Origin of the sequence: Cystobacter fuscus (assembly GCF_044360685.1) — a bacterium.
Classification (GTDB): Bacteria; Myxococcota; Myxococcia; order Myxococcales; family Myxococcaceae; genus Cystobacter; species Cystobacter fuscus_C.
This window is the reverse complement of record NZ_CP043491.1, coordinates 8,161,987-8,219,657: the sequence shown is the minus strand read 5'-3', so window position 1 is coordinate 8,219,657 and position 57,671 is coordinate 8,161,987. Positions and strand designations below refer to the sequence as shown.

General features: G+C 67.2%; 42 protein-coding genes, 1 tRNA gene and 1 pseudogene (1 of these 44 running past the window's edge). 14 read left to right on the top strand and 30 right to left on the bottom strand.

What is annotated here, in order from left to right; genetic code table 11:
* From F0U63_RS33520 to F0U63_RS33470, 11 genes are all read right to left on the bottom strand, one after another.
* Positions 1 to 954, bottom strand: the 5' portion of a protein-coding gene (locus F0U63_RS33520) for a hypothetical protein (RefSeq protein ID WP_395836291.1). It extends 90 nt beyond the left edge of the window; the window shows 954 of its 1,044 coding nt (coding positions 1-954); its start codon is at positions 952 to 954; its stop codon lies off the left edge, out of view.
* Between the two features lie 130 nt (positions 955 to 1,084).
* Positions 1,085 to 2,494 (bottom strand): hypothetical protein, encoded by a 1,410-nt coding sequence (locus F0U63_RS33515; protein ID WP_395836288.1) that lies wholly within the window; start codon positions 2,492 to 2,494, stop codon positions 1,085 to 1,087.
* A 194-nt stretch (positions 2,495 to 2,688) separates the two neighbouring features.
* A complete protein-coding gene (locus tag F0U63_RS33510) occupies positions 2,689 to 4,383 on the bottom strand; it encodes a phospholipase D-like domain-containing protein (RefSeq protein WP_395836286.1) in 1,695 nt (564 codons plus the stop codon).
* 237 nt (positions 4,384 to 4,620) lie between these two features.
* Positions 4,621 to 4,965 (bottom strand): hypothetical protein, encoded by a 345-nt coding sequence (locus F0U63_RS33505; protein WP_395836284.1) that lies wholly within the window; start codon positions 4,963 to 4,965, stop codon positions 4,621 to 4,623.
* Between the two features lie 29 nt (positions 4,966 to 4,994).
* The gene (locus F0U63_RS33500; protein WP_395836282.1) at positions 4,995 to 6,194 is read right to left on the bottom strand and encodes a hypothetical protein; all 1,200 of its coding nucleotides are present in this window, start codon (positions 6,192 to 6,194) and stop codon (positions 4,995 to 4,997) included.
* Positions 6,195 to 6,323: 129 nt separating this feature from the next.
* The gene (locus F0U63_RS33495) at positions 6,324 to 6,668 is read right to left on the bottom strand and encodes a hypothetical protein (RefSeq protein ID WP_395836280.1); all 345 of its coding nucleotides are present in this window, start codon (positions 6,666 to 6,668) and stop codon (positions 6,324 to 6,326) included.
* Positions 6,669 to 6,704: 36 nt separating this feature from the next.
* On the bottom strand, positions 6,705 to 7,871 hold the full coding sequence (locus F0U63_RS33490; protein WP_395836278.1) for a hypothetical protein: 1,167 nt from the start codon (positions 7,869 to 7,871) through the stop codon (positions 6,705 to 6,707).
* Positions 7,872 to 8,109: 238 nt separating this feature from the next.
* Positions 8,110 to 8,454: a hypothetical protein gene (locus F0U63_RS33485; RefSeq protein ID WP_395836276.1), complete on the bottom strand. Its 345-nt coding sequence runs from the start codon at positions 8,452 to 8,454 to the stop codon at positions 8,110 to 8,112.
* Between the two features lie 36 nt (positions 8,455 to 8,490).
* A complete protein-coding gene (locus F0U63_RS33480) occupies positions 8,491 to 9,699 on the bottom strand; it encodes a hypothetical protein (protein ID WP_395836273.1) in 1,209 nt (402 codons plus the stop codon).
* 280 nt (positions 9,700 to 9,979) lie between these two features.
* Entirely contained in the window at positions 9,980 to 11,212 is a 1,233-nt protein-coding gene (locus F0U63_RS33475; protein ID WP_395836271.1) for a DUF1990 family protein, read from the bottom strand.
* Positions 11,209 to 11,817, bottom strand: a complete 609-nt coding sequence (locus tag F0U63_RS33470; protein ID WP_395836268.1) for a DUF1990 family protein — start codon at positions 11,815 to 11,817, stop codon at positions 11,209 to 11,211. Before F0U63_RS33470 ends, F0U63_RS33475 begins: the two co-directional genes overlap by 4 nt.
* A 105-nt stretch (positions 11,818 to 11,922) precedes the next feature.
* Here F0U63_RS33470 and F0U63_RS33465 point away from each other — a divergent pair, with 105 nt between their 5' ends.
* Positions 11,923 to 12,213, top strand: coding sequence for a hypothetical protein (locus tag F0U63_RS33465; RefSeq protein WP_395836265.1), 291 nt, complete (start codon positions 11,923 to 11,925; stop codon positions 12,211 to 12,213).
* 52 nt (positions 12,214 to 12,265) lie between these two features.
* Positions 12,266 to 13,486 carry an MFS transporter gene (locus F0U63_RS33460; RefSeq protein ID WP_395836262.1) on the top strand — a complete coding sequence of 407 codons (1,221 nt, stop codon included), beginning with the start codon at positions 12,266 to 12,268 and terminating at the stop codon, positions 13,484 to 13,486.
* Between the two features lie 12 nt (positions 13,487 to 13,498).
* Here the strand turns inward: F0U63_RS33460 and F0U63_RS33455 are convergent, their stop codons facing one another.
* The 3 genes and pseudogenes from F0U63_RS33455 to F0U63_RS33445 form a co-directional block, all read right to left on the bottom strand.
* A complete protein-coding gene (locus tag F0U63_RS33455; RefSeq protein WP_395836260.1) occupies positions 13,499 to 13,861 on the bottom strand; it encodes a cupin domain-containing protein in 363 nt (120 codons plus the stop codon).
* 212 nt (positions 13,862 to 14,073) lie between these two features.
* A complete protein-coding gene (locus tag F0U63_RS33450) occupies positions 14,074 to 14,826 on the bottom strand; it encodes a transposase (RefSeq protein WP_395836257.1) in 753 nt (250 codons plus the stop codon).
* 194 nt (positions 14,827 to 15,020) lie between these two features.
* Positions 15,021 to 15,287 (bottom strand): annotated as a pseudogene (locus tag F0U63_RS33445) (transposase); the annotation flags it as partial.
* Positions 15,288 to 15,612: 325 nt separating this feature from the next.
* On the opposite strand from F0U63_RS33445, the gene F0U63_RS33440 reads away from it, so the two are divergent.
* Positions 15,613 to 16,290 (top strand): hypothetical protein, encoded by a 678-nt coding sequence (locus F0U63_RS33440; RefSeq protein WP_395836254.1) that lies wholly within the window; start codon positions 15,613 to 15,615, stop codon positions 16,288 to 16,290.
* Between the two features lie 104 nt (positions 16,291 to 16,394).
* Here F0U63_RS33440 and F0U63_RS33435 read toward each other — a convergent pair whose 3' ends face one another.
* Positions 16,395 to 17,894: an IS1182 family transposase gene (locus tag F0U63_RS33435; protein ID WP_395833953.1), complete on the bottom strand. Its 1,500-nt coding sequence runs from the start codon at positions 17,892 to 17,894 to the stop codon at positions 16,395 to 16,397.
* 513 nt (positions 17,895 to 18,407) lie between these two features.
* Here F0U63_RS33435 and F0U63_RS33430 point away from each other — a divergent pair.
* Positions 18,408 to 19,334 (top strand): transposase zinc-binding domain-containing protein, encoded by a 927-nt coding sequence (locus tag F0U63_RS33430; RefSeq protein WP_395836252.1) that lies wholly within the window; start codon positions 18,408 to 18,410, stop codon positions 19,332 to 19,334.
* Between the two features lie 439 nt (positions 19,335 to 19,773).
* Here F0U63_RS33430 and tnpC read toward each other — a convergent pair whose 3' ends face one another.
* The 11 genes from tnpC to rtcR form a co-directional block, all read right to left on the bottom strand.
* Positions 19,774 to 20,514, bottom strand: coding sequence for an IS66 family transposase (gene tnpC, locus F0U63_RS33425; RefSeq protein ID WP_395836249.1), 741 nt, complete (start codon positions 20,512 to 20,514; stop codon positions 19,774 to 19,776).
* 132 nt (positions 20,515 to 20,646) lie between these two features.
* Positions 20,647 to 20,988, bottom strand: coding sequence for a transposase (locus F0U63_RS33420; RefSeq protein WP_395836246.1), 342 nt, complete (start codon positions 20,986 to 20,988; stop codon positions 20,647 to 20,649).
* A gap of 445 nt (positions 20,989 to 21,433) precedes the next feature.
* Positions 21,434 to 21,537 (bottom strand) — tRNA-OTHER (locus F0U63_RS33415).
* Positions 21,520 to 23,772, bottom strand: a complete 2,253-nt coding sequence (locus F0U63_RS33410; RefSeq protein WP_395836243.1) for a S41 family peptidase — start codon at positions 23,770 to 23,772, stop codon at positions 21,520 to 21,522. Before F0U63_RS33410 ends, F0U63_RS33415 begins: the two co-directional genes overlap by 18 nt.
* A 403-nt stretch (positions 23,773 to 24,175) precedes the next feature.
* Positions 24,176 to 24,706: a DUF2378 family protein gene (locus F0U63_RS33405; RefSeq protein WP_395848467.1), complete on the bottom strand. Its 531-nt coding sequence runs from the start codon at positions 24,704 to 24,706 to the stop codon at positions 24,176 to 24,178.
* A 54-nt stretch (positions 24,707 to 24,760) separates the two neighbouring features.
* Entirely contained in the window at positions 24,761 to 25,348 is a 588-nt protein-coding gene (locus F0U63_RS33400) for a tRNA-uridine aminocarboxypropyltransferase (protein WP_395836241.1), read from the bottom strand.
* Positions 25,345 to 25,890 carry a hypothetical protein gene (locus F0U63_RS33395; protein WP_002632263.1) on the bottom strand — a complete coding sequence of 182 codons (546 nt, stop codon included), beginning with the start codon at positions 25,888 to 25,890 and terminating at the stop codon, positions 25,345 to 25,347. Before F0U63_RS33395 ends, F0U63_RS33400 begins: the two co-directional genes overlap by 4 nt.
* 106 nt (positions 25,891 to 25,996) lie before the next feature.
* Complete coding sequence (locus F0U63_RS33390; protein WP_395836239.1) at positions 25,997 to 26,872, bottom strand: EamA family transporter; 876 nt, start codon at positions 26,870 to 26,872, stop codon at positions 25,997 to 25,999.
* A gap of 124 nt (positions 26,873 to 26,996) precedes the next feature.
* The gene (locus F0U63_RS33385) at positions 26,997 to 28,349 is read right to left on the bottom strand and encodes a hypothetical protein (protein ID WP_395836237.1); all 1,353 of its coding nucleotides are present in this window, start codon (positions 28,347 to 28,349) and stop codon (positions 26,997 to 26,999) included.
* A gap of 103 nt (positions 28,350 to 28,452) precedes the next feature.
* The gene (locus F0U63_RS33380; protein WP_395836235.1) at positions 28,453 to 29,361 is read right to left on the bottom strand and encodes a hypothetical protein; all 909 of its coding nucleotides are present in this window, start codon (positions 29,359 to 29,361) and stop codon (positions 28,453 to 28,455) included.
* Between the two features lie 204 nt (positions 29,362 to 29,565).
* On the bottom strand, positions 29,566 to 31,191 hold the full coding sequence (rtcR, locus tag F0U63_RS33375) for an RNA repair transcriptional activator RtcR (RefSeq protein ID WP_395836233.1): 1,626 nt from the start codon (positions 31,189 to 31,191) through the stop codon (positions 29,566 to 29,568).
* 141 nt (positions 31,192 to 31,332) lie between these two features.
* Between rtcR and F0U63_RS33370 the strand changes: the two genes are divergently transcribed.
* The 4 genes from F0U63_RS33370 to F0U63_RS33355 all read left to right on the top strand — a co-directional run bounded on the left by F0U63_RS33370 (position 31,333) and on the right by F0U63_RS33355 (position 35,100).
* Complete coding sequence (locus tag F0U63_RS33370) at positions 31,333 to 32,568, top strand: RtcB family protein (RefSeq protein WP_395836231.1); 1,236 nt, start codon at positions 31,333 to 31,335, stop codon at positions 32,566 to 32,568.
* 140 nt (positions 32,569 to 32,708) lie between these two features.
* Positions 32,709 to 33,734, top strand: coding sequence for an RNA 3'-terminal phosphate cyclase (rtcA, locus tag F0U63_RS33365; RefSeq protein WP_395836229.1), 1,026 nt, complete (start codon positions 32,709 to 32,711; stop codon positions 33,732 to 33,734).
* Positions 33,735 to 34,070: 336 nt separating this feature from the next.
* On the top strand, positions 34,071 to 34,538 hold the full coding sequence (locus F0U63_RS33360; protein ID WP_395836227.1) for a hypothetical protein: 468 nt from the start codon (positions 34,071 to 34,073) through the stop codon (positions 34,536 to 34,538).
* Between the two features lie 4 nt (positions 34,539 to 34,542).
* Positions 34,543 to 35,100, top strand: a complete 558-nt coding sequence (locus F0U63_RS33355) for a hypothetical protein (RefSeq protein ID WP_395836225.1) — start codon at positions 34,543 to 34,545, stop codon at positions 35,098 to 35,100.
* An 850-nt stretch (positions 35,101 to 35,950) separates the two neighbouring features.
* Here the strand turns inward: F0U63_RS33355 and F0U63_RS33350 are convergent.
* The gene (locus tag F0U63_RS33350) at positions 35,951 to 38,377 is read right to left on the bottom strand and encodes a hypothetical protein (protein ID WP_395836224.1); all 2,427 of its coding nucleotides are present in this window, start codon (positions 38,375 to 38,377) and stop codon (positions 35,951 to 35,953) included.
* 782 nt (positions 38,378 to 39,159) lie between these two features.
* On the bottom strand, positions 39,160 to 41,127 hold the full coding sequence (locus tag F0U63_RS33345) for a phosphatidylinositol-specific phospholipase C domain-containing protein (protein WP_395836222.1): 1,968 nt from the start codon (positions 41,125 to 41,127) through the stop codon (positions 39,160 to 39,162).
* 377 nt (positions 41,128 to 41,504) lie between these two features.
* Here F0U63_RS33345 and F0U63_RS33340 point away from each other — a divergent pair, with 377 nt between their 5' ends.
* From F0U63_RS33340 to F0U63_RS33315, 6 genes are all read left to right on the top strand, one after another.
* Complete coding sequence (locus F0U63_RS33340) at positions 41,505 to 42,020, top strand: hypothetical protein (protein ID WP_395836220.1); 516 nt, start codon at positions 41,505 to 41,507, stop codon at positions 42,018 to 42,020.
* On the top strand, positions 42,017 to 43,792 hold the full coding sequence (locus tag F0U63_RS33335) for an FAD-dependent oxidoreductase (RefSeq protein WP_395836218.1): 1,776 nt from the start codon (positions 42,017 to 42,019) through the stop codon (positions 43,790 to 43,792). The genes F0U63_RS33340 and F0U63_RS33335 overlap by 4 nt, the downstream gene beginning before the upstream one ends.
* A gap of 9 nt (positions 43,793 to 43,801) precedes the next feature.
* Positions 43,802 to 45,235, top strand: a complete 1,434-nt coding sequence (locus F0U63_RS33330) for a ferritin-like domain-containing protein (protein ID WP_395836216.1) — start codon at positions 43,802 to 43,804, stop codon at positions 45,233 to 45,235.
* 44 nt (positions 45,236 to 45,279) lie between these two features.
* Positions 45,280 to 46,233 (top strand): hypothetical protein, encoded by a 954-nt coding sequence (locus F0U63_RS33325; protein WP_395836214.1) that lies wholly within the window; start codon positions 45,280 to 45,282, stop codon positions 46,231 to 46,233.
* Positions 46,234 to 46,553: 320 nt separating this feature from the next.
* The gene (locus F0U63_RS33320) at positions 46,554 to 48,296 is read left to right on the top strand and encodes a DUF4231 domain-containing protein (RefSeq protein ID WP_395836212.1); all 1,743 of its coding nucleotides are present in this window, start codon (positions 46,554 to 46,556) and stop codon (positions 48,294 to 48,296) included.
* A 14-nt stretch (positions 48,297 to 48,310) separates the two neighbouring features.
* Positions 48,311 to 49,579, top strand: a complete 1,269-nt coding sequence (locus F0U63_RS33315; RefSeq protein ID WP_395836210.1) for a TIR domain-containing protein — start codon at positions 48,311 to 48,313, stop codon at positions 49,577 to 49,579.
* On the opposite strand, the gene F0U63_RS33310 is transcribed toward F0U63_RS33315, so the two are convergent.
* Positions 49,573 to 56,601: a kelch repeat-containing protein gene (locus F0U63_RS33310; RefSeq protein WP_395836208.1), complete on the bottom strand. Its 7,029-nt coding sequence runs from the start codon at positions 56,599 to 56,601 to the stop codon at positions 49,573 to 49,575. The genes F0U63_RS33315 and F0U63_RS33310 overlap by 7 nt on opposite strands.
* A 149-nt stretch (positions 56,602 to 56,750) precedes the next feature.
* Positions 56,751 to 57,044, bottom strand: coding sequence for an RCC1 domain-containing protein (locus F0U63_RS33305; protein WP_395836206.1), 294 nt, complete (start codon positions 57,042 to 57,044; stop codon positions 56,751 to 56,753).
* Positions 57,045 to 57,671: the final 627 nt, after the last annotated feature.

Here is a 57,671-nt window from a genome sequence, read left to right as displayed (position 1 = left end):
GCGCTCGACCTCGGAGGAGACGAGCAGATCCACCCGGCCGGGGGCGATCGTCACCGAGCCCACCGACCGTCGCGTCACGATGATGGTGGGGTAGCCCGCCACCCCGAGATCGAGCAGTTGCGTGACGAGCCCGGCCGGCAGTTGGAGCGAGCCGGTGTCCGCGGTGTCACACTCGATCATCCCCTTGGTTCCACCGTGGTGGCTGATGTCCAGCTTGACGTGGATGGTGGAGACATCCGCCTGGCCCGCGGGCGTCCAGTGCAAGGTCAGGGGTTGGCCACGTTGCAGCGTGAGCGTGCCATCGAGCAGTTGGAGCGGGGTGATGCCACGCCCCTCGAGCGTGAACGCCGGGTAGTACGCGCCCGCCGCGGTGAGGACGATCTCGTCCCCCTCCGAGAAGGCGGGGTAGGGCAGCGAGACACTGCCCGGGGGTTGATAGTTGTTGGCGATGGGGCTCATCGAGAACCCGGTGGCCCCCGAGGCCGTGCGCAGCCCCTTGACCTGGATGGTGCCCACGGCGCGCGCGGTGGGATAGGCCTGACACTTGTCATCGTCGACACAGACGGCGCTGCCACCGCAGGGCGTGCCGCAGAAGGGGACGCGCGGGGTCGTCAGCTTGCAGTCCCCTCCCTGGGCGGCCTGTTGCCAGATGATCTGGGAGGGGGAAGGGCCGTCGTAGATCTTGCCCACCACCGTGGTGTACCCCGGCGTCTCGGTCTGGCCATTCGAGGCGGCGACGGGCGGTACCAGCATGACCTGGAAGGTGCCCACGAGTACGTTGGGGTCTCCCGTCGGCGTGGAGTCCGGCGGCGTGTCCTCGGGGGGCGTGTCATCCTGGGTACCACAACCACCCAGGAGGAGCCCGAGCGCGGCGGCTACGGCTCGGAGTACGGAAGGAGGGGTCGGTCCACGCGGCGTGCCGCGGAACGGGGGACGGCGGAGGCGGGTCCACATGGACGACCAGCCTGTGACGGAATTGTTACGTGATTCTTAAGGACGTTTTTTCGTGCATTACCGTTGGCCAGAAACCGCGCGGCGGCGAAGGGGTGCCGGCCGGCTCGACGGCACCCCTCCTGCCTTCCTCTCACCCCGCGCAGGGCAGGACGCGGAGGATCTTGATCCTGGTCGCGCTGCTACCCGGCGCGGCGAAGGCCACGCTGCCGTCCGGGAAGGCCACGAAGTCCTGATAGCGATTGCCCTTCACATCGACCTGCAGCGCCGAGCCGTTCGCGGCACCGGTCGCGCGATCCAGCGCCTGGACGTAGAGCTTGCGGCTGGTGTCGCTCCGGATCAGGTCTCCCGTCCGCGTCGAGGTCTCCCAGGCGGCCAGGAGCTGGTTCTGGCCATAGGCGGCCAGGTGGGGAGCGCGGTTGTTGAGCCCCGCGTCGCTCGCCAGGACGAGGTCCTTGTCCGGGGCGCCATCCACGAAGTGCAGCAGGTGCACGTCCGCGAGCCCGTTGGCATTGGGCGTCTGGCCGGACCGGATGTTGCTCGTGGTGAGCCAGTAACCCCCGCCCGTGGCGGTCACCATGTTGCCCAGGTTCGAGTAGGCGAGGTCGACGGGCTGGATGGTCTTGTAGGTGGGGGCGAAGGCGATCCGGTTGTTGTTGTCGGTCTTGCAGATGGAGACGAACTTGCGCGCCGTGGCATCCCAGATGAGCCGCTCATAACCGCTGTGGCTGCAACCCCAATCGAAGCCGCCGGACTGGAGCTTTCCGTCGGTGCCGACGACCTTCATCCGGTCGCCCTGGTGGATGTTGATGCAGCCATTCTGCGAGACGCTGATCGCGGCGCCGAAGTACCCCGCGTAGCGCGTGCCGTCGAACGCGATGCGCCCGTGGTGGGCATACCACCAGATCATGTAGACGCTGGGGCCCGTGGGCCCGGTGGAGTAGGGCGGCAGGGTCTCGCTGGAGCTCGTCAGCACGGTGGCCCACGTCTCGGTGGTGCCGTCGAAGCGCACCATGTACATGTCGTAGCAGGGCACGGCCGGGCTGGGCGGGGTGCCACAGAGGTTGGTCGGTGCGCCGCAGTTGAGCGTGCCTCCACCCCTGGCATTGCGTGTCAACAACAGCGTGCCTCCGGTGTTGTCGGCATACAGGTCGGCGAAATCATTCGCCGGCAGACCGAAGGACGTTCCCACCGTGCGATCGCTCGCATCGAGCTGGGTGATGTGCACCTTGCCGTCATTGCCCATCCAGGCCAGACGCGAACCTCCGGACGGAATGGGGGAGATGACGAGCGGCTTGAGCGCCACCTCGTCCTCGTTGCTCACCACCGTCGCGCCGACATCGACCTCGGTGATTCGCACGCGATCCTGGGTGATGCTGCAACTGGCGGCGGCGCCGGTGGCGGGGTTGCTTGGAGCCGGGGCCTGCGGCGCCGACGGGGCGTCGCCACCCTGGGCGGCGGGCGGGGGCGTGTCACCAGCGCAGGCGATGGGACCGAGCCAACTACACGCCAGCACCAACGAACCGATGAGTTTGTTCTTCATGGACACCGTCCGGGAGAGGGTTGTTGCCGGCGCGTCAATAACATCATCGCCACGGACACGGTGAGGACGGAGTGGAGGCCTGCTCCCTTGGTTCCTCTCATGAAATGAGACTGGAACAGAGTTCAGGACAGGGCGACACAGCTGGCCTGTCGTTGCTCGTATAACATTACGGCCAGGGTGTTCCTGGCCTGGCTTCATGCTCCTGGAGCTGGGAATCGGGCAGCGCCGCGCGTGCCTCGAGTTTCCCCCGCGAAGAGCAGACGCTCCCGGCTCTTGAACGAGCCGGGGGAATAGTAGGCCCGGGTCCAGGAATCATCGGGCGAGAGGTTCCGCCCGGGCGAGGGCCGGTTCGCCACGGAGGAGCGGAAGTAGAAGTGATTGAAGAGTCGCATGAACTCGCCGAGGTAGATGTCGGCCACGCGGGTGTCGCCGCGGATGACGAGCATGTTTTCGTCATTGTCGCGCGTCGAGGCATCACTGAAGTTCGCCGAGCCGGTGATGACCAGGGGGGCTGGACCGAGCGGATCGATGAGCAGGTACTTGGTGTGGATGTACTTCACGTGTCCGTTGAGTCCCGGCACCGTGCGCTCGCGCACCCAGCGCTCCAGGGCGTCCCCCTGGAGCACGGAGCCCACGGCGATGCGGTTGTCCCGATCGCGCCGGAGCAGCTCCATGTGGTCATCCTCCCGGTCCAGGAGGACGTAGCGCGGGAAGTCCACGTCCTCGGCGAGCACTTGCTCCAGGAGATCGTTGACGCCGAAGGCCGCGGTGAGGAAGACGCCGCTCCGGGCCTCGCGCATCCGGTCCCGGTACCACTCCAGGGCCTTGAGCGACGCACGCGGGCTGAACAAGGGCGCGCAGCCGCGCGGAGGCGGGACGCGCGGCACGGGCGTGGCCTGCTCCGTCCACTGGCGCAGCGAGCGCGCCTCGGGATCGTCCGCGAGCTGCTCCCAGTAGCGCAGGAAGGTGGTGGCCACCGCCGGGTCGCGCACCACGTGCGCCACGTTGGAATGGCCGTAGAGGCCTCCCGGGGTGAGATTGGTGGAGCCGGTGAGGACGGCTACCGGCTCGCCGCGGTGGAGCAGGACGATGAATTTGTTGTGGGAGATGGAATGGGTGTTGCTCTCCCTCGGGACGGTGAGCGCCTGGAGGTGCGCCGCGGCGATGGCCGCCAGGTTGCGATCGCGCGGATCTCCATGCGGTTCGCCGTCCGCTCCGGGCCGCTGGTTGCGCTTGGCGTCGAAGACGATGCGGACATCGGCGCCCTGGGCGCTCGCCTGGGCGAAGGCCTGGAGGATGGGGGCGGCGGTGAATTCGTAGACGGAGGCCCGGAGGCCCCAGCTCGAGTCCTTCGCCTGGGCGATGAAGTGCAGCAACGCCTCACTGAGCCCCCGGGAGAGCCAAGTGTAGGCCTGGCCGTCCGGGATGTCGTCGGGATGCCGGTTGCCGAAGCGCCTCGCGTATGCCTGGGAGCCCGCGATCCCCCGGTTGAAGTACACCGAGTGCGTGCCGTCGTGCTCGGTCTCCGTGGTCACCTGGACTTCGACTTCCTGGCTCTCCTCCAGGCGCTTGGGACGGCCCCGCAGGGCGACGATCCGGTAGGTGTAGCGGTGGTCCGGTTTGGCCGTGAAGTCGCTCCACAGGAAGCCTTGCAGCGGGTGCTCGCGCAGGGAGACGGAGGTCCCCGCCGTCAGGTGGGGCTCGGTGTCCGCGAAGGTCCGGAAGCCTCGCAGCCAGTAGCGCTCGTTCTCCGTGTGGTCGGTCCGCTCGATGGCGAAGCCCAGGAGCCCCGCGCGGTTCTGTTCCCGCAGGTTGATGCCGAGCAGCACCACGTGCGTGCCCGCGGTGGCGTGGACGGAGAGGGGACCCGCTCGTTGCTTGACTCTCATGGCGCGCCCCCCGGACTCAGAAGGCGATGGACCCATCCGGTCGGCGGGCCTGGGCTGGGACCCGCTCCAAGGCGGCGTCCCACGGCCATTCCCTTCAAGACTCCATATCGCTTCAAGGACATGTGCGATCCGCTCCCGTGCGCCAGGGGTGGGGCTCCCCCCGGAGCCCCGCACCTGCTCGTGGTGATGGAGTGGACGCGGGCTGGATGTGACGGTCGCGCCTGGGCTGCTCTTCCCCTACCTCACCCAGGACAGCTCGAAGCGAGCGGAGGCCTCGAGGCCGTCCCAGATGGCCTGGAGCACCTGCTGGGGGGGCTGGGCCAGGTCCACATAGCCCTCGAGCTTGTACCTGCGGATGGCGGGGTCCTTGACGAGCTTGCCATCCGCGCCGCGCTTGAGCTTGGGAAAGCCGTGGCCCTCGACGAAGAGGCTCTCGGCCAGCAGGTTGGTCATCCACTCGTAGGTTTCGTCGTCGTCGCACTTCACCTGGAGCTGACCATCGGTACTGATGCTGATTTCGATGGGAGGCCCTTCCGGGTAGTCCTCACCCGCTTTGGGGATCGCGCGGAGAATGGGGGTCATGACCCGATGCTACTCGGAGCAGGGGGAAATCAGTAGTTCGGAGTCCTGAGGGGAAGCGTGGCCGCGGCCTCGTCGTAAAGCTCCCCGATCTCGGCCTCACTCCGGGAGATCGCCTTGTACGTGCCGGCTTTGTTGTGGAGCGCCGCCCTGGCTCTGTACGCCTTGTCGGGATCCCGCTCCTCGTTCCGCTGCTCATGCAGCGTCTGCTGCAGGGACTCGTAGGGAATCACGTCCACCGAATGACGAGGGCCGAGCATCCGGTGCAGTTGCCCCCGCGCATGTTCGAGGTTGTCGACCGGAACGAAGACCCGATGGAGGTTCTCCTCGAATTTGACCGGTTCCTTGACGGCCACTTCTCCAATTCGGGGAGAGATCCGCTCCATCCGCAACATCCTGTCGCCGTTGCTCGTGCCGAACTCGAACATCATCGGGTAGGGCTCGGTGTTCCTCGGACGCTGGGGCATCGTGTCACGCAGGGACTTCTCCGTCTCCAGTTGCCGCAGACGGTTTCTCACCTGCTCCAGGCCCAGGGTCGATCTGCTGTTGTCCTGATGGTAGAAGCCTCCCTTGATGTCCCAGTTCCTGATGATGTGGCGAGCCTGTTTGATCTCCGCGTGAAGCTGTTGGTTGGTGTGGAGGTGCGGGCTGAAATGGGACGAGTCCTGGGTCAGCTCGAAGTACGCCATGGCCCTGCCCAGTCCCAGGTCCCCCTGGCCGCAGTGGATTCCCCCCTTCTCCTTGGGGACGAAGATGTCGCCCTCGCCCGTCACGCGCTCGATGTCGTAGTCCTTGAGCATCGTGGCTGGAACCAGACCCCCTGCCTTCCCCAGCCCCTCCCACGCCTTCGAGGAGGTGGAGTGGAAGAGCTTGCCGTCGTGGGGAGTGAAGCCGCTCAACTGCTCTACGCCCATGTCGATCTTCGCGCCGCGGACCTGTTGCGAGTTGCTGGTATGGGTTGCCGCGGTGCTCTTGGGGGCCACCAGGACGGGAGGCGCGGAGTGGGCGTGGAGCGGTCCCTGCTGGAAGTTGTCGTGGGGCGACGGGGAGACGTGGGGCGACGGGGAGACGTGGGGCGACGGGGAGGTGGGCGACTGGGGACTCACCTCGCGAGCGGGGACGTACCTGACGCCGGGAATCGAGGACTCGAGGGGCTGGGGCCTCACCTCGCGAGCGGGGACGTACCTGACGCCGGGAATCGGGGGGAACCGGGTGGGGGGCGGCATGGTCATGACCTCGAAACAGGAGGGCCCCGTCGTCAGCGGGGTATCAGGCGCGAGGGTACCATCCCTTCCCGGAGGGGTGGAGTCTCGGCCTGGCGACAGCCGTCACCAGGCCGGTGATTCCAGCCGCCAGCGGGCTCAGTTCACCCAGGACAGCTCGAAGCGGTCGGAGGCCTCGAGGCCGTCGCGGATGGCCTGCAACACCTGCTGGGGAGGCTGGGCCAGGTCCACGTAGCCCTCGAGCTTGTACCTGCGGATGGCGGGGTCCTTGACGAGCTTGCCATCCGGGCCGCGCTTGAGGCTGGGAAAGCCGTGGCCCTCGACGAAGAGGCTCTCGGCCAGCAGGGTGGTCATCCACTCGTAGGTCTCGTCGTCGTCGCACTTCACCTGGAGCTGGCCGTCGGCGGTGATGCTGATTTCGGAGGCAATCCCCTGGGGGTAGTCCTCGCCCGCCTTGGGAACTGCACGCAGAATGGTCGTCATGGCTGGGATGTTCCTGGGAAAAAGGGGGCTGGGGACTCAGTAGTAGCCCTTGAGGGGCAGGGTGGCCGCGGCCTCGTTGTAAAGACCCGAGATCGCGGATTCCGCTTGCGTGATTCCCTTGAACGTCAGTTCCTTGTTCTGGAGCGACGTGGCCGCCTTGCTCGCCTTCTCGCGATCCCGCCCCTCGTCCCGCTGGTAGCGCAGGGTCTGCATCAGCGACTCCATGGGAATCACCTCCACCGAGTGACCGCGGCCGAGCATCTGGTTGAGTTGCTTTTTCGCATGCTCCATGTTGTTGACCGGAACGAAGACCCGCTTGAGGTGATCCTTGAACATGACCGGCCGGTCGACCATCACTTCTCCGGACCCATCGTTGAAGCGATGATCCAGATTCACCTTCTTCTCGCCCCTATCCCCCATCACGAGATCGAACATCATCGGATAGGGCTGGGTGTTCCTCGCCCGGTGGGGCAGCGCATCACGCAGTTCCTTCTCCGTCTCCAGTTGGCGCAGACGGCTCTGGGCCTGCTTCAGGTCCACGGTGAGGTTGCTGATACGGAAGCTTTCCCCTCGTGGCAGGTTCCAGTTCTTGACGATGTGGCGAGTCTTGCTCAGCTCATCATGGAGCTCTTTGCCGCCGTACAGGTGCGGGCTGAAGTTGGTCGACTTCTGGTTCAGCTCGAAGTAGCCCAGGGCCCTGCCCAGCCCCAGGGAGCCCTGGCCGAAGTAGACGGAACTCTTCTCTCCCGGGACGTTCACGTCGCCCTCGCCCGTCACGCGCTTGATGCCGTAGTTCCTGAGCATCGTGGGCGGAACCAGGCCCCCTGTCTTCCCCAGCCCCTCCCATGCCTTCGAGGAGGTGGAGTGGAAGAGCTTGCCGCCGTGGGAGGTGTAGTTGCGCAACTGCTGCACGCCCGCGTCGATCTTCGCCTTGCGCTCTTCCGGCGAGTTGTTGGTGTGGATCACCTCGGGGCGCTTGGGAGCCGCCGCGCCGGGCGGGTGGCCGTGTCTGCCCTGGAAGTTGTCCCGGGGCGGGGGCATGGGTGCCGGGGGGGGCGGGTAGTGCGCGGGCTGGGGCGCATTCGCCCAATGATTGGGGGGAAGCGCGCCAGGATAGTCGTTGGGCTCCTGGGCATGGGGCCGATGCGCGGGGGCGGGATAGGCGCCGGGAGGCGGCGGAGGGAACCGGACCTGGTTGGGCATGATCACGACCTCGAAGCAGGAGTGGGGAGCGCTACGGATTCAGAGGTGGCAGTCGGGCTCACGGACACCAGCCGTGTTCCCCTCGGCCTTCGGTGGGGTACTGAGCAATGACCGTGCCAGCCTCCCCCCGAGAAGCAAGGGACCGGATTTCCTGGGAAGGGCTCGTGCGGTGTCCCGATTTCCGCTTCTTCCATGGTGACAGCAGTCACCAGGGTGGTGACTCGAGCCGCCGGCGGGCTCAGTTCACCCAGGACAGCTCGAAGCGGTCGGAGGCCTCGAGGCCGTCGCGGATGGCCTGCAACACCTGCTGGGGAGGCTGGGCCAGGTCCACGTAGCCCTCGAGCTTGTACCTGCGGATGGCGGGGTCCTTGAGGAGCTTGCCATCCGGGCCGCGCTTGAGGCTGGGAAAGCCCAGGCCCTCGACGAAGAGGCTCTCGGCCAGCAGGGTGGTCATCCACTCGTAGGTCTCGTCGTCGTCGCACTTCACCTGGAGCTGGCCGTCGGCGGTGATGCTGATTTCGGAGGCAATCCCCTGGGGGTAGTCCTCGCCCGCCTTGGGAACTGCACGCAGAATGGTCGTCATGGCTGGGATGTTCCTGGGAAAAAGGGGACTGGGGAATCAGCGCCGGCTGGGGAGGCTGACCGCGGCCTGGTCGTAGAGTTCCGCGATCCGGGCCTCCCGGATCTCGGTGTTGTAGGTGCACTCGTTCCGGTTCTCGATCGTCGCGGCTGCCTTGTTCGCCTTCTTGGGATCCCGTCCCTCGGTCCGCCGATAGTTCAGCGTCTGCGTCAGCGACTCCATGGGAACCACCTCCACCGAGTGACCGCGGCCGAGAATCCGGTCGATCTGCTTCTGCGCGTGCTCCATGTTGTCGACCGAAACGAAGACCCGCTTGAGGTGATCCCTGAACATGACGGGTCTCGGGACGACCACTTCTCCGACCATGCTCTTGCGGCCCGTCCCCGTCACCTTCTCCGGCGTTATCACTTCACGGCCGTTGTCCGCATTGAACTCGAACATCACCGGGTAGGGCTGGGCGTTCCTCGGCCGGTGGGGCATCGACTCACGCAGCTCCTTCTCCGTTTCCAGCTGCCGCAGGTGGTTCCGGGCCTGCTCCAGGGACAGCTTCGCGATGTAGTCATGCGACTGGAAGTTCCTGTCGCCGATATCCCAGTTCCTGACGATGTAGCGGGTCTTGGCAATCTTGTCGTTCAGCTGCTGGTTGCTGTACAGGTGCGGGCTCATGGCGACCGAGGTCTTGTACAGATCGAAGAACGACATGGCGGTCCCCAGGCCCTCGGAGCCCTGGCCGAAATAGACGGCCGGCTTCTCCTTGGGGATGATGGTGTCGCCCTGTCCCGCCGCGCGCTTGATGTTGTAGTTCTTGAGCATCGTGGCGGGAACCAGGCCCCCCGCCTTGCCCAGTCCCTCCCACGACTTCGAGGAGGTGGAGTGGAAGAGCTTGCCGGCGTGGGGCTCGAAGTGACGCAGCCCATCCACGCCCGCCTTGATCTTCGCCTTGGCTTCTTCCGGCGAGTTGCTGGTGTGGGTCACCTCCGGGCGCTTGGGAGCGGCCGCGGCGGCGGGCTGTCTGGCACGGAAGTCGTCCTGGGCCGCCGGGTGCATGGGCGGGGGCCGGGGCGCATTCGCCCAATGATTGGGGGGATAGCCGGGATAGTCGTCGGGCTCCTGGGGGGCATAGGGCCGCTGCGCGGGCCCGGCGCGGCCGGCGGGATAGCCGGGATAGTCGTCGGGCTCATGGGCATAGGGCCGATGCGCGGGGTAGGCGCCGGGAGGAGCGGGGGGATACCGGACCTGGTTGGGCATGATCACGACCTCGAAGCAGGAGTGGGGAGAGCGACGGATTCAGAGGTGGCAGTCGGGCACGGACACCAGCCGTGTTCCCCTCGGCCTTCGGAAGGGTATTAAGCAATGGCCGTGCCAGTCCTCCCCAAGGGGCAAGGGCCCGAATCTCCTCGGGGCGGTTTCCGGATATACCATGTTTCCCACTTGTTCCCTGATGACTTTTGTCACCAGGGTGTGACTCGAGCCACCACCCCCCCCCGAGACCCAGCAGGGGGAGGATCACGGGTCCCGATGCCAGCTTTCACCGCAGTGCGGCGAACAGCTTGCCCCCGAGCGCGGCGGCCACGGCGTCTTCCGCGAGCCCCGCCACCACGTTGGGCACACCCAGACGGCGCGTCATGAACCGACGCAGTGCGTAGAAGGTGAAGGACGAGGCCACCGCCGCCGCCGCGCCCAGCACCGCGTGGACCGGGGTGAGCTGGCGGCGGGGTGCCAGGGCGGCTCCGACCAGCGCGCCCGAGAGGGCCCGGCCCACCAGCGCGGGCGGGGAGATGCGCGCGGGAATCCACGGCGTCTTGTCGGCGGCGACCTCGCCCGCCGTCAGCACCGCGAGGGCGCGCGACACGAGGGGCGAGGCGAGCAGCCCCAGACTTCCCGAGGGCGCGGCCTGGGGCTCGCGGGAGAAGTGGAAGCCGAGCAGGGCCGGGGCGCTGAAGCTGCGCATGCCGGCGAGCACTCCGAGGCCCAGGGTGTTCCACCCGTTGCCCCGTTGGGCCCGCTCCACTTCGTGCTCCACTCCCAGCAGGCGGCGGCTGAGGCCCCGCTGCGAGGCGAACTGTACCGGCAGCCGTCCCACCCGGAGATTCGCCTCCTGCAGGGCCTGGGCGCCCGGATGTTGTTCCAGGTGGCCGCCGCGCAGCAGCTCCCTCAAGCGCATGTGGGCCAGGTGGTGCCAGGCGCGCTGGTAGCGGCGGCCCATCAACTCGAAGCCCACGTAGCTCCACCAGTTGGGGAACTGCCCTTCGCGCCACGCGGCGCGGATGTGGAAGCGCAGCTCGCCCGTGCGGTGATCCTTGCTCAGCAGGAACCACTCGCGCCCCGCCTCGACGTGCCCCTGCAGCGTGTCGATGCTGAAGCCATAGACGGTGCGCTCGTCATCCACCTCGGAGCGCACGGCGCGCACGCGCACCGGGCACAGGTAGCGCAGGCCCACCAGGGGTCGCAGCTCGAGCATCATCGGGCGGCCCAGCAGCGGCATGGTGTCGCTGAAGTGTCCGTGCACGATGCGCGGGTCGGAGAAGCCCATGCGCGCCACGGCCTCCTTGAGCTTGTGGAACGCGTCTCCCTCCTGGGGCGGGCCCGGAGGATCACAGCCGATGATGGCCTGGGATTCCACCTGGCTCCAGCCGTTGTCGGGCGTCATGTCCTTCTCTTGCACCTCGAAGTTGAGGGGCAGGGTGGACGCGCGCGCGAGCCGCTCCATCACCTCCTTGTCCGACCAACCCGACATCAAGCGCCACTCGACGTTCGTCATGTCTCGTCTCCCCGTGCGAGATAGGTGGGGCCCTGGACGTCGTCCGCATCCTCGTGCTCCTTTTCCATCACGGTCGTGTCCGCGTGGATGAAGCCGATGATTCCCTCACCCACGGTGAGGGCGACGTTGTTCACGAAGTCCGTCCAGGTGTTCGTCTGCATGGCCTCGCCGCCGGTGTAGAACCCCAGGTAGATGATGGGCGAGCCGGAGCGTGCCCGGCTTCGAATGTGGAAGATGACGTCGCCCCGCTCATTCCGGTAGGCGCCAAACGTGATGCGTCCCGCCTCGGGGTGGCCGGGCAGGGTGCCCAGGGTGAAGCTCTGGCGATCCTGGTGGATGACGCGCACGTGGCACCGGCCCGCGCCCCGGATGCGCACCTCCAACTCCTCCCCCAGCTTCAGGGGCCCGTCGGGGTCTCCCGTCCGCTCGAAGACACACAACTCCTTGGGGGCGAACTCCCCGAAGTGCAAGGCCACCCACTCCATCACTTCCCTGGGCGAACTCGCGCACCGGTCGATGAGTCCCCAGTAGTCACGCTGCAGCAGGGGACCCGCTCCGTCCGCCGCGAATAGCAACCCCTCATGTACCTGCTCGCTCGCTTGCATGCCCCGCCCCTCCGCCCCTCGCCCTCCTGGGTGGAGGACTTAATATGGTACGCAGCGCCGAGGGCGCACGGAGCCACGCCGGCTCCGTCACATGGGGGAGGCGGGATGAGGCAGGACACGAATCCGGCGAGTCAACGGTCGATGAAGGAATACCGGGCGGCGGCGGTCATGCGGGCCGAGCACACGGAGAACTCCCTCACCCGGCTCCTGGAGCAACAGGCGGCGAAGATTCCCTCGGATGTCTTTCTTTTCACCAGCCTGTGCTCGATGGCCTTCTCGCTGGGGGCGGAGCTGATGGGGCACGAGCGGGCGGCCCGCTTCACCGGCATGTGGGTGGGGCCCCTGCTCATCATGGGCGTCTACACGAAGATGGTGAAGACGTTCGGCGCGCACTGAATTCTCCGCTAGCGTCCGGGGCGTGACGCCTACTTCGTCCCGAGTTCGCAAGGTGTCCCTGCTCAGCGCGCTGTACTTCGTGCAGGGGCTGCCCTTCGGTTTCCAGACCACCGCGCTGCCGGTGTACCTGCGCACGCAGGGCGTGTCGCTGCTGGTCATCGGCAGCCTGGGCCTGCTGTCGCTGCCGTGGATGGGCAAGGCCCTGTGGGCGCCGCTGGTGGACCGGTATGGCTCGGAGCGCGTGGGGCGGCGCAAGTCGTGGATATTGCCCATGCAACTGGGGCTCGCGGCGACGTGCGCCCTGGCGGCCTTCGTGCCGGTGCCCGATGCGCTCAAGGCCCTGCTGGGGCTCGTCTTCCTGATGAACCTGTTCGCGGCCACGCAGGACATCGCCGTGGACGGGTTCGCGGTGGATCTGCTGGAGCCCCATGAGCTGGGGTGGGGCAACTCGGCCCAGGTGGTGGGCTACAAGTTGGGGATGCTCACTGGAGGAGGGCTGCTCGTGTGGATGAGCGGCTCGCTCGGCTGGCGGGGCATCTTCCTGGTGATGTCCGCCTTGTCCCTGGGCGTGTTCGCAGTGGTGGCCCTGACGCGTGAGCCCCGGCGCGCCGAAGGGGTGGGTGGAGGAGAACGCGTGTCGTGGAGCGAGGTGCGCGAGCGGCTCGCCGCCGCGTGGCGCCTTCCGGGCACGGGCTGGGTGTTGCTCTTCATCGCCACCTACAAGCTGGGCGAGACCCTGGTGGACGTGCTCTTCAAGCCCTTCCTCGTGGACATGGGCTTCTCGGCCGCGCAGATCGGCCAGTGGGTGGGTACGTGGGGCATGGTGGCGTCGTTGCTCGGCTCGGCGGCGGGGGGCTGGTTGGCGGCCCGGATGCCGCTGCTGGGCGCGCTGGCGCTCGCCTCGTGCCTGCGCGTCATCCCGCTCGGGGGCGAGTGGTGGCTGGCGCTGCATCCTCCCTCGGCGCAAGGAGTCATCGCCGTCACCGTGGCGGAGCACTTCTTCGGAGGCGTGCTCACCACGGCCGTCTTCGCGTTCATGATGTCGCGGGTGGACAGGCGCATTGGCGCGACGCACTACACGCTGCTGGCGAGCGTGGAGGTGCTGGGCAAGTCCCCCGGGGGGCCGCTCGCGGGCCTGCTCGCGACCCGGTTCGGGTGGAGCTACGCCCAGGTCTTCCTGTTGGGCACGGTCCTCTCGGTGGCCTTCGTGGCGCTGCTCTGGCCCCTGCGCCGGGGCGAGCAGGCCACCCGCTCCGTGTCCGCGTCGCCCTGAGGCCGGGCCCGCTCAGGCGTCCCGGTGCACGGTGTCGGGAGAGAAGGCCGGCAGGCAGATGGCGATGTACTCGGCGCCCTCGGCCTCGGGGGTGCTGTAGCGCACCCACTCTCCGGCCTCGGTCACCACCGCCTGTCCGGCGCGCACGTCGAGCGCGCCGCCGCGGTGCTCCACACGCAGCAGGCCGCGCAGCACCACCGTCATCTCCTGGAACTCGGGAGTCTGTCCGGGCTCGAGCCAGCCGCCCGGGCTGCGCATGTGGGCGACGCTGAGCCCGGCCTGCCGCGTGTTCACCCGCCCGATGTACTCGTCGATGAGCTTGGGCTTGTTGCCCGCGGCGGTGACACGGGTGGGGGCGGCGATGAGGGTCGGCATGGACTGTCCTTCAGGCAAAGAGGAGGAGGACAGTCTAGCCAACCCGGTAACTCCTGGAGCGAGGGAGTCATCTGGTGCGAGGAGAATTCTCGGGGCTCGTGTACACCGGGAAGCCCCGGGAATGTGTCCATGCGCCCAGACATGAAACACCAGATGCTCGCCTTGCTCCTGACCGGATGCGCCACCGGCGGCGCTGGGTCCTCCCACCTGCATCAGGCCGCCAGGCTTCCCTCTCCTGCGCCGGCTCCCGTCCCCCAATTCCCCCATCCCGGCTGTAGGCGTTGCCGTCTTGTTTGTTCGGCGCACCTGCAACGAGCAGACATATCCACGCGAGGCGGCGGATATGTACAACAAAGCAGCCGATGAGTGGGCCAAACAGAACCGTATGGCGAAGGAAGGTAACAGCTCGCCGTGCCCCGTCTGGACGGGCGAGGATGAGCCCGCCCGGGCCTGGAGCAAGACGAGACGGCGTGTTCAGTCGATGCTGGAAGGGAGCGTGACGGTGCCGGGATTGGCGATGGCGGCGAGCGCGGCGCGCAGCAGGTAGCGCCCGGGTCTTCACCGCACAGGCGCGCCGTCTCCATGAGCGAGTAGAAGAGGGCCGCCACCTCGGTGCCGCGCAGCGACTTGGAGCCATAGTGGTTCTTGCGGCCCAGCACCATGTCCCGCAGCTGGCGCTCCACCAGGTTGTTGTCCAGGGGCACCCAGGCATTGGAGAGGAAGACGGTCAGTCCGCTCCACAGCTCCAGCATGTACTCGAGCGCCTTGCGCAGGGCGCTGCCCGGCAGTGCGCGCTGAGCCAGCGCCCACTCGTCGAAGTAGAGCACCTTGGCCCGCTGGCGACACCTCCCGACGAAGAGGAAGACGTCGCCCTTGAGCAGCTGCCCACCCAACTGCTGCTCCACCACGGCACTCAGCCCGTCGAAGCCCTTGCGCATGTCCACCGGCACCGCACAGGCGAACACGCCGAGCAGTTACAAAAAGTAGACGGCCGCTCCACCCAGCGAATCGTGAGCGTAACCCTAGGACGGGACTTGGGAAGTAACCTTCTACGACATGACCGCAAGCGTCCCATTTCTTGGACCCGCTCGCAACCGAGCGCGCCGTCGCAGACGCCCCCCAGTTTCTTCCGCAACAGGCGGTGCGGTACCGAGCGAGAGGAGTTTTTTAAGAAGTCACGCTCCATCGTCAGCTGGCGGTTCTCCTTACGTAGCCGCGCGAACTCCTCCCGCTCGGCGGTGGTGAGAGCGCCCGCGGGGCCCTTGCCCGCATCCACCTCCGCCTGCTTCATCCAGTTGCGCAGGGCTGAGTCCGTCAGGTCCAGGTCCTTGGCCACTTGGGAGACGCTCTTGCCTCCCTCGCGCACCAGTCGGATTGCCTCGGCCTTGAACTCCGCGTTGAAGCTCCGCCTCTTTCTTCTCTCCATGGACACTACCTCCCGTGTAGCCGACTTACGAGGTATGTCCACAAAAGCGGATCAGGCCCACTTTTTTCTGCATCCTTTTCGGCCGTGTCGGCTCATACCATTCGACGGTAAGGGGCCAAGCCGCATGGCTGATGCGCACGGCTGCGCCCGGAGCCGTCGAGTCCAGAAAGTCGGATTATACCGACAATAAGGGAGAACGATGCGAATTCGTACGTTGGTGTGCCGCAGTGTGTGGAGTGCAGTCTTCTTCGGGTCGCTCTTGGCGGGGTGCGGGGGCGAGTCCGGCGTCAACCCTGAGGCTTCGGAGACAGCGGAAGCAAAGGTCGTGTTCAAGGCCTCTTCGTCAACTGCCGACGCTCCGCTCGAAGTGGTACGTGACGCCGGGAAAGCGCCGGATCGAGAGGTTCACGCGGCAGCCCTATCTTGCCCAGGCGGCACACTGACGTGGACCCAGCCGCAATCGGCCTGGAACTCCAATACGAATACTGCGGGGACCTACTCCTGCACAGCCAATGTTACCGCGACGAGCGATGGCACCCTCGTCGTCATGGGTCCATCCAGCCCGGCGCGCAGCGGCACGGTCGCAATCTACTGCAACAATGGCACGTGGCAGGATGCAGGAGGCGCCTCCTGCAACGGAAGCATCTTCAGCATTTCCGCCGTGTGCTCCTCCTCGGAGCCCGTGCGTAGCATGTGGATTGGCTGGTATCTGGCCGATCTCAAGCGATGCGCGGATTCCGCCGGGCTCGAGTGGTGGGTCACTCAATACAATAACAATGCCGCTTGCCCCGCCTCGACCAACTACGATGGTTATGGGAGCAAGGACGCCTGCTGGCGCGCACAGTTCCGCACCGGCGCGAACAACAATGGGAACACCTACAATCAGGCCCAAGCGACCGGTCACATCGCGTCCAGTGACGAGCTCAGCATGTGCGGTTCGAGCGCCGCCTATCCTTGGGCCAACGTCTCGGCCAACGGAACGCAGTGCAAGTACCGGCCCTGAGCGGGTCTAGGAGCTTGTCGGCGAATCGGCTAGGAGCACGTCCGAGCGTAGCAGGCACCAGGAGGTGCCTGTCTCCGCGGCTCGACGGGCGTGGGCCCCGCCCGTCAGGCGGGCTGCGCCACCAGCACGGGCAACTGCCTGCCCTTGCGCCACAGCTTCTTGAGGTTGTGCACTGCGCACGCCAGGGAGAATTCTCCGCTTACCTTGTGCAGACCCCGCAGAGAGAAGCGCGGCAGCGTCCCATTCTTCACCTGCCCGATGACGGGCTCGGCCGTCACCTTGCGTCGGGCATAGGCCGCACGGCCTCGCTTCGTCAGCAGCTTGCGCTGCATCCGCCCCTTGAAGCTCAAGTCCTTGGGCGGGCGTCCGCGGGGTGCCGCTTCTGGCTCCTGTCCGTGCTTGGAGCGGCCCGTGGCGACAAAGCACTCCACTGCCTGGGCCTGCACCTTCTCTATGTCTTCCTGGCACAAGTAGCCCGAGTCCGCGCTCAACTGCACGGGCAACAGCCCCGTGTTGTCGCGCGTCTGCTCCACCATCGGCTCGAGCTGCCGCGCATCGTTGCCGCTCTGCCCCACCTGCTGCGCCACTATCAATTGGCTGTCCGCGTCCACCGCCACCTGCGCGTTGTAGGACTGCTGGAAGCTGCCTGCCCGGGGCATGATTCTGGAGTCCGGGTCGGTGAAATTGCGCTGCGCCTTCTCGCCAGGCCTGGCCTCCTCGGGGTTTTCTCCCCGGGCCTCGGCCTTCTCCCGGGCCTCCTTCTCCAAGTCCTTCTTGGCCTGGCCAATCTTCTCCCGGCGCTTCTTCTTCTGCGCCGCCAGCTCGCGCTTCTTCTCCGCCTCCAGCTGACGTGCCGCCTGCCGCAGACGCTCGGCCCGCTTCTCTGGATTCTTCAGCTCCTCGGGCAGCTCGTCCCCGCGCCTGCCCTTGCCGTAGCGCTTGTCCTCCTCGGCATCCAGTGCCGCGGCCTGCTCCAATAGCCTGTCAATCTGCTCGTCCAGCTTCTTCATGGCCTCCTCCATGCGTCCGTAGCTCATGGCCTTGTGCTTGCTGGCATTGGCTTTCACCTTCGTGCCGTCCACCGACACATGCCCCAGCTTCTTGAGCCCCGAGCCGCGCGCCAGTCTCAGCGTGTCCACGAAGAGCGCGCGGAAGGCTTCCAGGTGCCTCACCCGGAAGGCGCAGACCGTGTCATGGTCGGGCCTCCCTCCTCCCGTCAGATAGCGGAAGGCGATGTCCGTCTCGCACCGCCTCTCAATCTCCCGGCTGCTCGTAATGCCTCGTGCGTACGCGTACATGAGCAGCAGCGCCATCATCACCGGGTGGTAGGCCGGCTGGCCGCACTCCTTCGTGTACGCACTCAGGATGGGGCTGAAGTCGAGCGCCTTGCGCAGCTCGACGAAGAAGCTCGCCAGGTGTCCTTCTCCCAGCACCTCCCGCGCATACTGCGGCAGCAACTGCCCCTGCTCCGGTTGCCACTCCCGGAACGGCCTCGGCGAGCTGAACCGGGCGGAGCTCTTCGTCTCCTCCCGCCTCGGCTTCTCCTTGGTGGCTACTTCCAACAGCGCGGCCTGCTCCGGCTTCTTCGTCGACGGGGTGCTCACCCTCCACCTTCAACCAGAACTCGCCTCCCCTCTGAAGGACCACCTGGGGCATCACCCCTCCGGCCCACCCTCTACGGTGGGATTCTCCGACAAGCTCCTAGGCCGCCTCGCGGCGACCTCGCCGCTACGCGGCCTGCGGGGCAAGGCTGGGAAGCTCCCAGCCCTGCTTCCACAGCTTCTTGAGGTATACACCTCCAGGGCAGGTCGACGGGCCCCACTCCTTCCCAGGCCTCCTCCTCTCCCTATGCGATGGTAGGGGCCACGGGTCCCTCTCCGCTGCGCCGCGTGGGCCGGACGGGCTTCGAGCAGTCCTTCTCGGGCTGGGAGCCCAAGAAGCTCTGGATGCAGCGGCTCGGCCCCGGCGTTCCAGCTCGCCACCCCTCAACAGGCCTTCCATCCTTCCTATACTCCGACTCGTCCGCCTGCTCGTCGAGCGGGTCATTGTGCAGGGGGAGGACGTCACCATCGAGCATGCCGTCCCCCTCTCCGGCCGTTTTTGCCGTTTGCGTCCTGATGATCGAGGCCAGCGAGGTGGGGCGCGGCCTGCCCCGGTACGTGGAGCGGGACTTCGCCCGGTACCTGGAGTGCGGCGTGCTGGCGCACGGCTTCGCGCGGGTACGCTGCGAGAGTTGCAAGGACGAGCTGCTCGTCGCCTTCTCGTGCAAGGGACGAGGAGTGTGCCCGTCCTGCAATGCGAAACGGGCGCATGTCACAGCGGAGCACCTGGTGGAGCGGGTGCTGCCGCACGTGCCCTACCGGCAGTGGACGCTGTCCTTTCCGCACCGGGTGCGGTGGGTACTCCTCAAGGACGCGGGACTGCTCTCGGACGTCCTCACCGTCTTCCTGCGCGCGGTGTTCGCCCTACAGCGTCGGCGAGCGCGGAGGCAGGGTATCCAACGTGGGCAGGCCGGGGCCGTGTCGTTCATCCAGTTCTTCGGCTCGGCGTTGCAAGTGACGCCTCACTTCCACTCGCTGGTGCCAGACGGCGTCTTCGTGCCGCGGGAGGGCGGCGTGCGCTTCGAGGCGTTGCCCCCGCCCACGCAAGGTGAGGTGGAGCGACTGCTGCGGGTGGTGCATCACCGGGTGCTGCGCCTTCTGGACAAACGAGGGGCCCTCCCCGCACAAGGGCCCGAGGACGCGCTGCGGGCGTACCAGGCGCACTCGCTACAACAGCGGCTGCGCTGGACGGAGGTGGACGCCCGGCCTCCTCCCAGTAAGCAGCCCCGGTGCGCCTTCCTGGAGGGCTTCTCCCTGCATGCCAACACGCACCTTCACGCGAACGAACTGCGGCCATTTCTGGTCCCTCAAGCAGGTGAGGAGGGTGCGAGCGTGGCACCCCAGGCAGCGGTCAGGAAGGAGCCGAAGAAGAAGCGGATGCCGGGAGTGGACTCTCGCGAAGCTGCTGCGCAGAACGTTCGCCTTGGATGTCTTCACCTGTGACGGGTGTGGAGGCAGGCGCCGAGTGTTGGCGTACCTGACGGCACCCAACGCAGTACGCCCCATTCTGGAGCACCTGTCACTGCCCACGCGGCCTGCTGCCGCTGGCCGCAGCGCAGGGGCCACCCCAGCACGCGTGGTGTTGAGCCTCGAGCCGTCACGGTGCCAAAGACGCCCACGCCCCTGCTGCCTTCCCCTGGGAAGGCCTCTGGGCCGGCGTGTGCCCCATGGGGCTGCACCTCGTCTCCACCGGCCCGGCGCACAGCCCTCGTGGCACCCGTCCGCAGCCCTCCTCGACCCCTCGGCTCCAGCCCTCTCCCTCAACACCGCCCCCATCCCTCCTATACGCCCACACGCAGACGCTCCGTAACAGCTCGCCGTGCCCCGTCTGGACGGGCGAGGATGAGCCCGCCCGGGCCTGGAGCAAGACGAGACGGCGTGTTCAGTCGATGCTGGAAGGGAGCGTGACGGTGCCGGGATTGGCGATGGCGGCGAGCGCGGCGCGCAGCAGGTAGCGCCCCGGGTCTTCACCGCACAGGCGCGCCGTCTCCATGAGCGAGTAGAAGAGGGCCGCCACCTCGGTGCCGCGCAGCGACTTGGAGCCATAGTGGTTCTTGCGGCCCAGCACCATGTCCCGCAGCTGGCGCTCCACCAGGTTGTTGTCCAGGGGCACCCAGGCATTGGAGAGGAAGACGGTCAGTCCGCTCCACAGCTCCAGCATGTACTCGAGCGCCTTGCGCAGGGCGCTGCCCGGCAGTGCGCGCTGAGCCAGCGCCCACTCGCGGATGGCAGCCACCAGCGGGGCGGACTTCTCCCGTCGCACCGCCAGACGGTGCGCGAGTGCCGCGGCCTGGAGCTCGCCCTCCAGCGCATGCGGGTCGGGCAGGCCCGCTTCAATGGCATACAGCTGGCCCAGGAGACTCAGCACCTCGGCGCACGCGGGCGCCACCTTCTCGGCCTCCACGAATTTGCGTCGCACGTGGGCCCAGCAAAACACCAGGGAGCAGGAGGCGGGCCCGTCGGCACTGGACTTCGTCGCCGTCTGGTAGGCGGCGTACCCGTCCACCATGACGACGCCCTGGTAGTCGCCCAGCACCTGGCGGGCCGTGGCCCCGGAGCGGCTGGGGAGAATCCGGTGGTACACCGCCTGGGGGCTGGCCACCGTCCAGGCGTACCATTTCACTCAGCCCGTCGAAGCCCTTGCGCATGTCCACCGGCACCGCACAGGCGAACACGCGCACCGCCCGCGTGAGCGTCAGCACGCCAGCCTCCGCAGCAACTGCGCCGCTTCCTCCAGGCCCAGCCCCTCCACTCTTCAGCCCTGCGGCGATACTACCGCCAAGGTAGTCGCCACGGGCGAGGCCGCGTGCGGCTTCGGTGGGTGCACCACCACGGGCAGCAGCGGCTCCGTCTTCGGCTCACTGCTCCGCGTCTTCTTGCTGCCGGGCGTCTGCCCTCGCCGCCACGCCTGCAACGTCGGCTCCGACACTCCCAGCCTCTCCACCACGGACTTGAGTGTTTCTCCCTTCTCCAGTTCCTGCGCCAGGTAGCGCACCGCGAACGCTCTCAGTGGCTCGGGGAATGGGGCCGAGCCCTTGGCTCGTCCTGCCCTCAGCCTCTGTGCCTCCTGCCGGAACTGCTCCAACTCTTTCTCCACGTGTACCTCCAGGTTTATTGCCTGGACGTCTCACGCCTCTGCCTCTCTCGTCACGACGGGGGACGGCGAGCAGTTACAATCAAGTGGTCGTCAGGTGATGATGCACGGGAAGACGAACTGTTCGCGTGGGCGCAGCGCAAAGCACTTGAGTTGAAGCCAGGCGTCGCGGGTTTGGACTGGGTGACCCTGGCAACACAGCTCTATGAAGGAGACGTGGCGGAGGAAGCTCGTCGCTTGTTTCCGGATCCGGACTTGCCCGATGAACCACACGTGGGCCCCGGGTTGGTGTTCTTCCACTTGCTGGGGTTGGTTTCGTAGCCTCAAGCTGCAACCGCGGCTCCTCTCGGATGGCTTATGCCGAAGGGCAGCCCAAATGCGCTGGCCTCCGAGGCGAACGTCGAGGAGTTCGCCTGGAGGGCCGCGCTCGGTGGCGGGCAACCTCGATTGGAGGCGGCGGGAATCGAACCCGCCGCTGGAAGCCTCGGGTGAGAGCGAGCCAGAAAGGGTGAGGAGGACCGCGTGGAGGCCCGCCTACCGCGGCGTGCCTCCCGTCACCTTGGCGCCCACACCCTTGCTCGCGAGGTACTTGAGCGCCCGCTCCAGCACCTCGTCCTGGCCCTTCTGGACGCTCAAGAGGGAGGGCCGCACGAAGACCTGGGGCTTGAGCCCCACGCGCTGCAACTGACGGCCATCCACGTGCCGCACGTCGTCGCCGGAGAAGAGCAGCGCGATGCCGCCCGGGAGCACCATGTTGGTGACATCACCGTCGGCGCCCGCGCTGGGCGTGCCGATGAAGGTGGTGTTGTTGGCCGCCTCGAGGAACAGGCCCGTGTACTCGGCCTGGCTGATGGTCCGCTCGTCGATGAGCATCACCGTGCGGCCGACATAGGGGGTGACGTCGGCCTGGGGCAGGGGCTGGAAGTACTTGTAGCGTCCGCCCAGCTCCTCCGACGAGACGATGTTGCGCTCGATCACCGCCCCGTAGGGGGCCTTGCGCGCGTTGAGGTACGGCGCGAGCGCCCAGGCGGTGCCGTTGGGGTAGCCGCGCATGTCGAACACGAGCGCCTTGGTGCTCTTCATCTTCTCGAACAGGGTGGCCACGTCGGCGGGCTGCAGGCGCGTCAGGTCCACGTAGCCCACGCCGTTGCCCAACATGCGCCAGGCGTCTCCCGTGGGTGGCTTCTGCAACGACTGCATGCTCCGGGTGAAGCGCACCTGCTTGCGCTGTCCCGCGGCGTCGCGCACGCCCACCGTGGCCTGGGAGCCCTCGGCTCCCGACAGGGCACGCGCCAGCAGGCGGTGGCGCAGGTGCGTGGGCGTCGAGGCCGTGACGTAGGGCTTGAGCGCGTCCATCCGCTCCGCCAGGGGCTTGCCCTCGTACGTCTCGATGACCTGTCCCGGCGCGAGCCCCGGGGCGGCCGCCTCGTCCCACACCCGGGTCACCACCGCCTTGCCCTCCAGCTCCATCGTCTCGAAGGGGGCCAACACGCCGGCGATGCCGCGCTTTTCCAGCTCGGGGTGGCCGTGCAGGGTGGTGTGTCCGTCCTTGAGCCACGTGCTCATCTCCGCCACCGCGAGCGAGTACTCGGCGGCGTCCTTGGCCTTGGAGAAGCGGGGCAGGAACGTGGAGAGGGCCTTGTCCCAGTCCTGATCCATCAGGTGCTTGTAGGGGTAGAAGAACTCGATGATGTTCCACATCCGGAAGAGCGCGAGCAGGCGATGGGGCCTGTCCGGATAGGGCGTGTCCGCGTACGCCAGGTCCGCCTGCCACCGGCCCGGAGGGAGATCCGCCTCGCGCACCTTGGGCGCCTTGCCGCGCACCGGCTTGCGCGCCAGCTCGAGCGCCTTGAGCAGCGCCTCGTCCTTGCCCGAGCGCGAGCGCTTGGGCAGCACGGCGTCCGCGCGCAGGGGCACGCCCAGCTCGCTCAAGCGCACCACCGCCGTCAACCCGGCGCCCAGGTCCACCCGCGTGCGCTCCACGCTCGAGCCATCGTCCAGGCGGCCCTCGGTGATGAGCTGCGCCAGGCCCTGCGCCTTCATGGTGAGCACGCGCGCGTCCACGGAGGACTGGTCATCCAACAGGAAGAGCAGGGGCAGGGCCTTGCCCGGGGCCTGGGGCGAGATGCGCTCTCCCGTCGACGTGAGGAACGACGTGGCGAAGCCGCCGCTCGAGGAGATCGTCTGCGGGCGGTAGCCCGAGTGGTACACGGCGCGGGGCCCGGGCACCTGCAACTCCTGGGTGAGCAGGAGCGGCAGCACCTCGCCCAGCGCCTGGCGCATGGACTCGGAGGCGCGCGGATCCAGTCCCCGGGCGCGCAGGTCGAGGATGACGGCCTTGGCCCGGGCGAGATCCTCGCGCAACGAGGCGGTCGGCTGCATCACGCCCATGTTGACCACGAGCACGTCCTTGGCCTCCCACCGGCGCGGCTCGCGCGTGCGGGCCGGGTCGGCCGGTGCGCCTTCCTGCCGCTCGTCGGGGCGGAGGATCCGCGTGGCGGGATCGTTGAGCGCCTCCAGCATGTCCTGGACGGCCTCGGCGTAGGCGGCGCGGTCCTTGGCGGCCTCCACGCGGGGCAGCGCCGTCATCAGGGCGGCGTCCCAGTCGATGGATTTGTAGGCCAGGGAGGGGTGGCGGTACTTCACCTGGCCCCACAAGCGGGCCAGACGGTTCAGCCGCTCCTCGGGGGAGGGAAGCTCGGGGGCGTTGGGGGTCGGCGCCGCCGAGGCCGTCCAGGCGATGAGCCCGGCGGCCAGGATGAATCGGGTAAGCAGGGTGCGCAGCATGTGCCTTCCTGGAGGATGGAGACCATCCGGCACCGGCAGGCTAGCTCACCCCCATGGATTCCCCGAAGAGCGGAGTGCGTCCGGACCCCAGACTCTTCGCCTGGAGGCCGCCCCCGCCGCCGCCCGGACGGGGCTCCCTGGGTGTGAAGCGGTTCACTTCCGGGGAGTGAACGGCTTCACAGACACGGGCAGGCAGGCGTGGGATGTTGCGTTGCGGAACAGGGAAGGGGGTTCCGGGTTGCGAGGGGGATCGCGACCTGGAGCCACCGACCTCGGGAGGCGGGCGCCTCGTCTTGGCCTCGCCTCCCCGTTCCCGCGAGCCGGGGGGCACGCGGGATTTCTCCGTGGCCCGTTCCCCGTGCCGAGAGGTATCGGGGGGCGGGCTTCGGTTTTTCTGGGGGAGCTACGGCTTCCAGGTGATGTGGAAGGTGGCCTCGTGGGCCTCGCCCACGGTCAGCAGCGTCACGGACACCTCCCGGGCGCCCGTCCTCGTCAGGGCCTCGGTCAGCAGGCCCCGGAAGAAGTTCGGGTGGCGGGCGTGGTTGAACCACAGCTCGTAGTGGTTCGGCCCCACCTGGTTCAGCTTCGTCTCGGTGAAGTTGTTGGCGCTGCGGAAGTTGCGGCTCATCCGCTCGAGCGACCGGTGGGGACCGATGACCCGCGTCACCGCGGCCACCGCCTTGCCCATCGCCGTCTGCTGGTAGGCGCGCATGAAGGCCCGGCCCAGCTCGAAGCCGGCTTCCTCCCGCGGCAGCCGGGGCCAGAGCTCGGCCACGATGAAGTTCAGCACCTGGGTGTACTTGTCCACCGGATAGGCGGGCTGGAGCTGGCGGGGATCGACGCCCAACGCTCGAAGCTCGGTGAGGTGCTCGGCCGTGAGGGGCTGGCCCAGCACGCGCAGCAGGGACTCCATCGTGTAGTCGTAGACCAACATCTCCGTCACGGCGAGCACCCTACACCACACGGGCGCCGCGAACGGGCTTCCCGCTCAGTCCTCCTCGGAGAGCCGGCCCCGGGCGGCCAACACCCGATCGATCATCAGCTCGTGCAGTGCGTAGAGGGGCCGGGCCACCTCCTCTCCTTCCAGCACGCAGAGTGCGCCAGCGATCGCCTCCACCGTGGACATGCCGTAGGGGTGGGGCGGACGGCGCAGGCGCCGGGTGTCCGCGGAGGGCGGGGGCAGGGCCAGTCCCGGCATGCGGCTCAACCCCAGGCGCTGGTACATGCGCCGGGCCTGGGCCCAGTTGCCGTCGAGCACCAGCAGCCGCTCGGGTGGAGGCGCTCCGGGTGGAGGGGGCGGGGCGTCCGGGAAGACGATCCACGTGCCCGGCGCGTCGAGCACCGACAGCGAGAAGGGCTGGCCCGGCGCGCCATAGGGCAGGATGTGGCAGCGGGGCAGGGCGAGCGCCGCCAGGCGCGCCGTGTTGGTGGACTTGTGGGCTTCCTTGTGGTGGCGGATGACGAGCACCCCGGTGCGGGTGTCCACCCGCGGCACCTCGGCGCACAGACACAGGGCACACGGCAGGTAGCAGCCCGGACAGCGGCCGGCGAGATCCGCCGGAGTGCTGGACCTCATCGGCTCTGACGGTAGCGCTGCATGAAGGCGCGCGCCTCGCGCAGCTTCGTCTCCACGAAGCGATCCTCGGCGTCCACCTCCTCGTCGGCGTCCAGGGCGAGCTGGAAGAGGGCCGAGAGGTGCGCGGGGTTGATGTCCAACCACTCCGCGGTGCGATCCAACACGTTGCGGCGCTGGCCGCTGAACGTCTCGGGGTTCTCCTCGGGCATGCACCGGCAGATGCGCGCCGAGTCGCTGCCCACGTCCACGTAGAGCCCGAGCACCTCGGTGTCCAGCTCGGTGGAGATGGCGGCGGCGGCCTCGGTGACGTGGGCGGCGAGGGCGTGCGCGGCGGAGCGCTCGGTCATGGAGCGCACGAGGTAGACGCGCCAGCCGGCCTCGCCCAGCGTGCCCGCGGCCTCGAGCGGCGCGAGCTCGGCGGGCGGGGCGGAGATGCGCGTGAGCACCCGGCGCACGGGAGCCTCGATGTGCTCGAGCTGGGCGCTCGAGGTCGGGCAGAAGAAGACGACGCGGTACTCACGGCTGTCGATGGAAGGTTCCATACGGGTACTGCTTCCGTGGGGGCAAGACGGACTGGCTTGGAAGGAAGGGAAAAGAGGACCATTCCCCCGGCCCCGAGCGCAAGCGGGGATTTGGGACGGCTTCCATTTATGTGCATCCCGCGCCCGGCGCCACCTCGACGGATGGGGCGGGAGCACGGGGCGCCCGGGCCACCCAGACGCCGGTGCCCAGGACGATGAGGCCCCCCACGAGCCCCGAGGGACCGAGCGGCTCGGCGAACACCCACCAGCCCACCAGGGCGGCCGTCAGCGGCTCCAGGTAGGTGAGGGCCGAGCCGGCCGCAGCGGGCACGCCCTTGAGCCCGGCGGAGAAGAGGGAGTTGCCCACGATGCCACACAGGAGGCCGCCTCCCCCCACCCACAGCAGTCGCCCATCCAGGGCGGGGGGAAGGGCGTCGCGCCCGAAGACGAGCAGGAGCACGAGCGCGGACAGGGGCGCGTGCAGCGAGTTGATGGCCAGGGGCGAGAAGGCTCGGGAGGCCTCCTTGATGGAGAGCACGTTGGCCGCGAAGAAGAGCGCGCTGGCGCCGCCGAGCAGGGCCGTGCGGGGGTCGGCGAGGCCGCCGCGGGGCGTGCCCAGCAGGAGCGCGAGGCCCAGCAGGGTGAGGGGGGCGCCGAGCAGGGCCCTGGGGGAGCGGCGCTCGCGCAGCACCCATGGGGCGGCGAGCGCGATGAGCAGGGGAGCCAGGTAGTGGGTGAGCACGGCGACGGCGACCGGCCCGCGCTGCACGGCGGCGAAGAAGAGGGCGGCGTTGGCGGCGTCGCACAGCGCGAGCACCCCGAGCGCGAGCGTGGCGCGCCGGTCGCGCCAGGCCCCGGGGCTCAGCACGAAGGGGGCCGGCAGCGACATGATCACCAGCGAGAGGAAGGCGCTCTGGGTGCCGGACAGGCCCGCTGGCCGCAGGAAGAGGGACCAGCAGCCCCAGAGGGCGGCGCCCGCCGCGACCATGAGGAAGGACTTCACGTGGACTCCTGGAAGGACCGGGCGCTCGGGCCCGGGGGCCGGCAGCCTAGCCGAGTGTCCGGGCCGACGTGGGGAATCCGGACGGCGGGAGTTGTCGCTCGCCCGGGCGCCCGGCGGAGGGGCATCAGCCGATGCGGCCGATGACGGCGCCCCGCTCGTAGACGGTGATGGGGCCGTCCTCGGAGACGTTGAGGGCCACGCCGCGGAAGCTCGCGCGCCAGGCGGCGAGCGCCCGGGCCCCGGGCATGCTGGGCTCGCGCACCCCCAGGCGGGCGATCTCCTTGGGACTGGAGATCATGCAGGCGATGTCGAGGATGCTGCCGTCCGCGTCGAGCACGACGGCGCCATCGGTGGTGGCCGCGGCGGTGATGACCTGGCGCTGCGCCCAGATGGCGATGTTCTGCCCGCGCAGGGAGCGGCGCAGGTGGGAGTTGGCGGCGAGCGGGTGGCCATGGTCGGGGATGAAGTCGGTGAGGTCCTCGCGCGAGTCGAGCAGACAGAAGAGGGCGCCGGTGCGCTCGAAGGCCAGATCGATGGCGGCGCGCAGCACGCCGGTGACGACGTCCTCGCGAAAGCGCATGGAGATGCGCTCGTGCAGGGCCGCGTAGTCCAGCACGCGCCAGTGGCCGTGGGTCTTCTGGAAGACGGAGCCCTTGCCACTGAGGATGAAGAGATCTCCCTGGGGCGAGGCCACGAGCGCGACGTCATGAGGCGAGTGGGAGAGCACGGCCTGCACGGGCAGGAGCGTCTCGTGGGGGGCGTAGCGCAGCGCGGCCTCCTGGCGATCCATCTCCGCGAGCGAGATGAAGCCGATGATGCTGCCGGAGTGCATGCTGCCGAGTAGGGCGACGCGGCGGCCGTCCACGACGGTGCGGATCCACTTCTCGCGCAGGAGCGCGTTCTCGATGGAGATGCCGCCCGGCAGGGGGATGAACTTGTTCTGCAGCTTCTGCACGAGCTTGGGCGCCTTGCGCGCGACGATGAGGCAGTGGCGCACGGCGCGGCCCTCGTAGGTGAGGGCCATGGAGTCCTCCACGGCGCGGATCCAACTGGACATCTGCTGGGGCCGGTAGTTGAGGAAGCGCGCGACGGCGCGGCGCAGGCGCGTCTGCTCGAGCGAGGCCCAGTGCTCGTTGAGGGGCAGGGCGGCGGACACGCGATTCAGGTCGTCGTTGAAGACGCGGCAGAAGGAGCGGGCGAAGTGGCTGTCGCTGGTGCGCACCGGGCGCCGCAGATCGATGAGCAGGCCGGCCTGGGGCGTGGGCTGATCATCGAAGTAGAGCAGGGCGCCCAGCCGCGTCTCGTCGAGCGGAATCACCTTGGGCTTGAGGGCCGCGCGGGTGCCCAGCGCCTCGACATGGGCGGCGAGATCGTCCGCCGACAGCGTGGACGTGATGCTGCCCGGGAAGATGTCCTTGAAGGCGGTGGCCAGCGAGGCGAGTGCATCGAAGATGGCCAGGGGCCTGCGCGTTCGCATCGGGGGGCATCCTATACGGAAGGGATGCGGCCCCCGCCTAGATCCTCGTCGCTGGTTTCAGGGCGGAATTTTCCTGGGCCGCCTCCTGGGGAGAGCGCTCGCGTCAACCGCAGGTGCCGCAGTCCTGCTTGCAGGAGGTGCCCGCGTTGTTGCTGGCGCAGGTCTCCGGGAACTGGCAGCGCCCATCCCCACAGGTGTAGATGTCCTGGGTGCGCAGCCGGGTGCTGAGCGCGTGGTAGGTGACGCCGCCCCGGGTGCACCGCGCGAAGTAGGTCCCCGTGGCGTCGAGCTGGCAGACCTCATGGCAGCTCCCGACGTGCACGAGCGGCGCGCACTCCGTCCTTCCCATCAGCGCGCACGCGCGCAGGCTCGCCTGGTTGCCGCCCAGCATGCCCTGGTCATTGCCCACGAACAGACCCGCTCCATTGAAGAGGTTGCCGAAGAAGCAGGCCTCGCGCAGGGGATAGTCCGCCAGCTCCCCGCTCGCCGTGGGGATGCGAACCCCCTTGGCGCTGGTGCCCTGCACCGACAGGAGGACCGAGCGCCCATACTTGTTGGTGAGGGCCGCCAGGCACGCGCTGACGACCTGCTGCTCCTCCAGGGTCGCCGCCGCGCCGTTGGCCCAGCCCGGTGCCAGTCCCAGGCCGCCGGGCCACACATAGGTGGTGGAGCCCAGCTTGTAGCTGCGCGTCTGCCCCTCGGGCACGGCGCAGCGCACCAGGTACTTCATGAAGAGGTTGGACTCGGACGGGTGCTGCCAGAACCAGGAGTAGAACAAGGGACTGGACAGGCCGTTGAAGGCGAGCCCGTTGAAGGCGAGTCCATTGAAGGCCAGGCCGTTGAAGGCGAGCCCGTTGAAGGCGAGTCCATTGGGCGTCAGGCCGTTGTCGTCCTCGATGGCCTGGGTCACCTGACCGGGTTCCGCCTCGGAGGGGGCGGCGGCGTCCCCGACCGGACCACAACCCGTGGAGAGGGCCACCCACAGCATTGCGCGCGTCACGAGTGTCTTCATGGTCTTCTCCTGAGCTGGCGGGCGCCGGACCTCTTGGAGGGAAGTCGGCGGCGATGTAGGTCGCCGGGAAGATTTCGCCACTTCCGCGAGACTGGGAAGCGTGTGAGTGAAGGTTTCCCGTGAGTCTGTCGTCCAGGAACGATCGCTTCGTGCACCAGGTGACAGCCCCCCGGGTGGATGTGGCGCCTACCTCTTGTGGTTCACTCAGGCCTGGACGCTGGTCCACTCCAGGCCGAAGCGGGCGAGGTATTTGCGCAGCCGGTCCGCGTCGTTGACGCTCTTCTTCTGTGCCCGGGAGCAGGCGAAGAGCATGCGCCCCGCGTCGGACAGGGAGCGGGCCTCGCGGCACACGGCGAGCACCTCCTCGAGCTGGGCCCGGTCGAAGCGGTCCAGGGCCTCGGCCTTGTCCTCCCCGAGTACCCGCGTCACCAGATCCTCCTCCATGGGCAGGGGCCGGGAGCCAGGCGGGGTGGGGAGCCACGCGGCGCGCAGCCGCTCCAGCTCCTCGTCCACGCCCTCGCGGGTGATGCGGCCACCGGGGGCGAGCGTGGCCATGCGCAGCACGGCGGCGTTGAGGTCGCGGAAGTTGCCGCTCCAGCGCGCCTCGGCGGAGGTGGCGAAGCGCAGGAAGTGGGCCTGGGCCTCCTTGTTCATCGTCACGCGCGTGCCGATCGCCTGCGAGGCCTGATCCAGCTCATAGAGGAGGTTGGGGAGGATGTCCTCGGGCCGCTCGCGCAAGGCGGGCAGCCGGAAGGTCCACAGGTTGATGCGCGCGAGCAGATCCTCCCGGAAGCGTCCACGCTCCACCTCGGCGAGCAGATCCCGGTTGGTGCCCGCGAGCAGCTGGAAGTCGCTCTCCACCTCCTTGTCCGAGCCCACTGGCAGGAAGCGCTTGTCCTCGAGCGCGCGCAGGAGCATGGCCTGCTCGTCCGCGCCCAGCTCGCCAATCTCGTCGAGGAAGAGCACGCCCGCGTTCGCCTGGCGCAGCAGCCCCGGCCGGTCTCCCACCGCGCCGGTGAAGGCCCCCTTCACGTGGCCGAAGAGGGCGGACATGGCCCCGTCACCGCGCAGGGTGGCGCAGTTGACGTCCACGAAGGGGCCGCTCACGTGCCGCCGCGCCTTCTTGAGCTGGTAGATGCGCCGGGCGAGCTGCGACTTGCCCGCTCCGGTGGGACCCATGAGCAACAGGGGCGCGCGCGAGCTCGTGGCCACCTGTTCGATGCGCTCGATGAGCCGGTTGAAGGCCGCGTTGCGCGTGTCGATGCCCGCCTTGAGAAAGGACAGGCCCTCTCGCTGCTCCTGCCGGAAGCGGCTCGCCAGCGTGTCGTACTTCGACAAGTCCAGATCGATGAGGGTGTGCGTCCCCGGCCCGCCATGGTCCCGGCCGGAGGCCGGAGGCGAGGTCTGCACCAGCCGCGCGGGGATGTGCCGGCTCTCCACCAGGAGGAACAGGCTGATCTGCGTGATGTGCGTGCCCGTGGTGATGTGCACGAGGTAGTCCTCCTGCTCGGGCTGGAAGGGGTACGTGCGGGCGTAGTCGAGCAGCGCGCCGTAGGTCTCCTCCAGGTCCCACGGGTTGCGGATGTCCACGGCGGTGGGGCGCACCTGCGTCTCGGGGGAGACCTGCTGGATGTCCTGCTCCACCGTGCGCGCCAGTTCCTCCTGACCGGGGGGATGGAGCAGCTCGAAGCGGTGCACCAGCAGATCCTCCTGCTGACAGAGCCCCACCGAGGGGCGCCACTTGTCCCACCTCCGGGGGCCTCGGCCCGCGTCCAGGTTGGTCCCCAGCACCCCGAACACCACCGTCTCGCGAACTCGCGTCTTCGCCATGAGGATAGGAAGTTTATCCCAGGAGATAGGAAACGGGTGGGGGTTTCATCACTCCCCTGGGGAGGAGGGCTGGCACGCGGCCTGCTCTACCCCTCCGCGTGACCCGGGACGGACCGGGCAGACGATTCGAGGAACCAGACCATGCGGACCGAGCGCGACTACGAGGTGCTGACGAACGAGGCGGGTGGAGTGCCCATCAAGGCGTGGACGATGGGGGTGCCGTTCGAGGACGAGGCGAAGAAGCAGCTCCGAGCGATGGCGGCCCTGCCCTTCGTGCACAAGTGGGTGGCGGTGATGCCGGACGTGCACCGCGGCTTCGGCGCGACGGTGGGCAGCGTGGTGGCGACGGCGGGCGCGGTGATTCCGGCCGCGGTGGGCGTGGACATCGGCTGCGGGATGATCGCCGTGCGCACCACGCTGCGCGCGGAGCAGTTGCCGGACTCGCTCGGCGGGGTGCGCTCGGCCATCGAGCGCGCGGTGCCGCACGGCCGCACCGACAACGGGGGCCGCAATGACCGGGGCGCCTGGAAGGACGCGCCCGCGGCGCACCGCGAGGCCTGGGGCCGCCTGAAGCCCGGCTATGACGCCATCCTGGAGAAGCACCCGCGCCTGGGCCGGGGCCCGGACCTGGGTCACCTCGGGACGCTGGGGACGGGAAACCACTTCATCGAGGTGTGTCTGGATGAGGCGGACCACGTCTGGGTGATGTTGCACAGCGGTTCGCGCGGCGTGGGCAACCGCATCGGCAGCCACTTCATCGAGCTGGCCAAGGAGGACATGCGCCGCTTCTTCATCCAGTTGCCGGAGGCGGACCTGGCGTACCTGCCCGAGGGCTCCGAGCACTTCGAGGACTACCTGCGCGCGGTGGGCTGGGCGCAGGAGTACGCGGCGACCAACCGCGAGCTGATGCTGCGCTCGACCGTGGAGGCGTTGCAGGCGAGCGGGGAGCTGCCGGAGTTCTCGCTCACGCAGGCGGCGGTGAACTGCCACCACAACTACGTGTCGCGGGAGCACCACTACGGCAAGAACGTGCTGGTGACGCGCAAGGGCGCGGTGCGGGCGCGCGAGGGCGACCTGGGCATCATCCCCGGCAGCATGGGGGCGCGCTCGTACATCGTGCGTGGGAAGGGGAACGCGGAGTCCTTCCACTCGTGCAGCCACGGCGCGGGCCGGGTGATGTCGCGTGAAGCGGCGAAGCGGCGCTTCACGCTGGAGGACCATGCGCGGGCGACGGAGGGGATCGAATGCCGCAAGGACGCGGAAGTCATCGACGAGACGCCCGGGGCCTACAAGCCCATCGACGCGGTGATGCAGGCGCAGGCGAGCCTGGTCGACGTCGTCCACACGCTGCGGCAGGTGGTGTGCGTGAAGGGGTGAGCGGGCAGCACGGACCCTGGACCCGGGAGGATGCCATGAGGGGATAGAGACATCGAGACGCCCGCTTCCCTTCCGGTCAGTAGGATGGGGGAGCGGGCGTCGCTACGTGCGGGCAAAGGGAGTAAAGGGAGGGAGCAGAGATGGTTCGCATTGATGGTTCGAAGGGAGAGGGCGGCGGGCAGGTGCTGCGCACGTCGTTGGCGCTGGCGCTGGTGACGGGGACGCCCTTCCAGATGGTGAATATCCGCGCGGGGCGCTCCAAGCCGGGGCTGTTGCGCCAGCACCTCACGTCGGTGAAGGCGGCGGCGGCGGTGGGGGGCGCGGAGGTGGAGGGGGCGGCGCTGCACTCGCAGGAGCTGACGTTCCGGCCTGGGCGCGTGAAGCCCGGGGACTACCACTTCGCGGTGGGCACGGCGGGCAGCGCCACGTTGGTGTTGCAGACGGTGTTGCCGGCGCTCTTGAGCGCGAGTGGGCCGTCCTCGCTGGTGTTGGAAGGGGGGACGCACAACCCGGCGGCGCCGCCGTTCGACTTCCTGGCCAAGGCGTACCTGCCGCTGGTGCGGCGGATGGGGCCGGGGGTGGATGCCACGCTGGAGCGGCCCGGGTTCTTCCCCGCCGGGGGAGGGAAGTTCCACGTGAGCGTGCAGCCGGCGCCGCTCGTGGCCCTGCACCTGTTGGAGCGGGGAAACGTGGTGCGGCGGCGGGCCACGGCGATGTTCTCCCAGGTGCCCTTCGACGTGGCGAAGCGGGAGCTGGAGACGGTGGGGCGCAGGCTCGGCTGGAGCGAGGAGGAGCGGCGGGTGGAGGAGCTGAAGCGCGCGCCCGGGCCGGGGAACGCGTTGTCGCTGGAGGTGGAGAGCGAGCACGTCACCGAGGTGTTCACCAGCTTCGGGGAGCGGGGCGTGCCCGCGGAGGCGGTCGCCTCGGCGGCGTCGGAGGAGGCGCGGGTGTACCTGGAGGCCGGAGTCCCCGTGGGTCATCACCTGTGTGATCAGCTCATGTTGCTGCTGGCCCTGGCGCGTGGGGGCTCGTTCCGGACCCTGCCGCTGGATGGACATGCGCGGACGCAGATTGAAACGTTCGCCCACTTCCTGGACGTGAAGCTCTCGGTGAAGGAGCTGTCCGCCTCGGTGTTCGAGGTGGGTGTGGACCGGTCCTCTGTCTAAGGATTGAGCGAGGACTGAAGTCCTTACACCGCGGAACGCGCTACGAGCAACCCTCCCGCGTTGGGGTCGTCACGTTCCCAACGATGGATCACAGTCCGGGATCCGAATAATGCCACTCCCGTGTGCTTTGAAAGAAAGCCAACTGACCCATTGACTTCAAGGCGCCTGGCCAGATCCCACGGCTTGACGAGGAGGTCCGTCATCTTCTGTAATCGGCTGGTTGTAAATTCCAGCCTGGGGCGGGTCCCCCTGTGAGGTGAGGCAGTGTCTACCCACGAGGCATCCCGGCCATACAGGGCACTGTTCCCACGCTTGGGTATTCGCAGCGTACAGGTCGTGAGCCCATACGCTGTTCCTTTGTTTCTCATCTCGCTGCTGTCAGGTTGTGCTGCATCGAGAACTGTAACCTTCGTCGAGGGAACGCTTGAACCGAGAAACCTCCGGTTCGTCACGGTTGTTGAACAGCGTGGCGATGAACCGGGTGGTTGGCGCGCTGCCTGTCTTCGCATGCCCATCAAGAGTGATACGGGAGAAGGCATCATCTGCAAAATGGGAGTTGACATGCCAATCAGGACCGAGGCGGATGGTTTGATTTCCCTCTCGGCCGCGCAACGCATCGCCGCGGATTGCGGCAACGTCGCGGCGCAGATTGCCTTTACTCCCACAACGGCCGAGACACCTCTGGGCATTCTATGCGAAAGCTTCAAGACTTCATTCGATCTAACCCTGAAGGCGGCTGTCGCTGGCTCCCGTGTCAAGACAGCATGTCACCCAAGGGCGGAGATCGCGACTTCCGGGCGTTGATGCCATGATTCCCCCTCGAGAAAATCTGTTGGCGATTGCGGAGAAGTATTGGCGTGCCGATAAGGCTTATGCCGGAAGTGTTGAACACAGGAGGCTCATGGATTTGTGGGATGAAGAATTGAAGAAAATGGGTCAATGGTGGGGGCTTTTGGATGAACTCAAGAAAGAGCTTCCCGGTTTCACTATTGGCAATGCCACCGCAACTCCTGATGCGTGTTTTCGTTGCGCGGCCTATTCGCCTGGAAATGAACCCGGCGGGCACCATTTTGTTGTCGTTGGGTGTGTCAGCATACTGGCGCCCGTCTATGTGGTTTATGGGATGGAGTATGTGAAAATTGGAAGGATGCGGACCAACTCCAGGATCTTTTTTGAGCCACTCCCTGGAAAAATGCGGCATTCTGCTGATGTTGTCTCCAGGAGAATCGAGGCGTTTTTCAGGGTGGATGTGCTTCCGCGTGACATTGCCGAAGCCCGCATTCCCCTCCATGTTGAACCAATAGAACCGCCGAATACCACTTTTTTCCATGCGTTCTTCACGAGCGAGCCTGAGTCTTTACCTTGAAGTGGTCAAGCGGGTCCTCCATCGTCAACTGGACGGCTGTCAATCCACTGCCGCTGTTTCGGGACTCCGTTCCGGGAAAGCGCCTGAGCGGTGTCCGCCTGCCTGCCGCCTGCGCCTGAGCGCCTGAGCCGGGGGATGGTGTCAAAGGACTCGAAACGCGGGACCCAAGCCAGAACGCGGAACCGGCGCTGGACGACACAGCGCTGGTGGGCCGGCTGCGCTACGTGCTGGCCCATGGGGTGAAGGAGGGCCTCGTGGAGAGGAGCGCGGAGTGGCCGGGTCTCACGTGCCTGCCGCAATTGCTGGGGCCGGCGCGCAGAGTGTTCCAGTGGTTCAACTGGACGAAGCGCTGGAGCAAACGGGGAAGCGAGGACATGGCGGGTGAGGGGCGCTTCGCACGGGAATGGGCCGAGCCGGTGGAACTGGAAATAGCGCCCCTGCCGTGCTGGGAAGGACTGAAGGAGGAGCAGAGGCAGCGAGCGGTGCGGGGGCTCGTGGAGCAGGTGGATGCCGAGGCTCAATCGCGGGGCACGCCCGTGTTGGGAGCGAGAGCCGTGAAGGCGCAGCACCCGCATACCCGGCCCGCGCACCTCAAGAGGAGCCCGAGGCCGTTGGGTCATGCCTCCACGCGGCAGGCATTGAAGGAGCTACGCGAGCAGTACCGGGCCTTCGTCGCGGAATTTCGAGAGGCGGCGGCACGGTGGAGTCGGGGGGATTTCCTGGCCTGCTTTCCTCCCTTCGCCTTCACTACAAGGCGAAGTTCTCGTTTCCCCGATAGGGTGACGGCAAAACCCCCGCTCAGGGCCACCCCAGAACTCGTGGTGTCTCGGGGGGGGGACACCCGCTCAGGTCACAAGCACACGCCCTCGACACAGACTCCGCTCGCGCAGTCCGTACCGCGCTCGCATGCGGCGCCGTTCCCAAGGGGTTCGAATAGCCGCCGCAATCTGACGCGTGGTTGGCGGCTCTCGGCGTCGAACCGATCATACGCCACCAGGAATTGGCCCGATCCCGCCGAGGTCACTGCTGCCTTCTTCGTGGACGACCACGCCTGGGTGACGTCCGCGATGAGCAGGCCCGAGCCATCCAGCGAGGTGCCCTGCGTCGTCAGGCGCATTCCATTGAACCGCTGCACCTCCTGCCGGGTGTCCATCCACGTCATCAGATAGACGCTCCCATTGAAGACCAGCTCGGGAAAGTCCTGGTTGCCAGGTTCCGTGCACAGCGCGAGGCCCGCGCCGTCGAGCACAACTCCATCCCAGGCTCGCACCCGCGTGCCATGGATGTCTGCCTCTCGAGTGCGCAGGTTTACCCATACCGCCAGGAAGTTGCTTCCATCGAAGGCCACGGCTGGGTAGCCCTGGGGGCCGGGGGCGGTGCTCAGTGGGATTCCGGCGGTGTCGAGCACCTTGCCGTCCGACGCCCGCACGCGCGCGCCGTAGATGTCGGGTGTGCCATTGCGTGCGTCCTCCCAGACCACGAGAAAGGAGTCACGGCCAAAGGCCACGGAGGACGAGCGCGGGAATCCACTCGTGCTCGTCACGTTGATTCCCGTGGGATCGAGCACTCTGCCATCCGAGGCCCGCACGCGCGCGCCACGGATTCCTACGTTGGCTTGCCAGTCCTTCCAGGTCACCAGGAAGGAGCCCATTCCAAAGGCCACCGCCGGCTCCGCCTCGTTCAGTGCGATGCTGGAGATGAGAATGCCCGAGGGATCGAGCACTTTGCCATCCGAGGCCCGCACACGCGCGCCACGGATGGTGCCAGACGATGACCCGCTGGTCCCCCAGTCACTCCAGACCACCAGATAGTTGCTTCCATCGAACGCCACGGCGGGCTCGACCTGCGCACCGACGGCCTGGACGATGGGAATGGCCGTGGGGTCGAGTATCACGCCGTCCGAGTTCCTCACCCGCACTCCATAGATGTCGAAGTATCCCGAGCGATCGCGCGAATCCATCCACACCACGAGGCTGGTCGTGGTCCCGGCCGCCATGGCGGGCATGACTTCCTGGTTGAACAGGCTGGAGCACAACAGGGGAGCCGGGTCGAGGGTCATCCAGCTCGAGGGCTCCAGCCGGGCTCCGAAGAGCTGACCGGCGTTGCGGGTTTCGCGCCACACGGCGAGGATGTTGTTTCCATCGAACGCCATGGTTGGACTCTCTTCCCGATCCGTACCGAACGCGACGACCTGGACCGGAGGGCCGGACACCGGACCCGTCGTCTGGATCCGCGTACCGAAGAGGTCCTTGCCGCTGGGCAGGTACGTGGAAGATGACCACATCAGCAGGAAGTGGGTGCCATCGGACACGAGGGCGGGCGGGGCGATGTCGAACGAGGGGCTGTAAGCGAACCAGAGCATCTGGTCGATCACCTCGCCACTCGACGCCAGCACCCGCTTGCCGTTGATGTAGACGATGGAATAGGAGTCCACCTCAATCCAGACAACGAGGAACGTGCCGTCGATGGCGGCGACGACTGGCATGAGCTGCTTGCCAGGGTTGTCGACCAGGGGAATACCCCCGGGCTCGAGCACCTCGCCATCCGAGGCGCGCACCCGCGTGCCATAGATGTCGGAGTTGCCCATCCGCTCGTCCTGCCAGACGACCAGGAAGTGGCCCTCACTGAACGCGACCTCGGGATTGCGCCGGAAGCCAGGAGCCGAGGAGAGGAGCAGGCCCGTGGGGTCGAGCACCACGCCGTCCGAGGCCCGCACGCGCGCGCCCTGGATGTGGGCCTCTTCCGCGGTGAGGGTGCGGGTCCAGACCACCAGGTACTGGCTCCCATCGAAGGCGATGGCGGGGGTCGAGGACCAGCTCGTGGAGGGAGAGATGCGCAAGGGCTCGCTCTCGAGCAAGGCTCCGGTCGCGCCCTGCACGCGCCTCGCCAAGATGGATGCGCCGGGCTGGCTATCCTGGCTCTCCCAGGCCACCAGGAAGTCCGTCCCGTCGGAGGCCACGACCGGGTTGGGCGGCTGGGTCCGGTTCGTTCCCAGCAGGATACCGCCCTGGTCGAGCACCATGCCGTCCGAGGCCCTGACCCGCGTCCCCAGGATCTGGTAGCCGCCACTGCGGAGCTGAATCGACCACGCCAGCAGGTAGATGCCACCCCCCTGGGCCAGCTTGGGTCTTTGGGGTGTTTCCCGCGTGAAGGAGCCCACCGGCGCATCAGGGGTCAGTTCCAGGGAGGGGGTGGGCGCCAACAGACGCGCGAACCCACTCTCGTCCCCACGCGCCACCCGGCGGATGACGTCCTGGACGTCGAAGGTGGGCGGCACCCCTCCCGCGGGAGACGTCTCGAGTGGTTCCCGAGTGGGAGAGCAGGAGGTGAAAAGCAGTGCCAGACACCCGAGGGCAGTGGCGAGGAAGGAACTCAGGGGATGAGTAATCATAGAGGCACGAGCACATGAAATCAGACGACTCGTAGGTACCTCGAGATGGGTGTTTCGAGATGGGTGTCAGACGACTCGTAGGTACCCGAGCAGGATGAGGCCCAGAACGTGCCACTCCGCAGTGACGGCAGCGTGACCGCTCTCTTGGCGCGGCGCGGCCTGGGATGGTGTCAAAGGACTCGAAACGTGGGGCCCAAGCCAGAACGAGACGGGGCGTGGACGGTGGAACCCACCCGCTTCAAGTGCTTCCGCGGACTTGCGAGTTGGCGCGCGCGGTGCATCCGGCCTCGATGTGCTCACGAGGGGGGAAGGGGATGGGTTGGCCGCTGAGGATGTTCCAGGAGGAGGGCTACTACTTCGTCTCGTCCAGGTGCTTCCAGGGACGACTGCTGCTACGCCCCAGCGCGGAGGTGAACGAGGTGGTAGGAGGAGTGCTGGCACGAGCTGTCCATCAGAGCGCGGGCACCATCCGGCTGTACGCCTTCACCTTCGCCTCCAATCACTTCCACTTGGAAGCAAAGGCCCGAACCCAGGGTACGCCTGTGCTGGGGGCTCGAGCCGTGAAGGCGCAGCACCCGCATACCCGGCCCGAGCACCTCAAGAGGAGCCCGAGGCCGTTGGGCCATGCCTTCACAAGGTGGGTGGGCCCGGAGAGTCCCAACCCTTTATCATCTGGCAATGACACCAGAGTCACAGCAAGCGCTGGGCGTGGGCGCGGGAACACCGAACTTGAGGTAGCACCGGGCCTTGGCGGCCTGAATGCCGGGCTTGACGTAGGTGAAAGCCCGGCAGGCCGCATTGTTCTGGCAGGCCTCACGGCATGCCTCGGGTCGCGCCTCGCTCAGGTCGAACTGCTGGAGATCCTGGCCTCCCCGGTCGATATTGGCTTCGACCAGTCCGCTGTACACACCAGCGGACGGCCTGGCCATCCTGGTGCCTGAATCCGTATTGGTGCTGGCCACGGGCGCCGGAACACCGTTCTTGAGATAGCAGCGACCCTTGGGCGCAACCGAGCCAGGCCTGACATAGGTGAACGCCTTGCAGTCCGCCTGGTTGAAGCAGGCTTCGAGGCACTTCCTGGGCGTTGCCTCGGTCGGCTCGAAGGCGAAGTAATCCTGGCCTGGACGATCAACGTTGAATTCGATGCTCGTTCCCTGGGTAGAGACGGGGGCGTCGGCCAGGGCGTTGGTGATGACACCGGAGTCACAGCACGCATTGGGGACGGGCGTGGGGATGCTGCGCTTGAGGTAGCACCGGGCCTTGGAACCCGTCTGCAAACCCGGCTTGCTGTAGGAAAAAGACTGGCAGTAGGGGTACTCGTTGCGGCACGCATCACGGCACTGTTCGGGCACTGGCTCCGTCATGTCAAAGCTGCGGTAGTCATCACCGCCCTGGCGATCGACATTGGTCTCCAACAAACCGCTCGAAAGCCCGGCGCCAGCGCTCTTCGGGGCGATGCCGGAGACGGCGTTGGGGTTGGAGACGGGCTGGGGGGGCTCGCCTTGCTTGAGGAAGCACCGGGCGTGCCGGGTAAACACGCCAGGCTTGATGTAGTTGAAGGACGTGCACCGGGGCGCATCCGCCAGGCAGGCGTTACGGCACAGCTCGGGGCGCGCCTCCTGAAGCGCGAAGGCGGTGTAGTCCCCTCCCACGCGGTCCACACCAAAATCGATGCTGGAGGTTGAGCTGAACGTGGCATCCCGGGTGGGCCTGGGAATGACGCCCTGGGCGTTGAGGGCGATGACGGCTTCGATCAACTCCTGGCTCGGGAAGTCCATCATGAGCGCTCCGGTGCGCAGCGCGCGGCCTTCGTTCAGATACTGGAGCGCGCGCGGATTGATCGTACCGGCCATGACGTCGGGAGAAGTGACGGGCGCGATGTAGCCACTCAGGAAGTTGACATACAGGCTTCCCATGTCACCCCCACTGGCCCTGTCGATCAGAGCGCGCGCCTGCTCCCATTTGATGTCCTTGCTGTCCGGGTTGTACATATCCTGGAGCTGGATGCTGCCCCACCTGATCCCGTAGGCACCGCCGCTGAAGTCATCGAGGATGACAATCCTGCCGCGTACCTGTCGTAGAGCGGGAACGTAGTTCCCGCCCCAGATGAAGTCCTTGTAGGCTGCTTGATCACGGTACCACGTGAAGGTCTCGCTGAATGAACGAGTCGTGGCCTCCGGCTGGTACTCCTGCTTGACGCGCATCAGGATGGTTTCAGTGGGATGATCCTTCAGGAATTGCACCACCGTGCTCAAGACATCGTCGAAATTGGAATTGAGATAGTAATTCTCGTGATGCATGGTGAAGCGATCGCCGATATGGCGGGCGCGGATGTCCAGGACACGGATACCGGCGTCAAGCTGGGGACGAAGTCCCAAGGTCTGGGTGATGACCCATGTGGACACGAAGGGAATCCCCGTGGGGTATCCACTGGTCATGGTGTCATGTGTGCCAGGAATGGAGAGCGCGGCGACGCTGGTGTCATCGGGGATCCAGCGCATCCAGTCGGTGTTGCTGGTGAGCGCATTGGCATTCCCCATCTGGGCGGCGGCGAAGTGCACCGGGGTGAGCAGAGTGAGCAAGAGCAGACCGAGCGAGATGGCGCGATGAGCGCCAGGAACGCGACACGACGACATGGGGAACCTCAGCCGAGGGAGAGGACGTTGACAGGAAGGAAGCCCGTAGGTGGCCGCCGGGGTCATGACCGCGGAGTGCATGCTTCGCCTTGAACGATGCATCAACCGAGAACCACCATGGCTCTCTGGTAGAACATCTTGAAGCTGGCCCGTCGCGAACGCTGTGATGCAACTCACGCGGGAAACGTGAAGCTCATCACATCGAGCAAGCGAGCAAGCCCTGCGGAACAAAACGTTCCAGGAGGGCGCGTGGGTGGAGAAGCCCGCTGCTCGCTGGGGTTCTCCGGCCGTCGCGGACACTGGCGCGGGTGAAAACTTCAACTGGAAGAATTCCGACCTATAGGTTAAAACGGGTCTCCGAGAGGATTTCACCCTACATGTTACGGAACGCAGCGCTCTCCGAGGATCTACTTCACGGCTATATCGAGCAGAACCTGAGACGGTTCATGGACCTCTCCGAGGTCATGCTCGCCCGTGGCAACCTGCCGGAAGAAGCCGCCCGGGCCTACTTCAAGATCCTGCTGGAAGTGCCGCCGCTCTGGTACGAGGAGCCGTCCGAAGAGCTCAAGACGGGCATGCTCGCCATCGGAGCGGCCCTGGATACCTTCGAGCGGCTCAAGCCCCATCTTCCCAGGGATGCGCCCGATCAATTCCTGGCGAAGGTCTTCTACTCAGACATCGTCATGAGCGTGGTCATCCAGAATCTCCTCATCGTCTGGTACAACGGGTGGCTGCATGACAAGATCGCGCCCGCGAGTGTCTATCCCTTCGCGCTCGTCTGGGATGCCATCTCCGCGCGCGCCATGGGGATGCCGGGCCCGTACTTCGGAAGCTGGAGCTACCCACCTCCCGAGCCCATTCGCCCCCCGAGAAGCGCTTCCGAGGACACATGAAACCCGCTTCCGCTGGCACGCCCGAGTATGATGTCGCCATCGTGGGAGCAGGCATCGCGGGCAGCTTGATGGCGGCCCACCTGGTAGCCCGCGGCCTGCGCGTCGTCCTCCTGGAGGCCGGTGACGACCTCTTCTTCGACACCACGACGGGCGTCAGCAACATCCAGCCCCTCCTCGAGCGCTACTATGGTTCCATCTACAAGGTTCCGAACTCCCCGTACCCAAACCTCGGGCACGCCCCGAGTCCAACGCTGACCACGCTGAACAAGTACTACGTCCAGCAGGGGCCGCTGGCGTTTGGAAGCGATTACCTCCGCATCGCCGGAGGCTCCACCCGCCACTGGCTGGGTCTGTGTCCTCGGCTCGATCCGGGAACCTTCCAGGAGCGCACGCTCTACGGGCATGCCGTCGACTGGCCCATCACCTACGATGACCTCGAGGACTGGTACTACGAGGCCGAGAAGGAACTCGGCGTCGCGGGTGACGACGGGAGCCAGGGGCTCGCGGGGGTCCCACCGCGCAAGCCGGGTCACAAGTACCCGTTGCCTCCCATCCCTCAGACCTATAGTGATCGGGTCGTTGCCCGGGCCGTACAGGGCCTGACCTTCCAGTCCGACGAGGATTCTCCTCCCATCCCCGTCCAGGTCTCCTCCACGCCGGCGGCGCGCAACTCCGTCCCCTACGATGGCCGCCCTCCCTGCCAGGGCAGTGGCAGTTGCATTCCCATCTGTCCCACTGGGGCCAAGTACGACGCCAGCGTGCACCTCAAACGGGCCCTCGGGGTGGATCCCCGAAACCTCGTCGAGCCGTCCCTCGAGAGGGATCGGGTGACATACATCCCCAAGGCGGTCCTGAAGGAGATCGTGCTCGACGACCCGGAGGCGCTCCACCCCAAGGTCTCCGGGCTCGTCTTCAAGCGCTCCGCCTCGGAGGACGACAACCTGCGCGTCCAGGCCCGTCTCTACGTGCTCGCGATCCATGCCATGGAGATACCGAAGGTGCTGCTTGCCTCGCGCGGCCAGCGCGCGCACGGTGTGGCCAACAGCAGCGGACTGGTTGGGCGCTACCTGATGGATCATGACATCGCCATCACCCACGCGCGACTCTCCCAGCCGCTCTATCCCTTTCGTGGCCCGCGCATCACCAGCAGCATCGAGGGCTTTTGCGACGGGCCCTTCCGCCGTCGGCATTCGGCGTTCCGTCCGGAGTTGGCGAATGTGGGCACCGCATGGGAAACGAATGCGCCGTTCTCCAACGTCATCGCGAGGGTGGCGCAGGGGCTGACGGGCGAGGCGCTGCGCGAGCAGGTGGCCTGGGATTCAACCGCGGTGATCCACATCGACGCGATGGTCGAGCCAGAGCCACAATTCGAGAGTCGGATCTTCCCCTCACGGCTCACGGACCACTGGGGCCTGCCACGACCGGAGATCCAGTACCGCGTCGGAGAGTACTCCCAGAGAGGCCGTGAGGCGTTCATCAAGCTGGTCAAGGCCATCTACGGCCGGCTGGGCGCCCGGGCGCAGGACATCACCGAGGTTCCGGGCTGGTTCGGTTCTGGCCATGTCATGGGCACCACGCGCATGGGACAGGATCCAAGGGCCTCGGTCTGCGACAGCTTCGGGCTCACACATGACCATCCCAACCTCTACCTCGCCGGCTCGAGCCTGTTTCCGACAGTAGGCACGGCCAACCCGACGCTGACGCTGGCCGCCCTGGCCCTGCGTACCTCCCACGAGATTGAACGCCGCCTGCGGCACGGCCTCCCTTCCTGAACTCTCCCGATGAATGAACATCTCAAAGCCGATGCCGCGAACTTCCCGTGTCAGCACGGCCACATCCGTGACCGTGCCGACCTGATCTCCCAGCTGTCGATCGCCTCCGAGCTGGAGCACGGCCTGTCACTGCAATACCTGTTCACGGCCTTCTCGCTCAAGACGAGCACAACCGAAGGAGGGCTCACCGCCGCCGAGCTGCAGGTGGTGCTTCGCTGGCGGGGTCTGCTGTTCGCCGTCGCGGCCCAGGAAATGCAGCATTTGACCCAGGCTTCCAATCTCCTGGCCGCGGTGGGAGGCAGCGCGCATCTGCGCCGGCCCAACTTCCCTCAGCGCAAGGGCTACTTTCCAATGAAGCATCGCTGGGGGTTGTGGCCATTCTCCGCCGCGACCCTCAAGCTGTACACGGAATGGGAGCGTCCCGCCTCTGTCCCGATGCCACGCGAGCTGGAGGAGGGTGAATACGAACAGGAACTCTTCTCCACCAAGCACCGGGACATGAAGAAGGAGATAGAAGAGCAGGATGTCCACGCGGCCCACCTCGAGCAACTGCGGCGGACGAACCCCCAGCTGTACGAGCTGCTGCTGCAGAGGCAGCGCGCCACCCGGCATGAGACCATTGGTGAGCTCTACGGCGCGGTGGCCAACGCCTTCGCCACCTGGGAGGACGATCCTTCCCGAGGTCCCCTCATCATCGGCGACCCCGCCTTCCAGGTGGAGGGCCGGGAGGTGGACATGCCGCAAGTGATTCGGGTGGAGACCGTCGACGATGCACTGAGCGCGATCCAGCTCATCGTCCAGCAGGGTGAAGGCGACGAGCTGTTCGCGGATCGCGTGGTGGCCACGCCGGACAGCCATTACGGAATCTTCCTGCGCATGCTGCGCGAGTACCAGACGCTCAAGACCCAGCGTCCGGAATTCGATCCGGTGCGAGACGTCTGTCCCAACCCCTTGTCACGGCTTCACGATGACAACTCCTATCCAGGCTGGCGGCTCATCCAGGATCCCTTCACCCGCGCGGTCAATGAGCTCAACAGCTCCGTGTACAAGACGATGTTGCTGATGCTCTACCGGTTCTTCGCCACGCCGGACGGGCCCGAGTCGCGGCGGCACTTCAGCAGGGCGTTCCTGCCCATGATGACGACCGTGATCGAACCCCTGGGCAACATGCTCACCCAGCTGCCCATTGGCGAGGATCCCCCGAGCGAGGAGTCGCGCATGGCGGGACCGCGTCCTCTCTACGCCGGGCCGAGCTTCGAGATCAGCCCCTCCAGCGAACTGCTGCCGCAAGCCGCGGCCAGCACGCTCTACATCACCGAGCGGCTCCACGCCGAAGCGAATGCCGCTCGGAAGCTCAGCCTCACCCCGAGCGCACCGCGCGCGCTCTCCGCCGTTGCCGCCCAGCTCGACGCCATCCGCGCCGCATTCGCCCCTCCGGGGTAATCCCTCCGAACCACCATCACCGCCAGCCCACACAGGAGATTGAGATGAGTTCACTGCCCCCCGTCCCCGCGGGTCAAGAAACGTTCTATTACGCATCGCAAACCACATTCTGGATTTTCTTCCGCCAGCCCCGCGCGCTGGTGGAGAAGGCACTCGGCGCTCAGCTCGATTCACTCGGCCTGGCCCTGCCAGGGTTCAAGGATGATCCAGACGGTGCCTACCTCGCGCTGGTGCCCAGCTTCTACACCTGCGCACTCAACCTCTCGTCTGGCGGGGTCACCTCCACCACGATGCAGGGAGTCAGCGAGGTGGAGTTCAACGTGCTCGTCTATCCCAGGTCCCAGGCAGCCAGGCTCCCGGACCTCACGTTCCAGGAGTTCCTGCTCGGCTGGGAGCAGCACAAGCTCATCGGGCAGCTCCGGCTCGACGTCATCACGGACAACATGGGAGCCGTCATCGGTGGCCGCGAGAAGTACGGTGAACACAAGTTCCGTGGGTTCATCCGCTATTGCTTCCCCCTGCCCAACGACAACGCGAGAACGCCCGTCCCCTTCCACGTGGAGTTCTCCGCCTACACCACCGAGCGGATGCAGCACGAGGAGCTCGTGTTCTCCCTGCGCTCGGGGGTGGGCGCGCTCCAGCCCGTCTCGGTGGATGCCTCGGAGGTGGTCGTCTATGGCTCGCTTCCACCCGAGCCCCAGGACGGAACGAGGCAGCGGGCCATCGGCTCACGCCGTAACCACTTCGGCACGTTCAGCCTGTATACGCCGACGGAGGCCCACCCAGCCCAGGTGCCTTCTCTTCAGTACGGCCCATGTCGCAGTGCCGCACCCCTCCACTACAACGGCAAGGGCATTCCTGGCTCGGAGGAGTGGCCGAAGCAGATGCGAGACCGAATGCAGCAACTGCTCACCGACGCACCCGTCGCGGCCTTCATGCTGTTCGCATCGCCGCCCGTCGAGATAGAGCCGAGGCCGTTCTACGTTGATCCGCGGTAGGCGCTGGATCCGCGCACCAACCTGTCCAAGAAGGTGGGCCGAGGCGACCCGGGCGGTCAACGGAGCGGGCATGTTCAACGCCCTCATCGCCTCGCGGCCGGGGACCAAACACCTGCGGCTCGCCCTCCTGTCCTTCTTCCGGAAGGCCGAGCAGATGGGCACCCGGCAGCCGACACCGCCGCATCCCCGCGGACGGATGGGCGGAGGTCGGAGGTCGCATTACCTTCCACCTGAACGACACCGGAGGCCGGGATGAGGCGCAATGGGGCAGTCAGACGGGCGCAGGGCTGGTGCCCGAAAGGGTGAACACGCCTCCGTCCATGTCGGAGTCTCTCACCGGGGACATCGCTTTCCCCAATGGGAACCATGCGAAGTGGGTACGTGCTTCGCCCGGAGATGATCCCCACGCGCTCCTCCACGCGCTCGACCTGCCCCGGCCTCTCGCCCTCATCCTCCTGCTCGGAGGAGCGGACGGGTTGGCGCCCGAGCCGAACGCGCGCCTGCGGCAACTCATCGGCCGAGGGGTGGCCCGCTGCGCCGTGGAGACGGGAGCCCTCATCCTCGATGGCGGCACCTGGTCCGGCATCATGGCCCTCATGGGCCAGGGGGTGGCCGAGCGCGGTCACCGCTCACGGCTCGTCGGCGTGGCCCCCGCGCAGCTCGTCACCTGGCCCGGAGGCCCCTTCGGGGAGGGCGCCGGGGAACGCACGCCGCTCGATGAGAACCACACCCATTTCGTCCTGGTGGACGGTGACACCTGGGGCGGGGAGACGCCCACCCTCTACACGCTCGCCTCCGCGCTCGCCGAGGGGGGCATCCCCGTGGTCGTGGTGCTCGCCAATGGCGGGGACGTCACCCGGCAGGAGGTCCTCGCCGCCGTCCGCCACCACTGGCCCCTGGTGGTCCTCCAGGGCTCCGGCCGACTGGCGGACGAGCTCTCCACCTTGGTGTCCCGCCCTGCTTCCGACATCTCCGACCCGGTCCTCGCGGAGATCCTCTCCGATGGCGACCTCTGCCTCTTCCCGGTGGAGGGCTCGGCGCGCGACCTCAAGCACCTGCTCAAACGCGAGCTACGCGAGGACTCCATCCTCAAGCTGGCCTGGCAGCGCTTCGCCCTCTACGACGCCAACTCCACCCGGCAGCAGCACGTCTTCCGACGACTGCAGTTCTGGAGCTTGACCCTGGGCGTCCTGGGCACGCTCGTGGCCTTGCTCGATGCGCAACTGCGCATGCTGGGGCACATCGCGGAGGACGGACGGGTGGATGGGCTGTTGAGGATCCTCATCGTGCTCCTGGCCGCGTCGGTCACCGTGCTGGTGGCCGCCTCCAGCCAGTTCAAGGCGGGCACCCGGTGGATCCTCCTGCGTGCGCACGCCGAGGCCCTCAAGCGGGAAATCTTCCGCTATCGCTGCCGCATCGGCCTCCAGCGCGAGCCCAGGACGGGCCGGCTCTCCAGTGAGCGCCGATTGGCCAGCCGGATGAAGTCCATCAGCCGCCCGCTCCTGCAGACAGAGGCCAACCTCTCCGCACCGCGTACCTACCGCGGCCCGCTGCCCCCGCCCGGTTCGCTGGCCCCCGGCGATGACGGCTTCAGCTCGCTCACCCCCTCCCGCTACATCCGCTACCGCCTGGATGATCAGCTCGGCTACTACCGGAGGAAGATCGATCGGCTCGATCGGAGTGCCTACCGGCTGCAGTGGCTCACCATCCTCGCCAGCGGCATGGGCACGGTGCTGGCGGCGATGGGGGCGGAACTCTGGGTGGCCCTGACGACGTCGCTGGTGACGTCCGTCACCGCCTGGCTGGGCTACCAACAGGCCGAGAGCCAGCTGACGAAGTACCACCAGTCCACGACCGACCTGGACAACATCAAGGCATGGTGGAGCGCCCTCTCCCTCGAAGAGCAGGGCAGACGCCGCAATTTCGAGAACCTCATCGACAGCACCGAATTCGTCCTCCAGGCGGAGCTGACGGGCTGGTTGCAGGAGATGCGGGACACCCTGGCCCGGATGCAGACGCGGCGTGACAAGAACCCAGCAGAAGCCCAGACGACCAAACACTGACCGCGGGAGCAGGGATGGAACGGATCTTCGTCAGCTACCGGCGAGAGGACAGCCCAGGGCACATCGGCCGGCTCTATGATCACCTGGTCACCCATTTCGGTGAGAAGCTCGTCTTCCGGGACATCGAAACCATCGAGCCCGGAGCCGACTTCATGCACGCCATCGGGGAGGCGGTCGAATCCTCCGGCGTACTGCTCGCCGTCATCGGGCCGCAGTGGCTCGACGCCCGGGACAAGCAGGGACGGCGGCGACTGGACAACCCCAGGGACTTCGTCCGGCTGGAAGTGGCCGAGGCCCTGTCGCGCGACGTGCGGGTCATCCCCGTGCTGGTGGGGGGCGCCACCATCCCCTCCGAGGAGGAACTTCCCCCTGACCTCGCCCCGCTGGCCCGGCGCAACGCCATCGAGATCAGCGATTCCCGTTTCCGTACCGACATGGCGCACCTCATCCGCGCCATCCAGACCGCGCTCGGCGTGAAGCCCACTCCAGCCGCCGGGGCACCACGGCCCGGAGTCCAGTGGCGTCAGTGGGGAGCGGTCGGGTTCATCATCACCTTCACCGTGCTGGTGCTCTCCGGGATTCTGTGGGTGCAGGGGCGAGCGCCCAAGCCGACACAGCCGGAGGGCATTGGAGGCGCTGGGGACGCGGGAGTGGCCGAGGGATCCGCTCCGAGTCCCGTGGAAACGGAGCCGGAGGGCCTCGGAGGAGGCGGGGACGCGGGGATGAGAGGAACCGGGGACGCGGGGATGACCGGGAAGGCACTGCCCATCTCCCCCCCGGTGAACGTACCGAGGAAAAAGAAACAGCCGCCCCCGTTGCCACGAGACGCGGGCGTGGAGCAACCCGCGCTGGAGGATGCGGGGAGCGACGCGGGCGTGGAGCAACCCGCGCTGGAGGACGCGGGGACGGACGCGGGCATCGCAACACCACCTCCCTCGGATGCGGGTCCGTGGGAGCAGGAGCGAGCGTTCAAGCCGACACAGCTGGAGAGCAGCGGAGGAGCCGGGGACGCGGGAGTGGCCGAGGGATCCGCTCCGAGTCCCGTGGAAACGGAGCAGGAGAGCGATGCGGGCGTGGAGCAACCCGCGCTGGAGGACGCGGGGAGCGACGCGGGCATCGCAACGCCACCTCCCTGGGATGAGGGAGCGATGGACGAGGATGGGGGAACCGGAGGCAGTGAAGTGATCCCCCCTTCGGAACCCGAGTCATCACCACAACCCGAAACGCAACCCGAGTCACCAGCACCGACCCAGCCGGAACCCGAGGACGAGGCCGGTTACTGAACCCGCGTCCACCAGGGTCCGATGATTCGTCTCACAATCCCCGTCACGGGAGGTTGAAGGAGATCTCCAGGCGTATTCCCCAGGATGTAATACGGCACCACGTCCAGCGCGAGGTGTTCGGCATTGCCCCAAAAACCAGCGGACTGATCGCCGTAGTTGTACGTTCCCATGTTGAGCGGATCCGTTACAACCTGGCCATTCTTGTCATACACAGCCTCACAATGGCCACCGTTCGGGGAAACAAACTTCTCGTTCTTGTCATTATCACAGTCCCCCCACCGATGGTAATAATGACCGGTGGAAGTCCATCCTTGCTTCCTGGCAACATCACGAGGAGGAGTTCGGTTGGCGCTATTTCTCGAATAGTGCAAATACATAAGGTGACCCGTCCCAAAGACGGGGAAAAAAACTGGTTTGAAAAACAAATCCGACGCATACCAGGAAGCAAGGCCGGACGGATCCACGAACATGATTGGATTGCCGCCCACGTAGGCATACAAGTTGGTATCGCCGCCCGCGAACCGGATGGGATCCTTCGCCGTCCACCTGCCCGTCTCCGCGTCATAGTCTCGGGCGCCGAAGCGGGTGAGTCCCGTGTGCCTGTCATAGAGGCCTCCAGCGAAACCGAATGGCTGAAAGCCAGGACGGGTGTCGGCGAGCACGACCCCCCAGGGGTCGTAGTCCAGGCGCTGCGCGATGGCGCCGGTGTCCACATCCACGATCAACCGGGGGCTGCCCAGCGGGTCGGTGAGGATGCGGTAGGTGGCACGGGCCTTCATCATGTAGTCAGGTACATGGGCCTGGGAGGCATAGACGAACCGGGTCACCACTTGATTGTTGCCGTCCAGCTCCGCGATGACGCGCAACTGACCGTCATACAGGAAGCCCTGGACGAGCGTGCCATTGACCTTCTTGCCCACACGGCGGTTGTGCGCGTCGACGATGTACTCCACCCGGGTTCCGTCCGGCAGGGTCGAGGAGAGCAGATTGCCCCAGGCGTCGTAGACGTAGGCCGTGAGCTGTGAGCCCACCTGCTTGGATCGCAGATCTCCATTGGCGCCATAGGAATACACAGCGCCGCCGAACGACAACAGCCTGTCCTGTGCGTCATAGGTGGCCGTCCGGGTGATGCCTCCCTGGGTGTGCGAGGTCCTGTTTCCGTTGCCCGGCGCGCCCGCGTCGTACACCGAGGACGAAATGGGGACGCCATCCTCCAGGACGTTCACCAGTCGGCCGGCATCGTCGTAGGCATACGCGTAGGTATGGCTCACGCCCTGGATGGTTTCCTGTTTCTCCAGGATGCGGCCGGAGGCGTCCCGGCCCAGGTGCCAGGAGAAGAGCGAGGAGGTATCGTAGAAAGCCGTCGAGCCGTCCGCCTCTCCGTAGCCGTTGTGGTCCACGGAGGTGGCTACCCGCCCGAGTGTTGTCCTCTCCAGGAGGCCGTTGTCCACGTTTCGGGCAAGGCTGAGCGAACCCGCCTGAATCAGCAGGCCGTCGTCGTCGTAGCCGTAGGAGATGGCCGGCGCATCATTGACCGCCAAGGATGAGACCCTGAAGAAGGAGTCGTGGCCGTACTCCACGTGGCCTTGAACCGCTCCCGTCCAGGTCGCCTTCGTCGTGAGCGGACCATCATAGAGGTAGCTGATACTGGATCCCCGTGAATCGGTAAGGGATTGCAGCTTCCCGCTGACCGGATGGTAGCTGAGCTGACGGGTGATCGCGTCCTGACCGCTCCCCGGGGGTGGAGACATGGTGACCGTTTGCAGCGACCCCTTCTTGCTGGAGGAGGTGTCTTCATACGTGAACGACAGTGCCGTTCCGTCGGGATACCGCTTCGACAGGGGCTGGCCGTCGAGATTGTAGCTCGAGGAGGTCGTGACGGTGGGCACGCCCGGCAGAGCAGGCGGAGTGTAGACCGACTCCTGATCGGCCGACGTGTGAGCGAACGAATGAACCGGCTGGCCGGGAGGCGTCAGTGACGTGAGGTTTCCACTGACGTCATACCCAAAGCCCACAGCTCTCGAGCCGGGCAGGAGTTGCGTCATCACACGTCCCGCCGGATCGTAGGTCATGCTGGAAGTGCGGGCGAGCGCGTCCGTCTGACCCGCCAGCTCACCCTGGCTGTTGTAGGTGAACGCGAGCGTGCGCGTCCCGTGAGTGACCCGTTCCACCTGGCCTTCGGCGCCATAGGCGTACTGCACCGGCAAGAGGCCCGGGATCTCGCGCCTGACGGTCCGACCCTTCGCGTCCAGGAGGGTGGTGCTTTGTCGTCCCGAAGGACTGGTCGCGGTGAGGGTGCTCGTGGCCGCGTCATATGTGGACACCGAGGTCCGCCCATTGACCGTCACGGTGCCGGAGAGCGAAGCGAGGCTGAAGATGTCTCCCGCGGTGAGGAGCGTCGCCGCACGGTTGCTGTTCACCGTCCGGGTGAGTCCACTGGGCAGGCGGATGCTCTGCATGGTGGTGTATGGGGACTGCATGCCCAAGCGCGGGTCTGGACCCTCCACGGAGGTCGTGACCGTCCCGTCCGGGTCCGTGGTGATGGCCGTGCCATCGGCTCCGAGCTGACGGGTGAACACCTCTCCTGAAGAGACCGTGGTGGTGCGCTGTTGCCCTCCCACGGAGAGGTTCTGGACCTGGTAGGTGGTGCGGCGGCCCATGGCCGTGTCCACCGACACCTTGTATCCGTCCGGCAGCGGGGTGCGCACGAGCGTCTTGGATCCATCGGCGGGGTTGGAGTCTTTCTTCAACCGTCCCTCGCTCGTGTACTCATAGGTGTGGACGTTGTTGCGCGCGTCCTTGAGTTGGGTGAGCAGGCCCTCGGACGAGTGCGTCAGTTCCACCCGCTCGTTGGCCGGGTTGACGATGGCGGACAAGTAGCCCTGGGCGTCCACCTCCAGCGCGGTGCGCTGTCCGTGCGGAGCCACCAGCGCCCGCGGCCGTCCCGTGGTGCTGTCGCGCTCCACCCGGGTGATCAGGCCATTCACGTCCTGGATGGACGTGAGCCGTCCTTCGGAGTCATAGCCGAACGCATACCGCACCACCTGGGTGCGGGCGTCCACCGTGCGCAGGTGGCGGCCCTCCTTGGCGGTGAAGACATACAGCTCGGTGGCGTCCGTCGAGGCGACCCACGCTTCGTTCTCACGCAAGAGGGTGCCGGGGTAGCCCACACGCCGCACGCTGTGGTTCCACTCGTCACTCACGTGAAGTGCCCCGTCCGGGCTGACCGCCAGGCCCGCGGGCGAGTCGAGCAGACCCTGCAGCGCCGGCGTGCCCTGGCCGCTGAAGCCGCTCGTCTGCACCTGCCCGGCGAACGTGGTGATGGTGCCGTGGGTGTCCACCCGCCGAACGCGCGACGGCTGATCGGCGATGTACAAATTGCCCGCGGCGTCGAGCGCCAGGCCCCGGGGAGAGGAGAGCTGCGCCTGCTTCGCCGGGCCTCCATCCCCGATCTGGGTGCCCGTCCAGCCGTCCGTTCCCGTGCCCACCACCGTGGTGATGCGCCCGTTGGTGCCGATGCGGCGCACGCGGTGGTTGGCGCTGTCGGACACATACACCTCTCCGTCCGCACTCACCGCCACGTCCCAGGGGCCATTGAGGCAGGCCTCGGCGGCCAGACCATTGTCCCCGCAGAAGCCGCGGCCATTGGGCTTGCCCGCCAGGGGGTGGATGATGCCCTCGGGCGTCACGTAGCGCACCCGGTCGTTGTCGAAGTCGGCGATGTAGAGATTGCCCTCCTTGCCCACCGCGAGGCCGTGCGGGTAGCTCAGACGCGCGTGGGTGGCGGGTCCCTCGTCTCCGGAGTCGCCATTGCTCGAGAAGCCGCACGTGCCGGCGACCGTGATCGCGCTGCCATCGGGCAGCACCTTGCGGATGCAGTGCAGCGCCGTATAGGCCACGTAGACGCCGCCGTCCGGGCCCACGGCCACCGAGCGCGGCTGGTACGCCTCGCTGCCGGGCAGCGTGGTGAGAATGCCGTCCGTGCCCACCTTGCGCACGCGGTTGTTGAAGGTATCGGCGATGTAGAGCGTGCCGTCCGGCGCCACGGCCACGTCGTGGGGATTCCACAGCCGGGCCTGCTTCGCGCCAGCCCCATCTCCGATGCTCCCGAAGTCCCCGTCTCCCGCCACCGTGGTGAGCAGCGGCGTGCTCGCCGTCAGGCCAATGGCGCGCTGCTCGCCGTGGCCCAGGTAGAGCACCTGGGACGCGGGGTCATACGCATGGTGCACGTCCAGCGTCCAGCCGCCCAATTGCGTGGTGGGGACGATCCACGACCCCACCGTCTTCTCGATCGTCTGCCAGAGCGCCCCCGTGCGCCGCGCCCGGTCCGAGCTGATGTCCGCGATGCCGAAGCGGGCGAACGAAGGCCCTCCACTCCCGCTTCCACTCCCGCTGCCAGCGGCCATCATGGAGACGAGTTGGTAGGAATAGCCAATACGGATGGTGAGGGGGAAGACGCCCTGCACGGGGCGGCCATAGCCATCCTTGCCATCCCACTGGAAGGTGGTGCTCTGGTGGGGCTCGGCGGGGAAGGTGAAGAGTTTGTACTGGCCGGCCACCTGCACTTCCATCAACACCGCCTCCGCGCTGGCGGGAATCGTGGCGCCCGTGAGGGGCACCTTGATGGGCTGAGCCGCGCGGAAGGAGGGCACCCGGTTGCTGCGGTAGCTCAGCTGGTAGGGTGTGCCTACCACGCCCTCGGACTCGCCCAGCACCTGGTTCTGGCAGTCGATGATGGAGCCGCAGTGGATGTCGGAGTCCTTCTCGTCCTCCTGCATCTCCAGGCTCAGGTTGGGGACGATGGCATCCCACGGAAAGTCGAAGGGCCAGTTCAAGTCCCACGGCGTGAAGTGGGGAATGGGGGCGCGCCAGAAGCTCTTGCCCGGGGCGAAGAGCGTGGCGAGGCGCTGGCGCTCGGCGTCAGTGAGGCCCAGGGCGGACAGGGCGCCGCCGGTGTCGGCCACGCCGTCGCCGGTGACGTCCAGCGAGGCCAGGCCTCCCGTCACGTCCAGGACCTTGAGCACGCGGCCATCCGCGGACGGACGCCACACGCCCGCCTGGCGGTCATACCAACCCGAGGGCACGGCCTCGCCCACGGGGAAGCCCAGGAAGTTGTCCACGTAGAGATAGACGGGCTTGGAGAAGCGCACCTCGCGCGCGTTGGCGGCGAGCGCCTCGTCCGCGCTGAGCTCCACCGCGTAGGTGTAGCCGCTGGCGGGCGGCAGCTCGCCGGGCATGGTCTGGGGGCCCTGGGCCCCCACGGTGTACTCGGTGGCGCGCACGTGTAGGGTGCTCAGGGGCTGGAGGCTGCCATCAGGCAGCACCAGCGAGGCCGTGGTGTCCGGGGGGAAGAGGACGGTGGCCTGGCGCGTGCCGTCCGCGTCCTTGGACGCGCTGCCCTGCGCCGCCTGGAAGCCCGTGGCCGAGCCATTGAGCGTCACCGGGGTCACCTGGGCGTCCACGGCGATGAGGAGCACCTCGGGCAGCCACGCGTAGCTCACCCAGCCCGCCTTCACCTGCCGCTGCGCGGGCAGGTAGCCTTGCAACTCATACTGTACCGTGAGCGCCCCGCCGCCGTTGACCGCCAGGTCGAACGCGCCGTTCGCGCGCGTGAGCGTATAGCCATACTCGGGGTGGCCGAGGATGGAGACGCGCACGCCCTCGAGCGTCGTCTCGCCGCGCGTCTTCACCACGCCGCGCAGCACCGCCACCCGCTGGGGGGCAATCGTGCCGGGCCGCACGCCCACTTGAATGGCATTGGGGCCGGAGTAGAGGAACTCGGTGGCCTCGGCCAGGGGGGTGAAGCGGTTGGGATCGATGGGGGTGGGATGGGGCTCGCGCGGAGCTGGAGGCGGCGCGGACGCGGGGATGTAGCGCTCGGCGGAGGCGGAGTCGTGGTTGCTGATGCCGCCGGCCACGAGCACCTGGCCCGAGGGCAGCAGGGTGGCGGTATGGCCATAGCGGTCCACGTTCAGGGGGGCCGTGGCGCTCCAGGTGCCCGTCGCGCTGTCATACAGCTCGGCGCCGTACTGGATGCCGGTGGAGCCATGGTAGCCGCCGGCGACGAGCACCTGGCCCGAGGGCAACAGGGTGGCGCTGTGGTAGCGGCGCGGCTGGGCAAGCGAGCCCGTCGCCGTCCAGGTACCGGTGGCCGGGTTGTACAGCTCGGCCGAGGCGGACAGGGGGCCATGGGCGCCGGCGCCGCCCACCACCAGCACCAGGCCCGAGGGCAGCAGGGTGGCGGTGTGGAAGCCGCGCGCGGTGGACAGGGGGGCCGTGGCTGACCAGGTGCCGGTGGTGGGGTTGTACAGCTCGGCGGAGGCCAGCAGGGCGCCGGAGGAGGAGGACGTCCCGCCCGTCACCAGCACCTTGCCCGACGGCAGCAGGGTGGCGGTGAAGTCGGCGCGGGCAGTGGCCAGCGAGCCGGTGGCCGACCAGGTGCCGGTGGTGGGGTCGTACAGCTCGGCGGAGGCCAGGGGCGTGCCGGAGTTGGTGAGACCGCCCTCCACGAGCACCTGTCCCGAGGCGAGTGGGACGGCGGCGTGATGGCCGCGGCAGGTGAGCAACGAGCCGGTGCGGCTCCACTGGGCGCTGGTGTCGTCGTACACCTCGGCGGAGGTGGAGGACTGGCATTGCTCGCCGCCCGCCAGCAACACCTTGCCCGAGTTCAGCAGGGTGGCCGTGTGGCCGTGGTGGACGGCGAGGGAGTTGGCGGTGGTGCTCCAGGTGCCGACGGTGGTGTCATACAACTCGGCCCGGTGGTTGTAGCCGCCGGCGACGAGCACCTTGCCCGAGCCGAGCAGGGTGGCGGAGTGCTCCAGGCGGCTCTGCGAGAGCGAGCCGGTGAGTTGCCAGCCGGCCGCGAGAGCGTCGCGGGCCGTGGCGGCCTGGACGGGCGTGGCGGGGGACGGAGTCCATGTCCCGTTGCCGTCGCAGGCAGCCAGGGAGAGCAAGGCCCAAAGGATCAGGCCCAACTGGCGGCGCGCCGGACCGAATGAACACAAGAGGGTGGGTCGTTGCATGTACCGTGTCTTTCTGTTCTTTCGAGGAGCTTTGGAGGCCCGGCGGGGCGCAATCGCGCCCCAGAGTTCCCCGTGAATGACATCCGATACGAATCAGCCTCCGAATCGTATCGGATCACTTCCTGAGCGAATTCGCCCGCGGTGAGATGCTAGAGGCCCACTACCGGACCAGGCGAGTTGGCGTGGGTGGTGGTGCCGTTGCCCAGTTGGCCATGGTTGTTGTTGCCCCAGGTGCGCACCGTCCCGTCCGACAACATCGCCATCGAGTAGCTGTTGCCAGCGGCCAGCGCCACCACCCCCGTCAATCCTGGCACCTGCACTGGCGAGAGGCGGTGGGTGGTGGTGCCATCCCCCAGCTGGCCATTGTCATTGTTTCCCCACGCCCACACCGTGCCATCCGAGCGCAGTGCCAGTGAGTGGGTCGCCCCCGCTATCACGGACACCACCTTCCCCCTGGAACGATGTGTTTGAGCACGCGGCAGGACACAGTTGGTGGACAGCCGTCCACGATCCCGGGGCGGGGCGCCCCGAGTGTTTCTTCTGCTCAGCCGATGTGGTTGGGCATGGGCTCGATGAGCCCTGGCTCCCCCCTGCCAATGAAGACGGCATGCATCGCTCGATTGGTCACGCGGGATCGCCTCCGGCGCGGCGGCGGGAGGGTCCTCGAAGACGTCCTCGGCGCTGACGGCGTCATCCATCATCGGTCGGCTTCGGCCTCGACGCCGGAGCAGGGCCGGTCTCCTGCAGGTTGCGCTCATAGGCCTCGTGCGCCCCGCCCGTCGGCCCGCCTCGGCCCCCCGCTCTTGCCCGCCACCCCTCAACAGGCCTTCCATCCTTCCGATGCGCCTCGCGCGGATTGGTACGGGGTGGGAAGTGCGGTGTCAAGTCATGACTGGTGTTCATGTTCGAGGACTTCCACGAGGGAGTGAAACGAATAGACCAGCTCCTACGCAGGGCGAACGGACCTCGCCCCGGGTGGTGTCTGGGATTTGCCCTGGCCAGTGCTTCCGCGGTGTGCGCCCTGGTCTTCGCCCTGACCCTTGCCCGTCCTCTTCCTTGTAGGTTCCACG

Coding starts and splice junctions, on each gene's coding strand:
- F0U63_RS33400 (WP_395836241.1), bottom strand. CDS start 25,348: ATGAGGTCCAGCACTCCGGCGGATCTCGCCGGCCGCTGTCCGGGCTGC.
- F0U63_RS33495 (WP_395836280.1), bottom strand. CDS start 6,668: ATGACGACCATTCTGCGTGCAGTTCCCAAGGCGGGCGAGGACTACCCC.
- F0U63_RS33330 (WP_395836216.1), top strand. CDS start 43,802: ATGAATGAACATCTCAAAGCCGATGCCGCGAACTTCCCGTGTCAGCAC.
- F0U63_RS33465 (WP_395836265.1), top strand. CDS start 11,923: ATGAGGCAGGACACGAATCCGGCGAGTCAACGGTCGATGAAGGAATAC.
- F0U63_RS33380 (WP_395836235.1), bottom strand. CDS start 29,361: ATGAAGACACTCGTGACGCGCGCAATGCTGTGGGTGGCCCTCTCCACG.
- F0U63_RS33515 (WP_395836288.1), bottom strand. CDS start 2,494: ATGAAGAACAAACTCATCGGTTCGTTGGTGCTGGCGTGTAGTTGGCTC.
- F0U63_RS33490 (WP_395836278.1), bottom strand. CDS start 7,871: ATGCCCAACCAGGTCCGGTTCCCTCCGCCGCCTCCCGGCGCCTATCCC.
- F0U63_RS33485 (WP_395836276.1), bottom strand. CDS start 8,454: ATGACGACCATTCTGCGTGCAGTTCCCAAGGCGGGCGAGGACTACCCC.
- F0U63_RS33510 (WP_395836286.1), bottom strand. CDS start 4,383: ATGAGAGTCAAGCAACGAGCGGGTCCCCTCTCCGTCCACGCCACCGCG.
- F0U63_RS33340 (WP_395836220.1), top strand. CDS start 41,505: ATGTTACGGAACGCAGCGCTCTCCGAGGATCTACTTCACGGCTATATC.
- F0U63_RS33480 (WP_395836273.1), bottom strand. CDS start 9,699: ATGCCCAACCAGGTCCGGTATCCCCCCGCTCCTCCCGGCGCCTACCCC.
- F0U63_RS33500 (WP_395836282.1), bottom strand. CDS start 6,194: ATGACCATGCCGCCCCCCACCCGGTTCCCCCCGATTCCCGGCGTCAGG.
- F0U63_RS33405 (WP_395848467.1), bottom strand. CDS start 24,706: ATGTTGGTCTACGACTACACGATGGAGTCCCTGCTGCGCGTGCTGGGC.
- F0U63_RS33470 (WP_395836268.1), bottom strand. CDS start 11,817: ATGCAAGCGAGCGAGCAGGTACATGAGGGGTTGCTATTCGCGGCGGAC.
- F0U63_RS33355 (WP_395836225.1), top strand. CDS start 34,543: ATGATTCCCCCTCGAGAAAATCTGTTGGCGATTGCGGAGAAGTATTGG.
- F0U63_RS33310 (WP_395836208.1), bottom strand. CDS start 56,601: ATGCAACGACCCACCCTCTTGTGTTCATTCGGTCCGGCGCGCCGCCAG.
- F0U63_RS33395 (WP_002632263.1), bottom strand. CDS start 25,890: ATGGAACCTTCCATCGACAGCCGTGAGTACCGCGTCGTCTTCTTCTGC.
- F0U63_RS33345 (WP_395836222.1), bottom strand. CDS start 41,127: ATGTCGTCGTGTCGCGTTCCTGGCGCTCATCGCGCCATCTCGCTCGGT.
- F0U63_RS33505 (WP_395836284.1), bottom strand. CDS start 4,965: ATGACCCCCATTCTCCGCGCGATCCCCAAAGCGGGTGAGGACTACCCG.
- F0U63_RS33385 (WP_395836237.1), bottom strand. CDS start 28,349: ATGCGAACGCGCAGGCCCCTGGCCATCTTCGATGCACTCGCCTCGCTG.
- F0U63_RS33410 (WP_395836243.1), bottom strand. CDS start 23,772: ATGCTGCGCACCCTGCTTACCCGATTCATCCTGGCCGCCGGGCTCATC.
- F0U63_RS33320 (WP_395836212.1), top strand. CDS start 46,554: ATGTCGGAGTCTCTCACCGGGGACATCGCTTTCCCCAATGGGAACCAT.
- rtcR (WP_395836233.1), bottom strand. CDS start 31,191: ATGGCGAAGACGCGAGTTCGCGAGACGGTGGTGTTCGGGGTGCTGGGG.
- F0U63_RS33315 (WP_395836210.1), top strand. CDS start 48,311: ATGGAACGGATCTTCGTCAGCTACCGGCGAGAGGACAGCCCAGGGCAC.
- F0U63_RS33475 (WP_395836271.1), bottom strand. CDS start 11,212: ATGACGAACGTCGAGTGGCGCTTGATGTCGGGTTGGTCGGACAAGGAG.
- F0U63_RS33335 (WP_395836218.1), top strand. CDS start 42,017: ATGAAACCCGCTTCCGCTGGCACGCCCGAGTATGATGTCGCCATCGTG.
- F0U63_RS33455 (WP_395836260.1), bottom strand. CDS start 13,861: ATGCCGACCCTCATCGCCGCCCCCACCCGTGTCACCGCCGCGGGCAAC.
- rtcA (WP_395836229.1), top strand. CDS start 32,709: ATGGTTCGCATTGATGGTTCGAAGGGAGAGGGCGGCGGGCAGGTGCTG.
- F0U63_RS33325 (WP_395836214.1), top strand. CDS start 45,280: ATGAGTTCACTGCCCCCCGTCCCCGCGGGTCAAGAAACGTTCTATTAC.
- F0U63_RS33370 (WP_395836231.1), top strand. CDS start 31,333: ATGCGGACCGAGCGCGACTACGAGGTGCTGACGAACGAGGCGGGTGGA.
- F0U63_RS33430 (WP_395836252.1), top strand. CDS start 18,408: ATGATCGAGGCCAGCGAGGTGGGGCGCGGCCTGCCCCGGTACGTGGAG.